Raw genomic sequence first — 56312 nt, 5'->3', positions numbered from 1 at the left:
CAGCGTCGGCATGGCCACATCGGTGAAGGTCTCACCGCTGAAGTCGATGGTGGGGCGGCGGGACCGGTAGTCGATCAGCTCGTCGGTGTCGAACGTGGCGACCAGGTCGGAGCCGAATGCATCGCGCAGATGCGTCGCGGCCAGCGCGACGGCGTGGCCGGCGTCGGCGAAACCGTCCAGTGCGTGGATCAGGACCGGGCCGGTCTCGGCGCCGTCCCGTTGGACGGCGGGCGTGGGGAAGGCGAGCTCGTACAGGGGCCGGTCGTCGGCTGAGTGCTCGTCCATGTCGTCCCTCCTGTCGTTCTCGTGCCGGTCGTTGTCGGTGCCGGTGGTTCTCGTGCACCGAATGTCCCGTGCGCCGAATGTCCCGTGCACGGAATGTCCCGTGCACCGAATCCCTATTGTCACGTATCGGCGCTGTTCGGGGCGAATCCCGTGGTCATTCCGCTGGCGGTGCGCGTACCACCCCGCACGATGGTCGTGGCCGCCGGTGAACTCTCCATCCGGTGACCTCTCCAGAAGTACAACCGCGACGCGGCGCGGTAATTCCCGGTTCGGTGCTCGGTGACCGGTTGTCCCCCGGCCGAGGGGGCCCCGGAGTGTCGGTGGGCGACTAGGTCCACGGAGGTGGCACAGTGGGGCGTTGTGCGGGTGAGCAGAACGATCGGCACGACGCGTCGACGTCGGCCAACGGGTGTCGTCGGTCGCTCGTCTCTGCGCACGCTCACCCTGGTGGCCTGCGTGGTGATGCTTCCCGTGGCCGCCGGCTGCACGGTGACCGGGCATTCGGTGGCCGACTCGGGTGACCTGTCGTCGTCATCGGTGCAGGCCGACGACTTCCCGGTTCCGGGGGCGACCCGCGTACCCACTCCGGCGGTGCCGTTCGCCGTGGCAGGCCTCGCCGGAACGGACCCGGCGATCGCGAGTCCATCCGACTGCATTCCGCCGCGCGTCGACGCCACCGGCGCGGTGGTGTGGCAGGTGATCGTCGACGGTGGTGCCTCCTCCTACACGAGTGCGGTGACCCATGCCGACGACTCGGTCGCCGCGGACGCGGCCCGGGCCGGGCGCTGCCCGGAGACACTCTCGGGTGACGCCGCAGCCGGCACCCGGATCACGACGACCGTGCTGCCCGCACCGCCCGGGCCGACCGGCGTCGACACCGCGGCGATCCGACGCATCACCGGAAGCGGCGACGACGAGCATCGGGTGATCACCAGTAGTCTCACGCTGATCGGTCAGCGCGACGGGGTGCGGGTGTACGCGCAGTACCGCGCGCCGGGGGAGGATGCCCTCCCCGCCGACGCCGCGGCCGGCCTCGACTCGTTGTTCACCAAGGCACTGGCCGCCGCGTTCGGGTGACCACCCGCGGCACGGAGACGAGTACCGCCGGCCTGTGGATGGCGGGACATCGGGGGATAACCCGTCGTCCCGGCGGTCGCCCCGGCCGGAAGTGGCCGCGACCCGGCGAACCATGTGCGCATGACATTCACACACCCCCGCCGTCTCAAGGCCGGCTCGCTTCTCAGCGCCGTTCCCGCGCTCCTCGGCTTCATCCCCGAATCCTCGGTCATCCTCGTCGTGCTGCACCCTCCCAACCTGGTCGGAGTGGCGATGCGCTACGACCTTTCCCTGACCGAGTCCGGTGCTCCCGACGACGATCTGCTCGACGTTCTCGACCGGCTCGGCACCATCATCGAGCGACAGGGCGGCGGCGGTCCGGTCGTCGGGGTGATCGCCGATCGCCGATTCCACCCCGATGATCGGCGCTACCGTCAGGTGATGGCGGTCGCCAACCGCTTCCTGGCTGCGGTCGGTGGCATCGCCCAGGGATTCGTCGTCACCAACTTCGAGGAACACGCGCCCTGGCATCTCATCTGGGATCCGCGAGGCGACGGGCCGACCGGCGCGACCCTGAGATCCGTTTCGGCGACCGGCACCATGACCGACCCACGCACGTCGCCGACCGCGATCGCGTCGGCGGTCGAGACGGGCCGCCGGATCCTGGCGCGCCGTTCGGACATGGCCGCGATGCTCACGCCGCTGCCGCATTGCACGTCTGCGTCATGTGAGCGCAGCGAATCCCCGGCGACCGCGCCGATGGCGGTGGTGCGGCCCGGCGTCACCGACCCCGACGAATGTGCGGCGCTGCTCACGGATCTACTCACCGCGATGGCCGAACCACCCGACTTCGGTTGTGCGGGCGTGACCCGACTGGAACGAGCGATCCTGACGCTCGACGTCCGGGACGCCGCACTGGCATGCGCGGTGACCGATCTGCGGGCCGGCGCCGAGTACCTCTGGCGCGAGCTGGCGCGGCGGCTGATCGGCACGGGCCGGGCGAGCGCGGCCACGCTGCTCGCCCATCTGCATTACGTCGCCGGTGAGGGTGGATACGCCGGGGTGGCCTTGGACTGTGCTCTCACAGCAGACCCGGACTGGGCGTTGGCCGGACTGCTCGATCGCGCGCTCCGCGGTGGCCTGGAGCCTGCCGTACTGCGGGAAACGATCGATGACAGCTACGCGCAGGCAGCCGAGTGGGGGATGGACCTGCCGCGCATGACGTTGCGTCAGGTCGGTTGACGTCGGTGGGTGTGGCCCTACAGCCCTACACCTTCTCGACGAAGATCGAATGGGCCATCTCGGCCGACAGCACCAGGCCGTCGTGTCCCGGGGTGTCGATCTCCACCTTGTGTGGTGTGCAGGTGACCGTTACGCGGGCGTTGGGGACCACGCCCGCCTCGCGGAGGTCGGAGATCAGTTGCCGGTCGGACTGGGCGTGTTCGGCGACGCGTCGCACGATGACGGCGACGGCGTCGCCCTGCGGCAGGTCCGACAGACGGGTGGCCGAATCCTTGACCGGCGGGGCCTCGGCGCCGAGTGCTTCGAGGCCGGGAATCGGGTTGCCGTAGGGGGAGGTCGTCGGATTGTCGAGCACGGTCAGCAGGCGGCGTTCCACGTTCTCGCTCATCACATGCTCCCAGCGGCAGGCCTCGTCGTGCACCTGATCCCAGGGCATCCCGATCACGTCGACCAGCAGACGCTCGGCGAGCCGATGCTTGCGCATCACGGCGACGGCGAGTCCTCGTCCCTTGTCGGTGAGTTCCAGATGGCGGTCGCCGGCCACCCGCAGCAGCCCGTCGCGTTCCATCCGTGCGACGGTCTGGGACACCGTGGGTCCGCTCTGATCCAAGCGTTCGGCGATGCGTGCGCGCAGCGGCACGATGCCTTCTTCCTCGAGGTCGTAGATCGTCCGCAAGTACATCTCAGTGGTGTCAACCAGATCGTTCACTCTGCGTAGTCCCTTCGTCCCCTCAAGGGTACCTTGACCAGCACCGGAATCGAGGCTGCCGGCCGCGTCCGGTCAACGTGCCTCTCGGCCACGCCGTCGAACGCCCGTTGTCACTACCTCACAGTGGAAGTGGGGGATATGGCCTAGCCTGAGTGGCGTGGCAAGACAGTGGAGTCCGCGATGACCGCCGCGGTGATCTGGAGTGAGGACTTTCTGTCCTACCGATGGGCGCACACGCATCCGATGAATCCGGTCCGGCTCGCGTTGACGATGACGTTGGCCAACAGTCTCGGAGTCCTCGACGACGTCGACCTCGCGCCGCCCCTGCAGATCGACGACGACCAGCTCGCCGTGGTGCACACCCGCGACTACATCGACGCGGTGCGAGCGGTCGGGTCCGGCACGGCATCGCTGTCGGGACCGCTGTTGGAGCGTCTCTTCGGCCTCGGGGACGCCGACAATCCGGTGTTCGACGGCATGCACGAGGCGGCTCGTCTCCTCGTCGGCGGCACCCTCGCCGCCGCCCAGGCGGTGGCCTCGGGATCGGTACGGCGCGCGGTCAACATCGGCGGCGGCATGCACCACGCCATGAAGTCGCGGGCCGCCGGGTTCTGCATCTACAACGACTGCGCCGTCGCGATCCGGTGGCTGCTCGACAACGGCTTCGACCGCATCGCCTACATCGACGTCGACGCCCATCACGGGGACGGTGTCCAGGCCGAGTTCGTCGCCGATCCGCGGGTGATGACGATCTCCCTGCATCAACATCCGGCGACGTTGTGGCCGGGTACCGGCTGGCCCACCGAGATCGGCGACGACGACGCGCACGGCACCGCGGTGAACCTCCCGTTCATGCCCGGAACGCAGGATCGCTTGTGGTTGCGTGGTTTTCACGCGGTGGTGCCGTCGATGATCGCGGAGTTCCGGCCGCAGATCCTGATCAGTCAGTGTGGCGCCGACAGCCATCGCGCCGATCCCCTCACCGACCTCGCCCTCACCGTCGACGGACAGCGGGCGGCGATGATCGCGATGCGGGAACTCGCCGAACGGTACTGCGAGGGACGGTGGATCGCCGTCGGCGGCGGCGGATACGGCGTGGTCAACGTCGTGCCGCGCAGCTGGACACATCTGCTCGGTGTGGTCCTCGACCGCGACATCGCCGTCGACCGGGTGATCGATGAGTCGTGGCGGTCCTCGGCCGAGCAGATCGCCGGACGCATCTATGAGGAGTACGCGGCACAGCCGGTCGGCGTGATGGGTGACGACGGTGATGTCGCCTATGTGCCGTGGGACGGCGACACCGGACAGTCGCCGCCACCGGGAATCGACGAGTCGGCACTGCGCCAGACCGACCGAGCCATCATGGCGACCCGCAAGGCCGTCTTCCCGCTGCACGGACTCGATCCGGAGGACCCGCGTGACTGATCAGCGACCCGACACCGCGACCACCGACACAGCGAACTCGGATTCGGATCCGGCCACGCCCGATCAGCAGACGGCCGGCCAGCACACGTCCGGCGGATGGGATTACCCACGGCATTGGATCGCCGACGTGCTCGCCTCCGACGGCGGCGTCGTGCATCTGCGCCCGATCGTTCCCGGTGACGCCGACCGCGTGGTCCGCTTCCACGCCGGGTTGAGTGAACGCACGCGGTACATGCGTTACTTCGGTCCGACGCCGACCCTGCCACCGCGCGAAGTGGTCCGGATGACCACCGTCGACCACAAGACGCGCGCGGCGATCGTCGCGGTCCTCGGCGGCGAGATCATCGCGATCGGCATCTATGAGGGCCTGGCCGCCGACGGGAAACCGGAGTCGGCCGAGGTCGCGTTCGTCGTCGCCGACGAACACCAGGGCCGCGGACTGGGCCCGATCCTGCTCGAGCACCTCGCCGGTGCGGCCGCCGAGAACGGATTCACCCGGTTCGAGGCCGAGGTGCTCAGCGAGAACCCGAATATGGTGGCGGTGTTCCGCGACGCCGGATACCAGATCACCCGGGCCTTCGACGGTGCCACCGTCCATGTGGAGTTCCTCATCGATCCCACCGAGGCCCTGATGTCGGTGCGCAACGCTCGGGAACGGGCATCGGAGGCCCGCAGCGTCGCCAACCTGCTGCGGCCGGCGTCGGTCGCTGTGATCGGCGCGTCGGCCGACCCGAAAAAGGTGGGTAATGCGTTGCTCGCCAACATCATCGCCGGTGGCTTCACCGGTCCGGTTTTCCCGGTCAACGGCCCCGCTCATCGCGGCGGGGACGCCGACGCCGAATCCGAGCCCGGCGCCGCGCACGGGGCCGGTCCCGGACACCACGGTCCCGGACACCACGGTCCCGGACATCACGGCCACGGCAATCCCCGACGGCCGGTCCGTGAACGTCCACCGTCGGTGCGCGGCATCCGCGCCTACGAGTCGGTGCGCGACATCCCGGATCCGGTGGATCTGGCCGTGGTCGCCGTGCCGGCCGCGGTGGTCGACACCGTCCTCGACGACTGCCTGGTGAAGGGTGTGCGCACCCTGGTCATCGTGTCGTCCGGATTCGGCGAGAGCGGGGAGGCCGGGCTCGAGAGTGAACGACGACTCGTCGAGCAGATCCGCGAACACGGCATGCGCCTGGTCGGTCCCAACGCGCTCGGCGTCGCCAACAACGACCCGGAGATCGCACTGAATGCGACTCTGGCGCCCCGTATTCCGGCCGCCGGGCGGGTCGGGTTCTTCTGCCAGTCCGGTGCCCTGGGCATCGCGATCCTCGACACCGCTGCACGTCGGCAGATCGGACTGTCGACCTTCGTCTCGGCCGGCAACCGCGCCGACGTCTCCGGTAACGATCTGCTGCAGTACTGGGATTCCGACACCGCCACCGACGTGGTGCTGTTGTACCTGGAGAGCTTCGGCAACCCACGGAAGTTCTCCCGGATCGCGCAACGGGTGTCGCGGACCAAGCCGATCGTCGCGGTGAAGTCGGGCAAGGGCGCGATGACCGCGGTTCGCGCCGCGCGATCGGCCGGGGCCCGACTCGACGACCGCATCGCGCAGATGGTCCTCGAACAGGCCGGGGTCATCCAGGTCGACACCATCCCCGAACTCTTCGACTGCGCAACGATATTCGCCTATCAGCCGCTGCCCCGAGGTCCGCGCACCCAGGTCATCGGCAATTCGTCGGTCATCGCGAGTCTGGCCGCCGACACCGCGCGCACCGGCGGACTCGAGGTCATCGGCACCGTGGACCTGGGGGCCGGCGCGTCGGAGGAGGAATTCGAGTCGGCGGTCGCGGCGGCGATGGTCGACGACGGGGTCGACGCCGTCATCGTGGTCTTCGTACCGCCGGTGGCCGTCGACGCCGATTGGCATGCACGTGCGCTCATGGCCGCAGCGAACACGCCGGGCGGCGTTCCGAAACCGATCGTCACGACCTTCCTCGCGGTCGAGGGCATCCCGCCCGGACTGATGCGACCGGGACCGCACGGGTTGCCGGAGCGCGGATCCATCCCGTCCTACGGCAGCCCGGAGCGGGCCGCGGCGGCGCTGGCGAACGCGTGGCAGTACGCGCGCTGGCGCGGCACCCCCGAACCCACCTTCGCGCGACCGGCGGGTACCGATGCCGAGGCCGCCCGGATGTTCGTCCGTGAGCACATGGACGGTCTCACCGACGGACAGTCCGGCGATGGGGGTCGCGACCTCACCGAGGTCGAGGCCGCCACCCTGCTCGGCTGGTACGGCATCGACGTGGTGGAGTTCCGCGAGGTCCGCACCATGCACGAGGCCAGCGCCGCGGCCCGGGAACTCGGCTTCCCGGTCGCGGTCAAGGCCACGTCACCGGGATGGCGCGGCCGGCTCGACCGGGAGGGCGCACGTCTGGACCTGCCCGACCCGACATCGGTGGTGACCGCGTTCGCCGAATTGATCGAGCTCACCGGCGATCCGGTGCTGCACGTCCAGAAAATGGCCCCGAAGGGAGTCGGGACCGTCGTCACCATGCGCGACGACCCGTCGTTCGGGCCGCTCATCTCGTTCGGGCTGTCCGGCAGCACCTTCGACCTCCTCGGCGACCGCGCCTACCGGGCGGTGCCGCTGTCGGATCGCGATGCTGCCGAGCTCGTGGCGGCACCACGATCGGCACCCCTGCTCGACGGCTACCGCGGAGAAGAGCCGATCGACAAGGAAGCACTCACCGACCTGCTGCTGCGCATCTCCACGCTCGTCGACGACATCCCGGAGATCCGTGAGGTGGTGTGCGATCCGATACTGGTTTCGCCCGACGCCGTCGCGGCACTGAGCGCCCGGATCCGAATCGGCCCGGTGCCCTCCAGGAAGGACGCCGGGCCGAGACGGTTGAGTTAGTCGATCAGCTGGCGTAGGCGCGCAGACGCTCGGCGCGGTCGCCCTGACGCAGCTTGCCCATCACCTCGCGTTCGATCTGACGCACCCGCTCGCGGGAGAGTCCGAACATCCGGCCGATCTGATCGAGCGTGCGGGGCTGCCCGTCGTCGAGTCCGTAGCGCATCCGGATCACCTGCTGCTCGCGCTCGTCGAGCGTCGCGAGCACGGCCCGCACGTCGGAGTGCAGCAGTCCGGCGATCACCGCGTTCTCGGCCGAGGTCGCCTCGGCGTCCTCGATGAAGTCGCCGAGCGGTGCCTCCTCGTCACTGCCGACGGGCATGTCCAGGCTCACCGGATCACGGCTGTGATCGAGCAGGTCGGCGATCTTCTCCGCCGGGATGCCCGACTCGGTGGCCAACTCGTCGTCGGTCGCCTCCCGTCCGAGCTGCTGATGCAGTTCACGCTTGATCCGGGCGATCTTGTTGACCTGCTCCACGAGGTGGACGGGCAGCCGGATCGTGCGGCTCTGATCGGCCATGCCGCGGGTGATCGCCTGCCGGATCCACCAGGTGGCGTAGGTCGAGAACTTGAAGCCCTTGGCGTAGTCGAACTTCTCCATCGCACGGATCAGCCCGAGGTTGCCCTCCTGGATGAGGTCGAGCAACGGCATACCGCGTCCGGTGTAGCGCTTGGCCAGCGACACCACCAGGCGCAGGTTGGCCTCGAGTAGATGCGAGCGGGCCATCTCACCCTCGCGGATGACCGTGTTCAGATCGCGCTTCTTCGCGGCCGACAACCGCTTCTTGGTCGCCAACACGTGCTTGGCGTACAGGCCGGCCTCGATCTGCTTGGCGAGTTCGACCTCCTGCTCGGCGTTGAGCAGTGCGGTGCGACCGATCCCGTTCAGATAGACACGAACGAGATCGGCCGCGGGTGACTGAGCGTCGAGATCCTGCTCGGTCATGGCGGGTCGTGTGGAGGTGCTGGGTGCGTCGGTGAGATCAGTGAACGACGTGGTGGAGCGAGCAACGGTGGAGCGTGACATTCCGGCCTCCTGACTTAGGTGCATACAACCGGTCTAACGCGGATGTGTGGACGAAAGTTCCCCGGACGTGCTGGCGCCCCCGCTGTCACGAGTGCGGTGAGCTGCGCAAACGCAACAGTGGCTGCCGGAGCTGCTGAGAAGTTGCTGAGATGGTGAAGTGCCGGAACACGATCACGCACCCCGCGCGGGCGTTGCCGGTGACGTGCTCGGGACGACGAGGCCGCTCCGGGGCGGCCCGTCAGTTCTCGTGCGGCCCGTCAGTTCTCGTGCGGCCCGTCAGTTCTCGTGCGGCCCGTCGACGGTCGTCGAGTCGATGCTGCGGCCCGAGGGGCCCAGCGCCGGTGGTCCCACCACGTGATGATCGGGTCCGTACTTGTACTGCGGAACCTCGCCGCGTTTGCGGGGCGGACGATCGTTGGCGATCAGCACCGCGACCCAGGGCAGCGGAATCGACGCCGCGATGATCGCCAGGGCCCACCAGCCCGAACCCGTCGACGAGTACACGATGCCCGCGATGATCAGCGCCGGGACGCGGAAGGCCATCAGCGTGAGGTATTTGCGCACCCGGGCACGATGTTGCTCGTCGTACGGCGTGGGTGCACCGGTGATCAGGAAGGCGTCGGCGTTCCGGCGATCTCCCGTGGATCGCTGCGCCGCGTCGTGTTGATCACCCATGGATCCACTGTCCCACTTTCGTCGACCGCGCGCACCGTCGGGTTCGGCGGACATGTCGGGGTCGGGTCGCTGCTCGCGCGCTGGTGACCCGGGCCGGTCGTGGCGCACAATGGAAGCCATGCCCACCGAAACCATTGAGCGTCCCGATCTCGACGAGCGGATCGACACCGACACCCGGACAGACGAGCGGCCCGACGCCGACGCCACCGACCACGGCGATGACGATCGCCCCAAGTTCTTCCACTACGTCAAGAAGGACAAGATCGCCGAGAGTGCCGTCATGGGCAATCATGTCGTCGCGCTGTGCGGGGAGACCTTCCCGGTGACACGTTCGGCCAAGCCCGGCTCACCGGTCTGCCCGAAGTGCAAGAAGATCTACAACCGGATGCGGAAGAGCTGAGTGCCGGCGCCGCCGGGCGGCGTCACCCGTCGTCGGACCGATTGCGTCGGATCGGTCCGCTCGACAGCCGGTCCGGCAACGTCTTGAGTTGCTCGGTGACCTCCGCGGTCTGACTGTGCACCCACTTGCGGACGTGAGTGGTGACGGCCGGTTTGGCCGGCCACAGCGACTGCACCGCCGCATTGAACTCGGCACCGATCACGATGGCGAACCCCAGGAAGAATGTGAACAGCAGGAAAGCGATCGGGGTTGCGAGCGCGCCGTAGCTGTAGCCGGCGCGGGTGATGGCGGCGAGGTAGAGACGCAGGAAGTAGCTCGCCACCCAGAAAGCGATTCCCGCGACGACGGCGCCGCCGACGAGTCGATGCCACGGCAGCGGGTTCGGAAGCGCCAGGTGATACAGCGTGGTCAGCACCAGCAACAGCAGCAGCGCGACGAACGGGAAGTAGCCGATGTTGATCGCCGAGGTCACCAACGGGTCCCAGGACTCGGGAACGATGTCGCGCAGGTAGTTGGGGCCCAACGCCACCAACGGCAGCAGCGGCACCGCGACGGTCAGGAACGCCAGGTAGAGCAGCAGCGCGAAGATGCGTTGCCACACCGGGTTTCGGACCTCGTGCTGGTCGTGGGCACGCACGATGGAGGCGACGAAGCATGACACCGCCGACGACCCGGCCCACAGTGACAGCACGAAACCGATCGACACCACGCCCACCCGGCCGCGGCCCAGGACGTTGTCGACGGTCGGCTTGATCAGGTCGTCGACGACATTCGGGGAGAAGGTGCGTTGGGCGAAGGACAGGATGCGTTCGTAGATGACGTCGACGGTGTCCGGGCCGAACCACCCGGCCACGTAGCCGACGCTGCCGAGCAGCCCGAGTAGCAGCGGAGGCAACGAGAGGGCCTGCCAGAACGCCGCTTGCGCCGCCCAACCGACGATGCCGTCATCCCAGGCCTTGACGATCGTGCGCCAGACGAGTGTCGGGATGTTGCGGACCACGGGCGTGCGGGGCTGCGGTGGAGCGTCGGCCGGGTCGTCCTGACCGGTGCGCGGATCCGACGGAGCGGTGTCACGTTCCTTCGACAGCGTCCGATGGTGTGCGTCCGGCGCGTCGAGTTCCACCGACACCGGCGCCGGGTTGCGTCGCGGAGCGGATAACGGTGCTGTCGGGGTCTCACCGCGCGGTGGATGCGGCGTCACGGGCCGGGCGGGACCGATCACATCGGTGTCGGCCCCCGCGCCCGCGGGTGCCGGGCCACCGCCCGCCGGGCGCGGCGCCGGACCGCCGGCCGTGACGTCGGGCCGCCGTCGCCGGGGTGCCCCCGGCGACACGGTGTCGTCGGGGGTCATCGGTGCGGGATTGCGGCGTCGGGTGCTGATGTGTCCAGCATCCCCGATCAGGCCCGGCGATGGGGGACCACCCCACGCGCGACACGCGGGGCGGGGTGTGGCCGACACGCCGCACCGAGGAGGAGGACGCGGATATCACAGGAGTGTCGGCGGGTGAGGGCCCGAGGGGCTCGGTAGAGTTGTCGCGTCCGCGCGGTGCGTCACCGCTTGCGCCCCATCGCGATCCCTGTCCCCAGCCCGTGTTTCCCTGTCCAGCACTGCCGACCCTCGGAGCCAGCACCCTTGACCTCTGCCGAAAACGTTGTCGTCCCCACGGTTTCGGGACCGCCGCTGCGGGCCTGGCAGCGCCGGGCCCTGACGCGGTACCTGGCGCAGGGCCCGAAGGACTTTCTGGCCGTGGCCACGCCCGGCGCGGGCAAGACCACATTCGGGCTGCGTGTCGCCCGCGAGTTGCTCGACGATCGGACCGTCGAGCAGATCACCGTCGTGACACCGACCGAGCACCTCAAGCATCAGTGGGCCCAGGCGGCTGCGCGGGTGGGGATCGCGCTTGATTCCCGGTTCAGCAACTCGGCCGGTCAGACGAGCACCGACTTCGACGGTGTGGCGGTGACCTACGCGCAGGTGGCCGCACACCCGACCCGGCACCGGGTGCGGACCGAGAACCGCCGCACGCTGGTCATCCTCGACGAGATCCATCACGGTGGTGACGCGAAGTCGTGGGGTGAGGCGATCCGGGAGGCCTTTGACGACGCCGAACGCCGGCTCGCGCTGACCGGAACCCCGTTCCGGTCGGATGACTCACCGATCCCGTTCGTCACCTACGAACCCGAGCCGGGTGGCGGCCAGCGGTCACGTGCCGACCATAGCTACGGCTACTCCGATGCCCTCGCCGACGGCGTCGTGCGGCCGGTGGTGTTCCTGGCCTACTCGGGTCAGGCGAGTTGGCGCACCAACGCCGGTGAGGAGTTCACCGCGCGTCTCGGGGAGCCGTTGTCGGCCGAACACACTGCGCGGGCGTGGCGAACCGCGCTCGATCCGCACGGCGACTGGATTCCCGCGGTGCTGCAGGCCGCGCACACGCGCCTGGGGCAGATCCGTGCCGCCGGGATGCCCGACGCCGGTGGCCTGGTGATCGCGACGGATCAGTCCGTGGCCCGCGACTACGCCGAACTGATCGAGTCGATCACCGGGCGGGCACCCACGCTGGTGCTCTCCGACGACCCGAAGGCGTCGTCACGGATCGCGGAGTTCGCCGCGTCCGACGACCAGTGGATGGTCGCGGTCCGGATGGTGTCCGAGGGGGTGGACGTGCCGCGGCTCGCGGTCGGCGTGTACGCGACGAGTTCGTCGACGCCGCTGTTCTTCGCCCAGGCGATCGGTCGGTTCGTGCGGTCACGTCGGCCGGGAGAGACCGCGAGTGTCTTCCTGCCGTCGGTACCGGTCCTGCTCACCCTGGCCAGCGAGATGGAGGCGCAGCGGGACCACGTCCTGGGCAAGCCGCATCGCGAGAGCGACGGCCTGGACGACGCACTGCTCATCGATGCCAACAAGCAGAAGGACGAGCCGGGGGAGGACGAGCGCGGATTCCAGTCGCTGCACGCCGACGCCGAACTCGATCAGGTGATCTTCGACGGTTCGTCGTTCGGTACCGCGACCTTCTCGGGAAGCGAGGAGGAATCCGACTATCTCGGGTTGCCGGGCCTGCTCGACGCCGATCAGGTGCGTGCGCTGCTGCGCAAACGCCAGGAGACCCAGGTGGAGCAGCGCACCGCGGCGGCGTCGGCGCCACCCGCCGAGGCACCACAGCGGGCGACGGGTGAGAATCTGGCGGCGCTGCGCAAGGAACTCAACACCCTGGTCGCCATGCATCACCACCGGACGGGCAAACCGCACGGCGTCGTGCACAGCGAACTGCGTGCCAAGCTCGGCGGACCGCCCACGGCGATGGCGTCGGGCGATCAGCTGCGTGAACGTATTCAGGCGCTGCGGGAGTGGCGCTGACCCTCGCCCCACGGCCGGGTGGCTTCCGGGCCGCGACACGAAACGACCCGGGACCGGTGGCGCCTGCCACCGGACCCGGGTCGTGGGTCCCTCGGTGTGGAAATCGGGGCCGATCGATCGGGTGTGATCGGATCGGTTGGTCCGGCCGGTTCGGCCGGACACCGGTTCAGACGAGTTCGCCGGCAGATTCGTCGACGGTCGCCTGCAGTTCCACGAGACGTGCCTCGTGCTCATTGAAGTGATGCCGGCAGAAGAGGAGTTCGCCGCCCTTCGGGAGAACGGCACGCACCTTCGCTGCGGCGCCGCAGCGGTCACAACGGTCCGACGCGGTCAACGGCAGGGAGATCGGGGGTGTGGTCGCGATGTCAGGCATTGTTTCCTCCGTCCCGGTCCGGCACTCGCAGGTGCCATTCCTTCTTGAGCCGACACATCCGGGCGATGCATCAACCTCACTGTGTCAGACGTTGTGGGGTTGCGTATTGTTCCGCGCACCCGTCGGCGTGTGTCGTCACTCACCCGTTACACGCGTGCGCCGCCCGCAACACGAGATCAAATCCCTGTTACCGGCGGCGCGACGTGGATCACATTCACCGTGAGCGGAATGTGAAGGGCGGTCGGCGATCTCAGCCCGCGGCGACGGCCGGGGACGGCGCTTCGGTGGCTCGTTCGCGTTCCTCCCGCAGTGCGCTGATGGCGTCGGAGGACTCCAGGTCGCGGTCCCGCAGATATTCGCGCAGCGAGTAGGCGAATGCGGCGGCCCAGGCCACGACGATGACGGTGTAGATGACCGTCTGCGCCGGACGGGGGACGTCGACGAGATCGGCGCGCAGCAGGGTGCGCGTATTCGTCAGGATGATCAGTCCACCGACCGAGGAACCCAGCAGTCGCGGCGGCACATGCCGCACCAGCCACGCGGCCAGGGGTGCGGCCAGCACACCACCGACCAGGATGGCGCCCACCCATGCGAAGTTGATGCCCTGCGATCCGAGGCTCACGAGGAATCCGAGGCTGGCCGCGACCGCGATGATGAACTCGCTGGTGTCGATCGATCCGATGACCTTGCGGGGTTCGAGACGCCCGCTGGCCAGGATCGCCGGGGTGCCGACCGGTCCCCAGCCGCCGCCACCGGTGGCGTCGACGAACCCGGCGACCAGGCCGAGAGGTGACAGGAATCGTTTGCGCAGCGGCTTGCCGAGGTGTTCGCGGGGAATGCCGGAGAAGGTGAAGCGAACCAGGATGTAGAGGCCCAACGCCAGCAGGATGGCGGCCATCACCGGCGCGGCCGCCTCGGTGGACAGGTGCGAGAGGACCGTGGCGCCGACGAATGCGCCGATGGCGCCGGGAAGCGCGATCCGGCGGACGACCTTCCAGTCGACGTTGCCGAACCGCCAGTGGGAGACGCCGGAGACCAGGGTGGTGCCGATCTCGGCGAGGTGGACGGTGGCCGACGCCGCCGCGGGGTTGGTGCCGATCGCCAGCAGCAGGGTGGTCGTGGTGACGCCGTAGGCCATGCCGAGGCTGCCGTCGACGAGTTGGGCGGCGAAGCCCACGAGGCCGATGAGGACGAGAGTGCGCATCAGTGGATGTCTTTCGGTGGTGACGGTGAGGGTGCGAGCCGATCAGCGGTTGCGAGGACAGATCGCGACCGACGGCGCAGGTGTGTGGGGGGCGTGCCCGCGCTCAGGTCACCGACACAGCATGGATGCGACCCGTAACAGGTCGACGACGCGACGGCTGACCAGCACGGGGAGCCCTCGGACGTCGGAAAGCGGCATGCCGGACATCCTATGAGTGACCGGGGCGCGGTACCGCATCGGTGCCGGGGTCGCGATCAGCACGGGCGCAACCCTTGACACGGGTGCCGACAGGGGCCGTGAACGATCAACGCCCCGGCCATGCGGCCGGGGCGTTGATCTGATGATGCGGCGTTGTCAGTCCAGGTAGTCGCGCAGGACCTGGGACCGCGACGGGTGGCGCAGCTTCGACATGGTCTTCGACTCGATCTGCCGGATGCGTTCGCGCGTCACGCCGTAGACCTGTCCGATCTCGTCCAGCGTGCGCGGCTGACCGTCGGTCAGACCGAAACGGAGTCGGACGACGCCGGCCTCACGTTCGGAGAGGGTTTCCAGCACGGACTGCAGCTGATCCTGTAGCAGCGTGAAGCTCACCGCGTCGACCGCGACGACCGCTTCGGAGTCCTCGATGAAGTCACCGAGCTGCGAATCGCCTTCGTCGCCGATGGTCTGATCCAGCGAGATCGGTTCACGCGCGTACTGCTGGATCTCCAGCACCTTCTCCGGCGTGATGTCCATCTCCTTGGCGAGTTCCTCGGGGGTCGGCTCGCGGCCGAGGTCCTGGAGGAGTTCGCGCTGGATACGGCCGAGCTTGTTGATGACCTCGACCATGTGGACCGGGATGCGGATGGTGCGGGCCTGATCGGCCATGGCACGGGTGATGGCCTGGCGGATCCACCAGGTGGCGTACGTCGAGAACTTATAGCCCTTGGTGTAGTCGAACTTCTCGACCGCACGGATCAGGCCCAGGTTGCCCTCCTGGATGAGGTCCAGGAAGGCCATGCCGCGGCCGGTGTAACGCTTGGCCAGCGAGACGACGAGACGCAGGTTGGCCTCGAGGAGGTGATTCTTCGCCCGGTTGCCGTCGCGCGAGATCCAGTTGAGGTCCCGTTTGGCGGCGGTGGACACCTTCTCGCCGGATGCCAGCATGCGCCGCAACCGCTCGGTGGCGAACAGGCCGGCCTCGATGCGCTTGGCAAGTTCGACCTCCTCCTCGGCGTTGAGCAGTGCGACCTTGCCGATCTGCTTGAGGTAGGCACGCACCGAATCGGCCGATGCGGTCAGTTCCGCGTCCTTGCGGGCCTGCCGCAGGGCCTCGGATTCCTCTTCGTCCCAGACGAAGTCGCCGGACTTGGCCTCCTTGGCGTCCTCTTTGGGCTTGGCTGCGGTGGCCTTGGAGGTACCGGTACCGGTGGCGGCGGCCGGTGCCGGCGCGTCGGTCTTGGTGGCGTCGCCGTCGGCCTCGGCATCGTCCTCGTCGTCGTCCGAGTCGTCCTCGGACTCGTCCTCGGCGTCGTCGTCGATCTCGACGTCATCGATCTCGACGTCGTCGAGCTCGGTGTCGGGGACGTCGATGTCGTCGATCGAGGTGGGCTCGTCGTCGGAATCCTCGGTGGCATCGGCGGCGCCCGTGGCCACGGCCTTGGCGGCGGTCTTCTTCGCAGCCTTGCGGGCCGGGGCCTTCTTTGCTGCGGTCTTGCGGGCGGTTGCTTTCTTGGCCGCCTTCTTGGCGACCTTCTTCGCGGGTGCCTTGTCAGCCGCGGGGGCGGTTGACGTCGGATCCTCGACCTCGGCGTCGTTCTGGCGGGTCTGGGTGGCTGCCACGTACAACCTTTCGGATACGAATCGTGTCTATCGTTGCGGCAGCGGTGAGCCGTCGCTGATCAGGGCTTGATCCGGCGTGAAGTCGCCGGTGCGGACCATTGTAACGACACCCTCCGGCCGAATGTGACAAAGGCCTGGTCAGGATGGCTGTGTCAAGGTCACGGTCAGACGCGGAGACCCTGGTTGACGGCCATCGCGGCCCCGACGATGCCCGCGGTGTTGAGCAGGGTGGCCGGCACCACCGGGGTGGAGTTGGTCAGCAGCGGAATCCACTTGTCGGACTTGCGGCTGATTCCGCCTCCGGCGATGAAGAGTTTGGGCCAGAACAGTGCCTCGTACTCCTTGAGAACGGTCGACACCTTCTGGGTCCACTTCCCATACGACCATCCCTTCTCCTCCTTGATCCGTGAGGACGCCTGGTGCTCGGCCTCCTTGTTGCCGACGATGAGGTGCCCGAGTTCGGTGTTGGGCACCAGGGTTCCGTTGATGAGGATGGCCGAGCCGATCCCGGTACCGAAGGTCAACAGCATCACCACGCCGCTGACGCCCTTACCCGCCCCGTAAGCATCCTCGGCCATCCCGGCGGCGTCGGCGTCGTTGAGCACCGACACCTGCCGTCCGCCCATCATCTCGCTGAAGAGGGCGTACACGTCGGTCCCGATCCAGGCGGGATCGATGTTGGCAGCGGTCCGCATCACACCGTCGGTGATCACGCCCGGCAGGGTGATGCCGACCGGTCCGGCCCAGTCGAAGTGGGCCACCACCTCGGCGACGCCCCCGGCGACCGCATTGGGTGTCGCGGGCTTGGGGGTGAGGACCTTGAACCGCTCGCCGACCAGCGCACCCGTGTCGAGGTCGACGATCCCGCCCTTGATGCCCGACCCGCCGACATCGACGCCGAAGCCCAGATTCGTTGCGGTGGTGGGGGAGTCGGGCACTGCGGAGTCGGTCATGGCGAGTCCTCTCAGGCGATGGTCGGGTGCCGGCCGACGATCACGCTCGCCGCGGCGTCTTCAGGCTATCGACACCGCGCGCAGGTCGCAGGGGTGTGCGGAGAACTCTCGTCGGGGGCGCCGGGCCCGACTTGCCCGATCGCACCGTCGGCCGGCGGGTGTGCTCACATGGAACGGTGGAGCACGCAGACAGGCAGGGTGTCGTCGACCATCGGTCCGGGAGTTCGGACGTGTCCGAGGCGGGTGGGGGCGCGGCCGACATCGACCCGGCGTCGTTGGGCGCGGTGGCGGTTGCGGTGGCGCACGAGGCCGCCGCACACGTGCGCACCCGACGGCCGGAACTGTTCGGTGGACCGGGTCCCGGCGCGGCCGAGGACGGCGTCGACGATGCGGTGACGACCAAGTCGACGCCCACCGATCCGGTCACCGTGGCCGACACCGAGACCGAGGCACTGATCCGCGCGATGCTGCATCGGCTGCGGCCCGGTGACCACGTCCTCGGGGAGGAGGCCGGCGGCAGCGTCGCCGTGCCGACCGGAGTGCGCTGGGTCGTCGACCCGATCGACGGGACGGTCAACTTCATGTACGGCATCCCGGCGTATGCGGTGTCGGTGGCCGCGCAGATCGACGGGCGATCGGTGGCGGGTGCGGTGGTCGACGTCGCACGGCGGGTCACCTACTCGGCGACGCTGGGTGGCGGTGCCGTCATGACCGTCGACGGAGTGCGAACCCCGTTGCGATGCAACGCCATCGACGAGGTGGGCCTGGCGTTGGTGGCCACCGGTTTCGGGTACGACGCCCGCCGGCGGCGTGCGCAGGGGGCGCTGGTGGCGCAGTTGCTGCCCAAGGTGCGGGACTTGCGCCGGATCGGGGCCGCCGCACTTGATCTGTGCATGGTCGCCAGCGGTGCCGTCGACGCGCACATCGAACACGGCCTGAGTCCCTGGGATTGGGCGGCGGGTGGGCTCATCGCCGCCGAGGCGGGCGCGAGAGTGCTGTTGCCGCCGCCGGATTCACGCTCGGACGACGGTCATCCCACGATCGCGGTGGCACCGGGGATCGCCGAGAGTTTCATCGCACTCCTCGACTCGGTCGATGCCCGGAGGGCGCTGCCCGCCCAGGCATGATCTGAGGCCGAACCCCGCGCCGGTCGCGGCGGGCGCGATCAGCAGCGCTGGGAATGCACGGCGCTGACCAGACCCGGGTCGACGCCGCTCTGCGGGTTCTTCGGATCCGCCGACCGCAGCGCCTCCAGCGCCGCCTGCGCATCCTGGGACTGCTCCTGGGCCTCGTAGTACTCGCCGAGCGCGACGTCGACGTCGGTGCCGCGACGTCCGTCGTTGACGAGTTGGGCGCACGGGATCGCGAGCCACACCGCCGCCGCGGCCGCCTGTCCGGCCGGGCCGAAGCGGATCTGCGCGACACAGTTGAGATCGTGGTTGGGGTAGAGCGGGTCGTCGCCGTAGGCGGAGTCGCTGGCCGGGGTGAAACCCTGCGCCGTCAGATCGCCCGACGCCGAGCGTGCCGCGCCGCGCTGTGTGGACGCGTTGAGCACCCGCACCTGGAATGTCGACAGCGCCGCCGGAGCGACCTTGAGCATGTCGTCGCGATCGACGACGGTGGAGGTCGGTTGTTCGGCGGAGGTCGGCGCCGGGGCCGCGTCGGCCGGTGCGGAATCGGTGGCGGAGGCACTCGCCGGGGTCGGAACGTTGCAGTCGGTGGGCGTCGCGTCGGCCTCCGAGCCCGCCAGCGCCACCGACCAGGCGATGACCCCCAGGACGGCGAGCACGGCCAACACGATGAGAATGGGCCGGCTTCGGCGTCGGCGATACGGTCGCCCGTTGTGATCGGTGGGGTAACCGGTCGTAATCTGCGAGACCACCGTGGACTGCGCTCCTTCATCGCCAGCGGATTTGGGCCCACTGTAGAGGGTCCGTCCGTCGCCGGATCGGAGGCGGCGCCGACCAGAGATGGCACCGTGACATTCTCCGCGCCCACCGGGTGGCGGAGAGGAACGGGCTGCGTCGAGTGGCGATCGAGCCCGACCGAGCGGCGGTGACCGGCGTGATTGACTCTGTGCGATGTCTCCACTATGCTTCGGGCGCCCGCTCTCCCGAGCCCGAGGCGAGTAGGCATCAAAACGTGAGCAACTTCACAACGATCCGGTGGTCGATGGGTAACGAATCGCCCCGGTCATGACGTTGTAGGTACGCCGGCAAGACAATCCCGGCATGTACGGCACCCAGGGTTCATGACGGTCACAAGCCGAGGACTGCGTGGTGCGCTCCTCCAACCAGGTAAGGCACACAATGGCTACTGATTATGACGCGCCACGACGCACGGAGAGCGAAGACCTGAACGAGGACTCGCTCGAGGAACTGAAGGCGCGGCGCAGCGAGGCACAGGCCGCGGCCGTCGACGTCGACGAGACAGACACCGCGGAGTCGTTCGAACTCCCCGGGGCGGACCTGTCCGGTGAAGAACTGTCGGTGCGGGTCATCCCGAAGCAGGCCGACGAGTTCACTTGTAGCAGCTGTTTTCTCGTTTATCACCGCAGTCGACTCGCCCGTGAGAACGGCTCGTCGATGATCTGCGTCGACTGCGCCTGAGGTCGTCGGGGCGCTGCCCGGCGAACGGCGGGCCGGGTCGCCGGTGACCTTTATGAGGGCGCCGCGGCGTCCGGCACTCCGAGGGCTTCCAGCAATTCGCCGGGCCGACGGGTCGACACCAGCCAGTACGGGGTCGGGTCGTCGGGGTCGTCGAGAACCAACAGCACCATCGTCTTGACCCAGGCGTGGTGCACCAGGAATGCGGCCGGGTCGAGCTGGCGTCCCAGGGCCGCGCTCTTCGCCGAGGCGCTGATCGTCGCACCTCGAGCTATCACCGAACGCGGCAGGCGCGCCTTGCCCGCCCGGAGTTCGCCATCGGTCGTCACCCGGATGCGTGTGCGACCCATCGACCAGAGCGCCAGCGCGCACACGATCGCGGTACCCACGTATCCGAGGTATCCCCATCCCGAACGGTGTGCCGAGAGCTCGATCTCGTGCCCGACCACGCCGGTCACCACCGCCGCGGCCAGCCACCACCACCACGGGACGCTCAGTCGTTCGTCGAAACGTGTGTCGCCCCCGGTGGCCCGATCGGCTGCGGAGCCACCGGCCGACCCGACGGCATTGCCTGCGGTCTGGGCGTCGGGATGGGACTCGCTGGGTTCGGGATCACTCACAGGGCCAGCGTAGTCTGCCAGCGTGACATCAGATCTCACCCCTGGTCCGAGCGACTCGCTGCCACCGGTTCGGGTCCGCCGCCTCGATCCCGATCTTCCGCTGCCGGCCCGGGCACACCCGGGCGACGCCGGCGTCGACCTCTGTTCCACCATCGACCTCGAACTTCCCGCCGGCCGTCGCCAACTGGTCGGCACGGGGATCGCCATCGCACTGCCGGTGGGCACGGTGGGCCTGATTCATCCCCGATCCGGGTTGGCGGCGCGCGCCGGGCTGTCGATCGTGAACACGCCCGGCACCATCGACGCCGGCTACCGCGGTGAGATCAAGGTGTGCCTGATCAACCTCGATCCGAGCGAGCCGATCCACATCGCACGCGGCGACCGCATCGCCCAACTGGTCATCCAGCGTGTCGAGCTCCCGTCGTTCGTGGAGGTCGACGAGCTCGACGAGACCAGCCGCGGCGCCGGTGGATACGGGTCCAGCGGTGGCCACGCCGCACTGTCCGGCCCCGAGTCCTGAAGAACGCGCATCCCCCGACATTTCCGGCCGGCGTCGACCGTTACCGCTGACCTCCGACGTCGCGGTCGGCCCGTCGATTACCCTGCACACGGGAAGGTCGGCACACCGTGGTTCGCGGTGAGGGCAGGAGATTGAGACAGAAGATGGCAGCGGACGACGAACTGCGGGTCGGGCAGGCGCGTGGACCCTACGACATCGACGAATTGGCCACGCCGGCCGAAGAATTGGCGAACTCTCATCTGGATCTGGGTTCGGTGCTGGTCCCCGTGGTCGAGGGGGGACAGGTGACCGTGGAGATGTCCCCGGATCATCAGCCGGAGGCGGTGTACCTCGTCACCCCGCACGGCCGGATCAGCGTGACGGCCTTCGCGGCACCACGGTCACCGGGCCTGTGGCGCGAGGTCGTGCGCGAGCTCGCGGCTTCCCTGCGCGACGAAGGTGCCACCGTGAGCGTCGAGGATGCGCACTGGGGTCGTGAGGTCCTCGCGGAGGTCCCCGGTGGCGCCCACCGCTTCATCGGTGTCGACGGTCCCCGATGGATGGTCCGGTGTGTGGCCAGCGGTCCGGACGAGTCACGGGACCAGCTGAGCCAATTGGCTCGGGCGGTGCTGGCCGAGTCCGTGGTCCGGCGCGGCAAGGACCCGCATCCGCCCCGGGAGATGCTCCCGATCGTCTTGCCGCCGGTCCTCGCCGAGCAGGTGGCCGCCGCACAGCAACAGATGGCGCAGCAGATGGGCGGTGCCGTGCCGCCCGGAGCCGCACCGGGCACCGAAACCTCACCGGTACCCGCCCCGGCTCAACCCGAGGACGTCGCCGAGACCCGCGTCGACAACGATGATGTGGATGGCGATCTCGGTGAGGACATCGACGTCGAACGCATCCCGGGCGGTGCGCTCGAACAGATCGAACAGGCCACCCTCGTGCGTGAGGCCGACCCGGCCGCCGACGTGATCAAGGAGGAGTCCGAGGCGATCCCGCCGTCGTCGGGTTCGGCGATGCAGCGCTTCCGGCGTCGCCGTTCCAAGAGCTGAGCCGTTCCAAGAGCTGAGCCGTTCCCCGAGCTGGATCGGGCCTGGGCGGCGCTCACCGCACGAGTTCACCCCACGCCCGCGCGCAGGAGCGCCCCAGCACGGACGGATTCTGTCCCCACTCGTGTAGACCCACGCGCACGAGGTGCGCCTTGGGTGCCGCGGCACACCAATGTTCCGCGACCTCGAGCGGATGCAGCGGGTCATCGGCTGCCGCGGTGATCGCCAGGGGCACGGCGAGGTGTGCGATGTCGTCGACGGTCGGGGCCCGATACCGCGCGGCCTGCTCCAACTGGCCGACCAGACCCGGGTACAGGGCCCGCCAGCTGCGGGTGAGTTCGGCACCCAGCCACGTGGGACTGCCGTGGCGCATCGCGGCGATCGTGGCCTCCAGCCCATCGATGCGCAGCGCCCGTGCGGTCGCCGCGGCGCTCTGGGCGGCGAGCGTCCAGTCGCCGACCCCGCTCCACGCCGGCAGGGCGGCCCACACCCCGGCGCACCGATCCGACCCGTCGGGGGCCCGGTCCGACCCGCCGCGGCCAAGTGCCCAGTCGAGGGCGATGGCGGCTCCGATCGAGATGCCGCCCACCAGAATCCGGCCGTACCGTTCCGCCGATTCGTCCAGGCGCCGGCGGTGACCCCCGAGGAGATCCTCCTCGGGTTGCAGGGCGATCAGTTCCACACCCATCCGCGCGGCGGCCGCACCGAAAGCCCGCCGGGCGAAGTCGGCGTCCGAGCCTGTTCCGGGCATCACGACGAGCGCCGACACCGCGGTGTGAGACCTGCCATTCGTGCTGGTCACGGCGTGTATGTCATTCGCGGGCATGCCACGATCATGCCGTGCGTTGTACGCGTCGTGAGCTTGGGTCTACGCTGAGGCCAAGCACCCACGTCGGGGCGTCGAGTACTACATCAAGGCCCGGCCCACAAGGCACCACGACCCCGACTGGGCGAAGGCACATCGTCTTGGAGGTTGCGATGCCGACAGCCGGATATCTCAAGCGGCTGACGAAGCGGTTGACCGAGGATCTCGGCAACGCCGATGCGCAGCAGATCGCTGCCGAATCCGAAGCGACCGGCGCTCAGCGCGCCGTCGAGTGTTGCCGCGGTGACGAGGTCACCATGCACGGGGAACTGCGATCGGTGGAGATGTGTTCGCGCACCGCCAAGAGCGGAGTCCGGGCCGAGTTCTTCGACGGAACCGACGTCGTGATGCTGAAATGGCTGGGACGCAACCGGATCCCGGGAATCGAACCGGGCCGGAAGTTGACCGTACGGGGTCGCCTCGGCGAGCATGACGGCACCAAGGTGATCTACAACCCGTACTACGAGCTCTACGGCGACGAGGACTGACGGAGCGCACCACGAAGGCGGCCCACTGCGGCCGCCTTTCTGCTGCCCGGCGAGCAGTGCCCGGCTCGACGTGCGGGCTCTACCGTTGCCGCCGGGGGCTGTGTGCCCCTGGATCTGGCGGCTACTCGATCCGCATCGCGGCGTGCAGCGCGGGTTCGGCCTCGGCCGGTGCGATGAACACCAGTTCGTCGCCGCCCTCGAGCGGATCGTCGCGTTCGGGCACGATCACCCTGCCGCCGCGCAGGATCGCCACGAGCGCAGCATCTCTGGGCAACTGAAGCTTGTGAACGGGGCGGCCGGCGAGTGGCGTGTTCGCAGGCAACGTGAGTTCGACCAGGTTGGCCTGTCCCTGGCGGAATGTCATCAGGCGCACCAGATCTCCCACGGAGACCGCCTCCTCGACGAGCGAGGCGAGCAGCCGCGGCGTCGACACCGCGACATCGACGCCCCACTCCTCGCCGAAAAGCCACTCGTTGCGGGGGTCGTTGACCCGGGCGACCACCCGATTGACGGCGAACTCCGTCTTCGCGAGAAGACTCACCACCAGGTTGGCCTTGTCGTCGCCGGTCGCGGCGATCATCACGTCGAAGGACTGCAGATTCGCCGACTCGAGATTCGACAGCTCACAGGCGTCGGTGAGTAGCCATTGCGCGCCGGGGACGGCGTCGGTGTCGATGTGATCGGACTTGCGCTCGAACAAGGTGACCTCGTGCGAGTTGACGAGCAGCTCGCGGGCAATCGATCGCCCGACGGCGCCGGCACCGGCGATGGCGACTCTCATGACGTTCTCCTGTCGAAGACGGTGGTGACGGGGCGGATGGGCAGCCCATCAGATCAATGGCCGTTGTTGGTGGTCAGTCGTCGGTCAGCGGAGCGGCCACCAGTGCGCGTGTCTCCGGCAACCGGTCGAGCAGCACCGCGGCGAACACCACATCGCTTTGCTGCAGAACGGTCTTCGCCTCCGGCAGCACCGGCGTACCGACGCGGTTGAGGAAGGCGATCCGGGCGCCGGTGCGCTCCTGGAACTTGATCGAACTCGTCCCGATCCACGACTCGTGGATGTCGAGTTGCGCGATCGCCAACGTCCCCGACGGGTCACGCCACTCGGTGGTGGTCGAGGTCTCGCCGAGGGCCGAGACGAAACGTTCGGTGGTCCACGGCACCGTCGCCACCGTCGGGATGCCGAGGCGTTCGTAGACCGCCGCGCGTTTGGCGTCGTAGATGCGGGCCACCACGCGTTCGATGTCGAAGGTCTCGCGTGCCACGCGCGCGGAGATGATGTTGGAGTTGTCGCCGGAGGAGACGGCGGCGAAGGCGTCGGCTTTCTCGATTCCGGCGCGGATCAGCACGTCTCGATCGAATCCGACACCGACGATGCGATCACCGGTGAAGGCATCGCCGAGGCGCGCGAAGGCCGATGCGTCACGATCGATCACCGCGACCTCGTGCCCACGCTTCTGCATGGCCATCGCCAGCGCCGATCCGACTCGTCCGCAGCCCATGATGACTACTCGCACAGCGGTCCTTTCACGGTGCACCCTTTCCGGCGATCACTTGCCTGTGGGGTTCGCCCACGACTCGGCGGCGCAGGGATTCATCGACGCCACCAACGACCGCGTCGTCCATGCAGAGATGAACCTACCCGTACTGCCCGGCCGATGATGCGAGTCCTGGTGGCCTTCGGGTATCGCAGGTTCTAGTGTTGCCTGGTGTCCACCGTGTCAAAGGTGTCCGTCGCGACGAAACGTCTGCTGCTGGGACGTCCATTCCGCAGCGACAGACTCGGCCACACACTGCTGCCCAAGCGCATAGCGCTACCGGTGTTCGCGTCGGACGCGATGTCATCGGTCGCCTACGCGCCGCAGGAGATCTTCCTGGTCCTCTCGGTCGCCGGGTTGTCCGCCCTGGCGTACACACCGTGGGTGGCGATCGCGGTCGCGATCGTGATGGCGGTCGTCGTCGCCAGCTATCGACAGAACGTGCACGCCTATCCCTCCGGTGGCGGTGACTACGAGGTGGCCACCGTCAATCTCGGTCCCACCGCGGGCCTGACGGTCGGCAGTGCGCTGCTGGTCGACTACGTCCTCACCGTCGCGGTGTCGATCTCGTCGGCGGCGGAGAACATCGGCGCGGCGATACCCTTCGTGCACGAGCACCGCGTCTGGTTCTGTGTCGCGGCAATCATCGTGCTGGCGGCGGTGAATCTGCGCGGGCTCAAAGAATCCGGGTCGGTGCTGGCAATTCCGACCTACGCCTTCATCTTCGGTGTGCTGGGCATGCTCATCTGGGGATTCCTGGAGATCTTCGTTCTGGGACGCGACGTGCAGGCCGAGACCGCGAACTTCGAGATCAGGGCCGAGAACAATCACCTGATGGGTATCGCGTTCGTGTTCCTCATCGCGCGTGCGTTTTCGTCCGGATGCGCGGCGCTGACCGGTGTGGAGGCGATCAGCAACGGGGTTCCGGCCTTCCAGAAACCCAAGTCGCGCAACGCCGCGACTACGCTGCTCCTTCTCGGCAGCATCGCGATCGTGCTGCTGCTGGGCATCGTCTTCCTTGCCGAGCGGATCGGCGCGAAATACGTGATGAATCCGGAGACCGACCTGATCGGTGCGCCCCCCGGCTACCAGCAGGAAGCCATGATCGCCCAGTTGGCGCACGCTGTCTTCGAGGGTTTTCCGATCGGGTTCTATTTCGTCGCGACCGTGACCGCCCTGATCCTGATGCTGGCGGCCAACACCGCCTTCAACGGCTTTCCGGTGCTCGGGTCGGTGCTCGCCCAGGATCGTTATCTGCCCCGCCAGATGCACACCCGCGGCGACCGGCTGGCCTTCAGCAACGGCATCGTGTTCCTTGCCGTCGCAGCGATGGCCTTCGTGATCGCCTTCGGTGGTGAGGTGACCGCGCTCATCCAGCTCTACATCGTCGGCGTGTTCGTGTCGTTCACCCTGAGCCAGACGGGCATGGTGCGGCACTGGACGCGGTTGTTGCGCACCGAAACCGACCCGAGTGCGCGTCGGCGGATGATGCAATCCCGGGTGATCAACACGGTGGGTCTGATCATGACGGCGACGGTGCTGGTGGTCGTGCTGATCACCAAGTTCACCGCCGGCGCCTGGATCGCGATCCTGGCGATGGTCATCCTGTTCGTGATCATGAAACTGATCCACCACCACTACGCCTCGGTCCAGCGCGAGCTCGAACGTGCCGCCGACGAGGACGAGCAGGTGTTGCCGAGCCGGACCCACTCGGTGGTGTTGGTCTCCACGCTGCACCTGGCCACCAAGCGGGCCCTGCTGTATGCCCGCGCCACCCGCCCCGACGTGCTCGAGGCGATCACGGTCAACGTCGACGATCGCGACACTCGGCGGCTGGTGTCGGAGTGGGAGGCCAGCGACATCCGGGTGCCGCTCAAGGTGATTGCGTCGCCCTATCGTGAGATCACCCGCCCGGTGATCGATTACGTCCGTCGCGTCCGACGAGAGTCGCCCCGCGATGTCATCACCGTGTTCATTCCGGAGTACGTGGTGGGGCATTGGTGGGAGCAGATCCTGCACAACCAGTCGGCTCTGCGGTTGAAGACGCGCCTGCTGTTCGAGCCCGGGGTGATGGTGACGTCGGTGCCCTGGCAGCTCACTTCGTCCGAGCGCCGCAAGGCGGATCTGTCCTACAACGCCCCCGGTGACACCCGGCGTGCCCTGGGTGGCCCCGACTCGTGAGTGCGCCCGAGTTGCTGACGTTGGCTGTGCAGCGGCCCGCGAACGGCGGCACCGCCATAGCCCACGCACCCGACGGCCGGGTCGTGTTCGTCCGGGGCGCGATTCCCGGTGAGACCGTGACCGCGACGATCGTCGGAGAGAAGCCGGGATTTCTCTCCGCGGAGATCTGCGACGTTCTCGATCCGTCGCCCTATCGCATCGAAAACCGTTGTCCGGCAGCGGTTCACGGAGCAGGCTGTTGCGACTTCGCGTTCGTCGCGGCGGCCCACGCGCGAACTCTGAAGTCGCAGGTGCTCCGTGACGTCCTGATTCGGGTGGGCGGCTTCACGCCGGACACCCTCGACGTTCTCGAGGATGCGTCCGCGGCGGTTCGCGCACTCGACGACGCCGAGGTGGGTTGGCGGATCCGCACCCGACTGACCGTCGACGCCGACGGTCGTGCGGGGGTGCACGAACGAGGGACCGCGGGAATCGTCGTCGGACACCCCTGCGCGCAACCCGATTCGACGATGATCGTCGGCGTCGACGCCGGATACACACCGGGCGCCGAGCTCGCCATCGTGCTCGACGACGACGGTCACCGTCACATCACCGAACTGGCACCACCGAGTCCCGGAGGCGGTTCCGGTGGTCGGCGTCGGGCAACGCAGCGTCGAGGCACGGACCGGCGGGGTGCGGACCGCCGGTCGGCGCAACGACGTCGACGCGGTCGTGAGGGCGCTCGTGCGCTGACCGTGCTCGAGGGAGAGGCGGCCGCGGTGCACCGGGTGGGGGGCCGTAGCTGGCGCATCCCGGTGACCGGTTTCTGGCAGGGTCACCGCGCAGCACCTTCGGTGTATGCTGCGACGGTCGCCGAGTTCGTGCGGCGGTATCTCGGGGGTGTCGGCGTCGGGACGGGTGAGCCGGTGACGTGCTGGGACCTGTACGGCGGTGCGGGTGTGTTCGCTGCTGCTCTCCTCGACGACGTCGGTGCCGGTCGGGTGGACATCGTCGACTCCGACGGCGGCGCACTTGCGGCCGCCGAGGTGACCTTCGGTGACGATCCGCGGGTGCGGTGCCATCGTGGCGAGGTGGCGGAGGCCATCGGTGACCTTCCCACACCGGATGTCGTGGTTCTCGACCCGCCGCGGACGGGCGCCGGGGCACGGGTGATCGACGGCATCGTCGCCGCGGGTCCACCGGTGGTGGTGCACGTCGGTTGCGACGTCGGCCGGTTCGCGCGGGATCTGCGTCTGTGGACCGCCCGGGGATATCGGGTGCGAGCCATTGCGGGGTTCGATGCATTCCCTCTCACGCACCATCTGGAGGCCATCGCAGTACTGGTGCGGTCGACCTCACTCGTCTGAGGGTTTGTCGCCGTCGGGCTGACACCGCGACATCCGTAGACTGACACAGATGACCTTCGTCGCCTCCCGGCGTCGAGGGACGAATCCCCCGGGTCGAACCGGTGGGTTCGTGGTCGGGGGCCTGGAGCTCAAGGGTATTCACCGGGGCAGCCCGCCGGTGTGGCGCCGGACCCGCCGACCGTGGACGACAACATGATGGAGGAGTGATGGGCCAACTCGAGCACATCAATTCACCGGCGGATCTGCGTGCGCTCTCGCCCGAGGACGTCACCGCGTTGGCGAGTGAGATCCGCGATTTCCTCGTCGAGAAGGTGTCGGCGGTCGGCGGGCACCTCGGACCGAATCTGGGTGTCGTCGAGCTGACCCTGGCGCTGCATCGTGTCTTCCATTCGCCGATCGATCCGGTGATCTTCGACACAGGGCATCAGTGTTATGTGCACAAGATCGTGACCGGCCGGCGTGACGGGTTCGATTCGTTGCGGCAGAAGGGCGGCCTCACCGGGTATCAGGATCGTGCCGAGAGCCCGCACGACTGGGTCGAATCCTCACACGCCTCGGCCGCGTTGTCGTACGCCGACGGCCTCGCGAAGTCGTTCGCGCTCACCGGGCAGGACGAGCGGACCGTGGTCGCCGTCGTCGGTGACGGTGCGCTCACCGGCGGAATGTGCTGGGAGGCCATCAACAACATCGCCGGTGCCGATCGGCCGGTGGTGATCGTCGTGAACGACAACGGTCGATCGTATGCCCCGACCATCGGCGGACTCGCCAAACACCTGTCCGGACTGCGGCTGCAGCCGGGGTACGAGCGCGTGCTCGACGAGGGACGCAAGGTGGTGCAGAAGCTGCCGGTCGTCGGCGACCCGGCGTACGCGCTGCTTCACGGGATGAAGAGCGGCTTGAAGGATCTGCTTGCGCCGCAGGCGATGTTCACCGATCTCGGCCTCAAGTACGTGGGACCGGTGAACGGCCACGACGTGGAGGCACTCGAGTCGGCGTTCCGCCAGGCCAAGGCCTTCGGCGGGCCGGTGATCGTGCACACGGTGACCCGCAAGGGCATGGGGTATGCGCACGCGGAGAATCACGTTGCCGATCAGATGCACTCCACCGGAGTCATCGATCCCGCCACCGGCCGTGCCAAGACCGTGTCGCCGCAGGATTGGACGTCGGTGTTCTCCGCTGCGCTGATGGAGGCCGGCGCCGCCCGGGACGATGTGGTGGCGATCACCGCCGCGATGCCCGGCCCGACCGGACTGGCGCCCTTCGGCGAGCGGTACCCGGACCGGATGTTCGACGTGGGGATCGCCGAACAGCATGCGATGACCTCGGCGGCCGGGTTGGCACTGGGCGGTCTGCACCCGGTGGTCGCGATCTATTCGACCTTCCTCAATCGTGCCTTCGATCAGTTGTTGATGGATGTCGCGCTGCTGAAACTGCCGGTGACGCTGGTCCTCGATCGTGCCGGGATCACCGGCCCCGACGGTCCGAGCCATCACGGAATGTGGGATCTGTCGCTACTGGGCCTGGTTCCGGGGATCCGCGTCGCCGCACCTCGTGATGCGGTGCGGCTGCGAGAGGAGTTTGACGAGGCCTTGGACATCGGCGACGGACCCACTGCGCTGCGATTCTCCAAGGGTGCTGTGCCGGAAGACATTCGGGCGATCGAGCGTCTGGATGACGGGGCTGATGTGCTGCGGCGGGGCACCTCGCCGACTGAGCCGATCGGCGGTGACGTTCTCATCGTGGCGGTCGGCGCCTTCTGCGCGTTGGCCCTGGATACCGCGGAGCGACTGCGGAGTCAGGGAATCGAGGCCACCGTCGTCGATCCTCGATGGGTGTTGCCGGTCCCGCCATCGGTGGTCGAACTCGCCGGTCGTCACCGACTCGTGGTCACACTGGAAGACAGCGGTGTGCACGGAGGCGTCGGATCGGCGGTGGCCGCTGCACTGTCGGATGCGGATGTGACTGCGCCGGTTCAGATCCGGGGGATTCCTCAGCAATTCATCTCTCACGCTTCCCGCGGTGAGATCTTGTCGGAGCTCGGTCTGACCGCGCAGGACTTGGCGCGGTCCATCACGGCCACGGTCTCCGGAATGCAGGTGACCCCCGGACTCGACCGTGCTGCGCTCGACGATTCCGAACTCGATGTGGCGCATGACGACTCGACATCGGCGGAACTGGAGACACCGGACGCGGACTGACGCGTCCTCCGCACGGTCACAGTGATTTTGCGGCGGCGTGGTGCGTCCAGGCAGCAAGGCTGGTTCAGGAGGTGTCGAGCCGGTGGTGGATCCGGCCGCCGGCCTGGACTCGTTTGATTCGGCTGTTGCGTGGGTTGCTGCCGACGGCGGCCGGTTCCTCGAGCTCACGTTCGCGGTCGACGCGGCTGGGACGGATGCCGCCATCACGGATGCGGTGCTCGCGTGGCTGACTTTCGGTGGTCGGGTCGCGGACCCGGACTCGGGTGCGCGAGGCACACTCCAGCCCGGCAGTGGTGTCGGGGTCGTCGGGATCGTCGGTGATCGCAACACCGTCTCCGTCGAAGATGACCAGGTCGATGTCCCCGGTGTCGGTGACACCGGGTTCGTCGGGGTGCTCGACACCTGCGGCGTCGGGCCTGTCCCGTTGGTCGGGTGGTCGGGGCTCGACGGGATCGGATTGGGCAGCGCCTGAATCGTCTTTGTCGACGCCTGGTTCGGGCTGGTCGGCGACGCCTGACTCGTGGTCGTCGCCCTCATCAAAGCTGTCGACAACGTTGGACCAGTCGGCGGCCGGAGCCGGATGATCTTTCGAAACACCACGATCGGATGGGGTTTCGGCCCCGACGGTCGGTGCCGCGTCCTCGTGGTCGGACTCGCTGTCAGCGTCCGAACTCGCCGAGTTGTCGATGTCGGCGGCGGTGGCGTCGGAATCGACCGACTCGGCCTCACCACCTGCGTCACCGTCAGCCGCGTCGGCATCGACGCTCTCGGCGTCAACCACGTCGGCGTCAACCACGTCGGTGTCTGCGGGTTCGGTTGCCCCGGCACCACTACCGGCGTCGGTGCTGGTGTGGTCGCGGTGGATGTGGTCGCGGATCTGGTCGAGTTCCTGCTTGTAGGGGGGCGGTGATGTCAGGGTGGTCGTTGACGATTTTCGGGGTTGTCGGGCGTGGCTGGTACGGCGTTGAGTTGCCAGGATGTGCATGGACCAATGGGATTGGGGTGGTCAAGTTCTCAGAATGAAGGGCTCGACCGGCGGGTGAGGGGAGGGTCTCGGCCGGCCGGATGGGAGTGATCGACCGGCGCGGGTTGGTGAGCTGGGCCGGTGAGATTGGGGGTCGATCAGTGGATTAGATTCTCACCCAACTGCTTTGGGGTTCGCCGATCGGACCGGAGTGCGCGGCCGAAGGTCAGTCGGTTCCGTTCGAGTCGGCGGCGGAGTCGTCGATGCTGTTGAGTGCGCCGGCAATTGGGTCTGCGGTCAGCGTGCGTTGCCAGCCCCGGGCATCTTCTGCGGCCAGGCGCTCGTTTACCGCTTCCGCGGTGACCGGCACCGGTAGTCCCTCCCAGCACAGCTGCCGGACGAGTTCCGGGTGGAGCAGGTTCTCGGCGGGGAGATTGTTGGCCTCGGCGATTTCCTTCACCAGCGGACGGACTCGTGCGGCGCGCGCGGCGGCCTCGGGATTGCGCTGCTCCCATCGGCTTACCGGAGGTAGACCCGTCGTCGGGATCTTTCGCGGGGGGAGTTCGGCTTCGGGCATGTCGCGTGCGCGCAGCAGGGCCGACAACCACGTTCCCGACTGCTTGCGTTGGCGCGGCCCGCCGAATACGGGTAGACGGATGAGCTCGGCCGCGGACTGCGGTCCGGCCGCTGCGGCGGTCACGATCGCCGAATCGGGCAACACGCGTCCCGGCGCAACATCTCGTCGTTGCGCGATCTCCTCACGCGCCGTCCACAATTCGCGCACGGCGGCAAGGCCGCGCGCGGTCTTGATCGTGTGGATGTTGGCCGTTTTGCGCCAACGATCCCTTCGCGGCGGCGATGCCGGCCGCGCCAGGACGTACGCGAATTCTTCGCGGGCCCACTCCTGCTTTCCGGCCTCCGACAAGGCCGCATCCATGGCGTCCCGCAATTCCACCAACACCTCGACGTCGAGTGCGGCGTAGTTGAGCCACTCGTCGGGAAGGGGTCGACGTGACCAGTCGGCAGCGCCATGCCCCTTCTGCAGGCCGAGCCCGAGGAACTGCTCGACCATCGCGGCGAGGTTCACCCGAGTGAGTCCGAGAAGTCGGCCCGCGAGTTCCGTGTCGAACAGTTCCCGGCCCCGGAATCCGACCTCACGCAGACAGGGGAGGTCCTGATCGGCGGCGTGCAGAACCCATTCCGGTCCCTCGAGAACGTCGATGAGCGGGGTGAGTGCGTCGGGATGTTCGATGGGATCGATGAGAAAGCTGCCGGAACCGTGACGACGGATCTGGATGAGGTAGGCCCGCTGGGAGTACCGGTAACCCGACGCGCGTTCGGTGTCCAACGCGACCGGACCGTCGCCGGCCGCGAGTTGCTCAGCGGCACGGGCGAATTCCGTCGGACTCGTCAGTACCGCCGGCACCCCGTCGCGCGGTGCGAGCAGCGGCGTCGTGGCCGGCCGGTCATCTTCGGGGCCGTCGGGTGTATCGGGTGGGGCCGGATCGTTCACGCGGACCCGAGTTCGGTGACCCCGACCGGTGGAAGGCCCGCGGCCGAGGCCAACACATCGCAGAAGGCCTCGAGATGACCGCCGAGACCGTCGGCCGTCGGTGCCGTCCATGACGCCCGCAACTCCAGTTGGTGTGCGCGCGGTGGACCGGCGATGTCGCCGTAGCGGACCGAGCTGGTCGACGTCACGGTGCCGCCCAACGCGGTCACGCTCACGGCCGAACCACCCGGATGCCCGTCGTCGGACGCGGTGTGGCCGACCGGCACGCCGAGCGCATCGGACAACCAACTCCACGCGACCTCGGGCAGCAGCGGGTCCATCGCGAGAGCCGCCTCCATCTCCGCCTGGATGTAGGCGACCAGGCGCATCGTGCCGTTCCACGCGTCCTGGCCATCGGGGTCGTAGAGCAGGATCAAACGGCCGAAGGCGCTGCCCTGCGAGTCGGTGTCGACGTCGTCGGAATCGGGTGGACTGACCTCGGCGCCGACGGCATAACTGAAGGGTGCGAGACGCTGGGGTGGGCGGATGGGTCCGACCTCGATGTCGCGGCGGATGCGGGCGGAATGCAGCGACTCTACCGCGATGCGGAAGTCGGCAGGCTCCGTCGGAGCTCCGGAGGAGGTCACGCTCCCGACAGTATGACGAGGACCACGCCCGGCGATGGAGGCGCGCCGGGTGATGACCCGACCGCAGGGTCCGACCGATCGGGCTCCGCGGACCGGATTGTGCTGCGGACATGGCAGAGTGAGTACCGATGTCGCACACACAAGCAACGCGCCGAACCCACACCCGAATGCCGCTGGTCGCGGCCGCACGCGGCCAGACCCCGACGCGCCGCCCGGTGTGGTTCATGCGGCAGGCCGGGCGTTCGCTGCCCGAATATCGCGCGATCCGCGCCGATCACGGGATGCTCGAATCCTGCTTCGACCCCGAGCTGATCTGTGAGATCACCATGCAACCGGTCCGGCGCCACGACGTCGACGCGGCGATCCTGTTCTCCGACATCGTGGTTCCACTCAAGGCGGCGGGTATCGACCTCGACATCGTGGCCGGCACCGGACCCGTCATCGCCGCGCCGGTTCGGACATCGGCCGACGTCGAGGCCTTGCCGCGACTCGAACCGGGCTCGGTCGGTGCGGTGGCGCGGGCGGTGCGCCTCATCCTCGACCAGCTCTCCGAGACCACCGCGCTGATCGGATTCGCCGGTGCGCCGTTCACCCTCGCGTCTTACCTGATCGAGGGCGGCCCGAGCCGGAACTACGTTCACACCAAGGCGTTGATGCGGTCCGAGCCCGCGACCTGGCACGCGCTGATGGGGCGTCTCGCCGACATCACCATCACCTTCCTGCAGGTGCAGCTCGACGCCGGTGTCGACGCGATCCAGGTCTTCGACTCGTGGGCGGGAGCGCTCAGTGCCTCCGACTACCAGACCTACGTCGCGCCGCACACCGCCCGGGTGTTCGCCGAGGTGGCACCCTACGACGTGCCGCGCATCCACTTCGGCGTGGGGACCGGAGAGCTCCTCGCCTCGATGGCGGCGCCCGCCGACGTCATCGGCGTCGACTGGCGGGTGCCCCTCGACGAGGCCGTGCGCCGCGTCGGATCCGGTAAGGCGGTGCAGGGAAACCTCGATCCGACGGTCCTGTTCGCCGGCCCGACCGTCGTCGAAACAGAGATCAAGCGGGTCATCGACGACGGCACACGCGCCCTCGCCGCCGGCGCGACCGGCCACATCGTCAACCTCGGTCACGGAGTTCTGCCCGACACCGATCCGGACGTGCTCACCCGCGCCGTCGAACTGATCCACGCGCTCTGACGATGGCGGTGCGCATCGCGATCGTCGGCGCCGGGATCTCCGGCCTGGTTGCGGCGCTGCGTCTGCGGCAGGGATTCGGTGCCGACGCACAGATCGACGTGTACTGCGACGATGACCGCCCGGGCGGCATCCTGCGCACCGTGGACGTCGGCGGATCGCCGGTGGATGTCGGCGCCGAGGCCTTCATCGTCCACCGACCCGAGGCACTCGATCTGGTCACCGAACTCGGACTGGCCGACCGCGTCGTGTCGCCGACCACCCGGCGACCGGCGATCTGGTCCGCCGGCACGTTGCATCCGCTGCCGGCACCCGCCTTGATGGGGATACCGCGGTCGGCGACGGCGGTCGAGGGTCTTGTCGATCCGGTCGACCTGAGGCTCATCGACAGCGAACCCACCCGACCCCTGCGCTGGCATCCGGGGACCGATATCAGTGTCGGCGAATTGGTCGCCGGGCGGTTCGGTCTGTCGGTGGTGGATCGTAGCGTCGACCCGATGCTGGGCGGGGTCTATTCCAGTCTTGCTCGTGATATCGGTGTGCGCGAGGCGATTCCGGCCCTGGCGGCGCGCCTGGACGCGGGGGCAGGGAGCCTCACCGAGGCCGTCGGTGGCCTGCTCGACGAGAGTCGCGGTACCGGACCCGTCTTCGGCACACTCCTCGGTGGGTATCAGGTGCTCGTCGACGCCGTGATCGACGCAGCACGCCCGCGACTCATCACCGGATGTGCGGTCGCCGAGGTCACCCGAGTCGAGCGCTCCTGGTCGGTTCGCACCGCCGCGGGCGCCGGCCCCGGACCGGTTTATGACGGAGTCGTCGTGGCGGTCCCGGCCTGGATCGCCGCGCACCTTCTGCGCACTTCGGTACCCGCCGTCGTACCAGGACTGCGCGCCGTCGAACCTGCGTCGTCGGTGGTGGTGTCGGTCGCCCTGCGGCCGGAAACCCAGCTGCCCGACAACTCCGGGGTGCTGGTGGCCACCGGAGAAGACCTGCGGGCCAAGGCATTCACGCTGAGCTCACGAAAGTGGGCGCACCTGGACTCACCCGACCGTCCCGTTTCGGTGCGAGCGTCTTTCGGTCGCTACGGTGCGCCGATCCCCGGCGAGGACACCGAACCGGGCATCGACGAGCGGTTGCGGGTGTGGGCGCTCGATGATCTCGACCGCGTGTGCTCCGCGGCCGGCGTCCCGGCGCCGTCGTCGCGAGTTGTGGCGACCTATCTGCAACGGTGGACGGGCGGCCTGCCGCGCTACGCCCCGGGCCATCTCGCCCGGATGACGCAACTACTCGGGGAATGTCCGCGCGGGCTGGTGCTGGCCGGGTCGTCGTATTCCGGTGTCGGGGTGCCGGCCTGTATCGGACAAGCCGGGCGTGCGGCCGCAGCGCTGCTCGACGACCTCGGCTGAGCATCCCTGGCTGCCGGGCACATCGGCGACGGTGGCACGATTGACGACATGAGCCGCCTGGATTACGCCGCACTGAACTCCACCATCCGTTACCTGATGTTCTCGGTCTTCTCGGTCCGGCCCGGAGAACTCGGCGACGACCGGGACGCCGTGAAGTCCGACGTCACCGACTTCTTCAAGTCTCTCGAGGACACCGACGTGGTGGTCCGCGGCGTCTACGACGTCTCCGGTCTTCGGGCCGACGCCGACTACATGATCTGGTGGCACGCCGAGAAGCTCGAAGATCTGCAGGCCGCCTACAACCGGTTCCGTCGCGAGACCCTGCTGGGACGCGGGAGCAACGCGGTGTGGAGCAACGTCGCGCTGCATCGCCCGGCGGAGTTCAACAAGAGTCACATCCCGGCCTTCCTGGCGGGGGAGGAGCCCGGCAACTACATCTGCGTCTACCCGTTCGTGCGGTCGTATGAGTGGTACCTGCTGCCCGACGAGGAGCGGCGCACGATGCTCGCCGACCACGGCAAGGCCGCCCGCGGGTACAAGGACGTCCGGGCCAACACCGTCGCATCCTTCGCGCTCGGCGACTACGAGTGGCTCTTGGCCTTCGAGGCGCCAGAGCTGCACCGGATCGTCGATCTCATGCGCGATCTGCGTGCCACCGAGGCCCGCATGCATGTGCGTGAGGAGACCCCGTTCTTCACCGGTCCGCGGATAGAGCCGACGGCGCTGGTCGACGCACTTCCGTGAGGCAGCGGCGGTCGTGGTTGGGATTGGCGGTGGTCACCGGCGCGGGTCTGGTCTCGTCCGGGTGCGCAGTGGGACTCGACGGCATCCCGTTGACGATCGAGTCGGTGACGGTGTCGGACTGAGACGGTGTCGGACTGATCAGCCCTCGTCCGGCTCCATCGTCAGACTGATCGAATTGATGCAGTAGCGCAGGTCGGTGGGGGTGTCGTAACCCTCGCCGGCGAAGACGTGACCCAGGTGGCTGCCACAGTTGGCGCACAGCACCTCCGTGCGGCGCATGCCCAGCGAGTCGTCGGATCGTTCGATGATCGCGTCCCCGGCGAGCGGGGAGAAGAACGACGGCCACCCGCAGTGCGAGTCGAACTTCTGCTCGCTGCGGAACAATTCGGAGCCGCACGCGCGGCAGCGGTAGACGCCGACGGTCTTGCTGTCGGTGTACTCACCGGTGAAGGGGGCCTCGGTACCGGCTTGGCGAAGGACGCGATACTCGGCGGGGGACAGGCGTTCGCGCCACTCGGCGTCGGACAGGTCGGCGAGATCGGCAGGACTCTGTGCGGGCGTGTCGGTCATGTCGTCCACGGTACGAGGCGACGGCCGGTGCCGCCACGACGGCGTCCTCCGAACAGCGCGCCCCAGACCAGGACACGAGTCGTTCAAGTGTCGGGGCGCGCGCGGATCATCTCCCGGGAGGGCTCACTGTCGTCCGGTGCAGGGAACACCCTCACTCGGGCAAGACTGGTCCGTCACCCGGCGAGTCAAGGCGTGGAAGCCGCGGATGTCGACCGACTTCGACACCATCCCGGTCGTCTGGACCGATCAGGCGCGGCGTCAACCGGTGCCGTCGCCGGTGAATCGTTCGATATCCGACCGGATCGATGACCCGCGGCGCGACGTGCGTGACACGTCGGCGAGTGGCGGCGGCCGCGTCGGACGGATTCTCCTGTTCTTGGTGTTCTGAACAGTTCGTGCGTGGCCGTACCGCGTCGTCGGCGCGGATGAGTGACATCGCACGATCGCTCACCGACGAATGCTTCCGCACGACCGCGGTCGCCGAGCGGCAGCATGCCCAGGGCTGGTGACCCGGGGATTACGCCGAGGCCGACTCGGGTGATGTCGTGGCGGACACCCCTGTCACGTCGCCCTCAGCCGACGGCGACCACTGGTTCCACCGTCCCGCCACACCGTCGCGGCGCATGTCCAGATACCGGAACAGCAACGAACAGAACACCGCGATCATCAGCAGCGACCACCCCCAGGTGACTTTGTTGTACTCGAGTTGCCGCCCGAATCCGTCCCATCGGGTCGATAGGAAGCTGTCGAGCGTGAAGCAGCCGTACACACCGAGCCAGGCGGGCCAGTTACGCATCGCGGAACCGGGGATCAGCACCGTCATCAGCAGCGGGAACAGCAGCATCGAGTAGTAACCCTGGCCGAGTGACCCGACCAGAAACGTCGTGCACAGCAACACTCCCGACGACGTGGCCATCCACAGCAGTTCATTGGTGTGCCGGTAGTAGCGATAGAGGAACCACAACGAGAAGATCGCCATCAGCGTGAACGCGATGCGCAGGACGACGATCAGCCAGTCGGCCACTCCGAAGTAGGCGCCGTTGCCGGTAATGGAGCTGTTGTAGTAGTCGCGGGTCGAAGTCAGGTACGGAACCGTGTGCGACAGGAAGGACTTGGGGTCGGCCGACACCGGCCACGCCAGAATCGTGAGCAGCACGGGAATGCCGATGGCGCCCACGAATATCCGCCACTGACGCGTCAGCAGAGGAAGCAGTAACAGCGGCGCGAGGACCGGTTTGACGGCCAGCGTCAGGCCGATGGGCACGCCGGCCCACCAGTCGTGGTTGCGCAGCATCAAGATCATGAACGCGAGCATGCCGAGCAGGACGAAGGCGTTGAAGTTGGTGAAGATCAGCGTGTGCGCGACGGTCTCGGTGCTGAAGAAGAAGAACAGCACCGTCGGCATCACCCAGGTGTTCACGCTGTACCCGAACAGCCGCGTGATCAGGTAAGCGCACGCGATCAGCGCGATCACGCTGACAGCGATGAACAACCAGCGGGAACGCTCGGGGTCGATGACCGCGATCGGCGACATGAGCAGCGTGCCCGACGGCGGGTACAGATAGTGCGGGTCGACGGTGTCAAGATTCTCCGCGTACACCGGCCGATGGTTGAGGAAGGCCAACGCGGCGTTGTAGACCGGTTTGAAATCGTCGGTTCGGTCACCGTTGACGCCGAGAATCACCGAGCGCTGGAGAATCATCAGCACGCTCAGTGGCCAGAGCACCAGCGGGATGATGCGTTGCGCGGGCATCTGCGGGTAGAGATACCTGTCGAGAATTGCCACCCGCGAACCGTACTACGGACGCCACCCGGAATTCGATCAGCCCCGCGCGGGCACACCGCCGCGCCCACCGGGGTGGATCTCGTCGAAGGCAGTCAGCTGGGGCACCCACGGTCGGCGGGACCGGTGAGCGGGTACTTCTCGACATACTCGGCGACGAGGTCGGCGACGCAGCTGCTGCGCGACACCGCCGAATACCCCAACCCGGCCCAGCTGACGGTCACCGGCTGGGCCTGGGCTCGGGCGAAGACAGGGTCGAGTGCCGCGGCGCCGGTGCCGCCGTTGATCGGGTCTCCGGGGTTGTCGAGGATCAGCGGCACCACCGGGAAGCTGTTGGGCGGGTTGACCGCCTCGGCCGGTGCCCAGCCGTTGCACCGCATCAGCGACAGCGCGGTGTCGGTGCCGGTCAGCGGATTCTGTTTGGTCCAGGTCGTGATGAGGCCGTTGATCTCGTTCTGGCTGACGGGGCCGCTGACGTCGTTGCATTCGGCGACGATCTGTCCATCGGTCAGACGCAGTGCCTCCGACCGCGTGGCCAGATCACGAAGTGCGCCGACGTCACCACGGTTGGCTGCGGAGATGGCGGTGGCGACGCCGCCGATCCCGTCGGCGGTGCCGGGTGCCAGCGCGATCCCGGTGGTGATCGCGGCGAGCGCCTGGGTGTCGGACAGCCCGCCGAGGTCGCCGGTGCGTCCCTTCGCCAGGACCGAGGCGATGGTGTCCGCGCCGTCGGACCCGAGCGCGCAGGCCGACCCGAGCGCTGCGCACCGTTGCGCGAACGTGGTGAGGGCGGCCTGGACACCGGTGGCCTGCGCGGCGCCGGTGTCGCGGGCGTTGGCGCCGAACGGAACGGGGGTGTCGAGGATCATCCGGCCGGTACGGCCGCCGTACAGGGAGGTGTAGGCGATCACCACATCGGACCCCTCGCCGAGCCCGATGAGACCGAGCTGGGGGACATCCCAGGCCTTGCGCAGGGTCTCCAGGTCGGAGGCGGCGCCGGCGACGCCGAAGGCCAGTTGGTCGGGGGACAGGGTCTCGGTACAGCCGTCGGACGCCGACGAGGCGGCGGTGGCCAGCGCGGCGATGCGCCGGTCGGTGGTGGCGCCCGGGGTGAGACCGTTGTCGGCCATGGTGTCGCGTTCGGTGCGGGTCAGGCAGTCCAACGCGGTGCTGCGGGGAATCCCGCGGCGATCGATCGCGACGATCGGATGCTTGTCGACGAGCGAACGTCCCGGACCGGATGCGAGCAGCATCAACGCCCGCGACGACGGCATGTCGACGCCGGACGTCAGGACGAGCGGTGCGGCGTCGGCGGGGGTGGCGTCGGTGGTGATGCGAGTGGCGGCGACGGTGAGTCCCGAATTGGACTGGTCGGGGTCGATGGGCGAGGTGTACTTCGCGCAGTCGACCGTCACACCCGACTGCACGGTCACCGCGTAGGCGTCGGCGATCGCGGGTCCGCACCCCGACCACGAGAGTTCCTTCGCCGGCTTCTGCAGGGTGGGGACGGGCGGAGGTGCACTCGAGGTGGCCGGCGCGGCGCCACCTTCTCCGCCACCCGGAACGAGATCCGGTCCCGGGTTGGGGCCGACGGCGCAACCGGCGACGCCGAGAACGACGACCGTCGCCGCCATCAGCTGCCGGCGCGCTCGACGCCACATCGCGCGCCGGCCCATCTCGGCTCGCCGGGGTGACGAGGCCGGTCGTGAATGTGCGTCGCCACCTGAACCCATGACGGCGAGCCTAGTCATCTCCGCACACCTGCTTGGTCACCGATCAGTTCGCGCGCGTCCAGCGGGTGTAGAGGAAGCCGTCGTCGTCGCCGAGGATGTGGTGTGGACGCATCGTCGGCGGCGTGTCGACGGGCGCGGGTCCGTGCGCGATGCGTGCGGCGTCGCCGGCGGCGAGGGTCGGGCTGATGGTGAGGCACAGTTCGTCGAGGAGGTCGTCGGCGATGATCGACCCGAGCAGGCCCGGACCGCCTTCGCAGAGGACCCGGAGCAGGCCCCGCTCGGCGAGATGGTCGAGGACGCGGCCGAACTCGACCTTCTCGGTTCCGCAGTCGACGATGGTCGCGCCGGCGTCCATCAAGGCCCGGCGGCGGTCGGCCGGTGAGTCCGCACAGGTCAGGACGGTGGTCGCCGGGTGGGACAGCGGTGGGTAGTCGGGCTGGATCGACAGCGAGTTGCTGATCAGCACCAATTCCGGTGCCGGCGATTGGCCGAGGTCGCTGCGTGCCGCCGCGAAGGCCTCGTCGGCTTCGGGCTGGTGATAGCTCTCGGCGGTCGCGGTGCCGGCCCCGACCACCACGACATCCGCCAGGCCGCGCAGGGTCCGGAAGATCGCGCGGTCGGTGTCGGACCCCAACCCTCCGGACTTGCCGTCGACCGACGACGCCCCGTCGACCGAGGCGACCATGTTCGCGCGGACCACCGGGCGGGTGAGGTCGTCGGGGTAGGGATAGTAATTGCTCAGAACGCGCAATCGGGCGGCGTCGTCGAGCTCATCGGATGTGACCTGGGTCGCTTTATGCTGATAGAGCATTATTCCTCGTGGTCGGCACTGACTAGGCTTGCGGTCCATGGTGGCACGTCTGTCCGACCGGAACCCGGTGGTCCCTCCCGAGCAGTTGATCGAGGAGATGGTCCCGCCGTCCACATTCGACGACGTGAGCTTTGACAGCTACATCCCCGATCCCAACGAGCCGTCCCAGGCGCAGGCGGTCGCCAAGGCCCGCGCCTTCGTCGAGCGGGCACGTTCGGCACGGGGCGGCAAGAAGGGATTGTTCTCCCGGAAGAAGGACCCGCAGGGAATCGGCCTGTACCTCGACGGCGGGTTCGGCGTCGGCAAGACCCACCTGCTCGCGTCGATCTACCACGCGATGCCCGCACCGAAATCGTTCGCCACCTTCGTCGAACTGACCCACCTCGTCGGCGCGTTGGGCTTCATGAACGCCGTTGAACGCCTCTCCGAGCAGAGCGTGCTCTGCATCGACGAGTTCGAACTCGACGATCCGGGCGACACCATGATCGTGTCGCGGCTACTCACCGAGCTCACCGCCAAGGGCGTGTCCATCGCCGCCACCTCGAACACCCTGCCCGGACAGCTCGGCGAGGGTCGGTTCGCCGCGCAGGACTTCCTCCGCGAGATCAAGAAGCTCTCCGCCATCTTCGAGACCATCCGCGTCGACGGTCCCGACTACCGGCACCGCGACCTGCCGCCGGCCCCGGAGCCCAAGACCGACGCCGAGCTGACCGAGCTCGCCACGTCGACGCCCAATGCGACGCTCGACGACTTCGATGAGCTCTGCGCCCATTTGGCCAAGCTGCACCCGTCGAAGTACAAGGATCTCGTCGAGGGCGTCTCGCTGGTCTGCATCTCCGACGTGCATCCGGCGTCGGATCAGTCGGTGGCACTGCGGATCGTCGTTCTCGCCGACCGCCTCTACGACGCCAACATCCCGGTCACCGTGTCCGGCAGCAAACTCGACGAGATCTTCACCGAGGAGATGCTGCACGGCGGTTACCGCAAGAAGTACCTGCGCGCGACGTCGCGACTGCTGGCATTGTCGAGGTTCGCCGAATCGTCTGTCTGAGGCGACGGTTCGCCTGCATCCGGGCCGGCACCGCTACCGTGGGTCCCGCCGGAACCGATCTGACGAGGGGCGCGTGCAGTGAAAGAATACGAACTGTCCGAAGCGGATTCGGCGGCGTTATCCGATGCGATCTTCGCGCCGTGGGGTGTGAACCGGATGGACATCCGCCAGTACGGATCTGTGGAGAAGGCCCTGGCGAAGCTCGGTCCCGTACCAGAGTGGGATCGGGCGGTGTTCGTCGTGAATGTGCGCGGGGGCTCATCGGTCGGCATGCATGCGCGCATCCGAACCGGCGTAGGCCGTAGCGGTTGGCATGGACCGCGCCACTCCGAACCGCCGGTGACCCTGGAGATCGCCGAGGCGATCGGTGCCTCGATCATGACTACCGACCGGATGACGGTGATCATCGCGGCCGACCGTGCGACGGGCGGAATTCATGCGTACACGTCGACCGGTCCGGAAGCCTCGTTCTGGAACGAGGCGACCCTGTCGGTGGATCGCGCCGAGATCGGGAAGCTCTTCGGTGAGCGTGTCGATGGGGCTGCGGCCGAAGGCGATTCGATCCCGGAGGCGGACAGGTCCGACTGGCGTGCGGTGCTGCCGGAGGATCGGCAGCTAACGGGCACCCTGGTCCGGATCGAGGGTGTCGCGCGCGACGAGCGGGGAGCGGTGGTCGTCTTGCCGTCAGGTACCACAACCGGCGATGAGCAGCGATACTTCGCCGCCGACGATGCTCCGCGGGTGACCGGCGACCTCGCCATCGTCGCCGAGGGTGACGATTCCGCGACTCGGGTCCGCGTCCGGACCGATCTCCTGCGGGTCAGACGACCGCGTCCGCCTGTGCGCGCCGGCGTGTTCACACAGAACCTCGCAGGCCGCTGGCGGTTGGTGCGGGTGCAGGAGACCGAGGTCGACTTCGACGAGACCGCCGACGACGAGGCCTGGTTGGATGGTCGGCCGGACCCGTCGGCGACGACGCGGAACGCATTGGGACCGGTCGAGGTCGGCCTACGGATCGAACTGACCATTCGTCCCGACGGATCGTTCTACGAGCTCACCGACGGTCGCATCGAATCGTCGATCCGGTTCTACGACGACGGTAATGACCACTCCCTGGGGAGCATGTTCGCCCGGGCACCTGGTCAGCCGTGAACGACGTGACTTCATGCGATCGGCGTGGGACGACCAGGCGTGGGGAGCGGTCGGGCGGCAGTCGTACCCCGACATCGTCGAAGAACTCATCCTCGGTCCCGACGGCACGTTGACCCGAGTGCAGAACGTCGTCGATGACGGGATGTACCGAATCCGGATCACCCTGGAGTACACACGTGTCGGTGAGTGGGACTCCGGGCAGGCTCCGGAGTAGCCCGCCGCAGGTTAGGCACAGATTTCCGATTGTGTTCCATGTGTCATTGACCACACCCCTGCGACCTGACTAGCATTGGCCACCAGGTTGTGCATGACACCCGGGGATGGAGCCGAAGACGTTGGATGTCAGTGACTTTGGTTCCTCGGGACGTGATCTGGCAGCAGCCGACGACTTCTACGACCGACCCACGGTGATCGAGCTGGTGGGCGCGGTACGTGAGTTCCTGGCCGGTGCGGTGATGGCCGAGACCGCAGGGTCCACCCGATTCCACGCACGAGTGGCGGCCAACGTCCTGGCCATCGTGGAGCGCCAGCTCGCCGCCGATCCCGCAGCCGTCGACGACTTCCATGCCGCGCTCGCCGGACTGGGTGACACCGATGCCGTCGAACTCGTCGACGGCATCCGCGACGGCACGTTGGCCGGCGACGACCGTGTCCACGCACTTCTGACCGCCTCGGTGGAAGCCAAACTCCGCGTGGACAATCCCACGCTGATCGAAAAAAAGTGAACGGGGACAACAGATGACCTTCGAGGTGCCCGAGCACGTCCGGCCGCTGCGTGATCGCGTGTACGAGTTCCTTGTCGAACTGGTCGAACCGGCCGAACCCGAACTCGATGCGGGCGGTCCGGATGCCGACAAGATCATGGCGGAGCTGCGCGCCGAGGCCAAACGCCGCGACCTCTGGGCACTGGGTCATCCCACCGAGATCGGTGGTGGGGGACTGCCGTTCCTGGATTACGTCTACGTCAACGAGGTGCAGGGTCGCAGCGAATACGGGCAACTCGCCCTGGGCACCTGGACGCTGCAGGACTCGATCATGCTGCATCGTCACGCATCCCCGCGCTGGCGCGACATGTACCTGGAAACGCTTGTGCGGGGCGAGATCTCGCCGAGTTTCGGGATGACAGAGCCGGACGTGGCCGGATCGGATCCGACTGGTCTGCAGACCACGGCTGTCCTCGACGGTGACGAGTGGGTCATCACCGGTCGCAAGTGGTTCACCACCGGCGCCGCACAGGCTGCGTACACGACGGTGATGTGCCGGACGGAAACCGACGCCCCACCGCACCGTGCATTCTCGATGATCATCGTGCCCACCGACAATCCCGGCTATCGGATCGTTCGGGACACGCCGGTTCTGGGCTTCGGTGGGCACCACTTCGAGGTGGCCTACGACGATGTGCGAGTGCCCGCGGAAAACATTCTCGGACAACGGGGTAACGGATTCGTCATTGCTCAGGAGCGACTCGGACCGGGGCGCATCTTCCACGCCATGCGATGGCTCGGGCAGGCGCAACGGGCGTTCGATCTCATGTGCAACCGGCTGATCGGACGCACCGCATTCGGTGAGCCACTCGCCGACAAGCAGTTGATGCAGCAACACGTTTTCGAGTCCTACAACGAGATTCAGGCCGCGCGTCTGCTGACCCTCAAGGCGGCCGAACGCATCGACGCGGGCGATCAGGCGCGAGTGGAGATCGGCGCCATCAAGGTCTACGGAGCGCGGATGCTGCACAACGTGATCGACCGCGCCGTACAGGTGCACGGTGCTGCCGGGCTCACCGATGACACCCCGCTCGGCAAGATGTACCGCAACGCCCGATCGGCGCGGATCTACGACGGCCCCGACGAGGTGCACATCTCGACTGTCGGGCGGCGCATCCTGAAGGAATACCGCAACGGCGGCAACTGGGAATTCGGTGTGCGCTGAGGAGGGTTCGACGCGGAGTGCAAACCTCAGACCCGCGCACCGAGCAGACTCAGTAGTTCCCACTCGTTCTCACTGACCCGGCGCCCGATGGCGGCCAACTCCACTGACCGGGTGGCGCCGGTCAGGTGCCGCTGCGCCTGATGCACGCAGATCAGTCCCCACCGCAGGGTGCCGTACACCTGCCACCAGAACACGGCGTCGCGGTCGACGGTCGTTCCGCTCTCGGATTCGTATGCGCCGACGAACTCGTCGAGATCGCATAGCCCCCCGACCACACCTGCGCCACCGAATCGCCACGCCTTCACGCACATCCAGCCCAGATCTTCCAGCGGATCGCCGACGTGCGCCAGCTCCCAGTCGAGGACGGCGGCCAGGCCGTCATCGTCAACCAGGATGTTGCCGACCCGAAAATCGCCGTGCACCAGCGCACGTCCGGACTGCGCCGGCCGGTGATCTTTGAGCCACGCCAGGGCGTATTCGAAGGTGGGCATCGGGCGGTCGATGGCATCGAGTTCACGGTGCCAGGACTCGAGGGGGTCGTCGTCCGGCAGCCCCGGAATCGTGTCGGGATCGATGCTGTGCAGACGGGCCAGACCAAGCCCCAATTGCGCACCCAGCGCGTCTCGTGCGGCCGCGAAACGCTCATCGCGCAGGATCTTTCGTGGGATCGATTCACCGTCGACGCGATCCATCACGACGAAATCGCCACCGATGTCCGGGTGGTTCTCACCCGCGGCGACCACTGCGGGCGACGACACCCCGGCCTGCGAAGCGGCGCGCATCAGCGTCGCTTCGCGGGTGAGTGACGAATCCTCGAGCGCACCAGGAAGATCGAGACGGAGGATGAGGTTCAAAGGCACGTCGTCGATGGTGGCGCCGAAGGCCCACGTCTGCCGTGACGCGCCGGCCGGCAGGCGCGTCAGGTCGGTGACGGTGACGTTCCCGGTATGGTGCACCTCTCCCAGAACTGCGACGAGTCCTGACGAAATACGTTCGGCCAGTTCGGATTGACGGGAGTCTGACGGCGGCATGGCTGAAGTCTACGGGCCCATCGTCGAATATCGGACCGATTGGGACGCCCCGGCCACCCGGCACCCGGAAACCGGGGTGGATGTGCGGGTTTACCCGGTGTCGGTCCCGACCCGGCATTCGTAGTCTCGATGTCACCGCGAACTCGTCACGGCGAGTTCCCCTGACCCGGAGGGACACTCATGGCCGCTACGAGATTCGTCAGGGGGCGGTATGTGGTGATCGTGTTGACCTGTGTGGCGGTCGCCGTGATGGCGCCTGCGCCGTACATCGGGTCGCGGATGCACGAGGTGGCGGCGAACGACACCGGGCTGGCGGCGCACTACGCGACGCAACCTCATTGGGTGGTCACGGTTCTCTACGTCCACATGTTCAGCGCCGGTATCGCACTGGGCATCGGGCCGCTGCAGTTCTCGAGGTATGTGCGGTCGAGGTGGGCGTGGCTGCATCGCGTGGTCGGGCGGGTGTACGTTCTTGCGGTCATTCCCGCCGGAGTGTCCGGACTTGTTGTGTCCGCGTTCAGCGCGGCAGGTCTTGCCGGGCTCTTCGGATTCGGATCGCTGGCGCTCCTGTGGCTGACGTTCACCGCACGTGGCACGCTGTGGGCCCGCCGCGGGGACATCGCACGCCACCGGGCGTGAATGATCCGGGGGTTTGCGATGACCTATGCCGCGGTCACCCTGCGGCTCTGGCAGAGTCTGCTGATGGCCGTGATCGAGGCGGCCGGGGGCGCCGGCGACGTCTTCGCCAGCGCGTACGCACCGGTGCCGTTCCTGTGCTGGATTCCGAATCTCGTTGTCGCCGAGTACCTGATCGCGCGGCGTGGACTCCCCGGATTGCGGTACGTGGTCCCGCCGATGGCGACGCCCACCGCGCCGGTGGTGTCTCAGACGAGTGGCAACGCCATCACGTAGTCATGTTCGATGCTGCCACCCAGGTCGAAGGTCTTCACACCGGCCCGAGCGAACCCGAACTTGCCGTAGAAACGTTGGGCCCGAACGTTTTCCTGATTGACGCCGAGCCAGACCACCACGCTGCCGCGGCGTCGGGCCCGATCGACTGCCGCACGCATCAGCAGGTGCGATGGGGGATCGGCGCGAAGGCGACCGTGGTGGTCGGGGAGCACGTACATCTTCGAGATCTCCGAGCAGGGCCGTGCCGTGACGGCGGCCGCGACGTCGGGATCCGACGGATCCCGGTGATGAACGAGCGCGTAGCCGAGGAGGTCGCCGCCGTCGGTGCGCGCGAGGAAAACGTCGGATTCCGGGGACCGTACGAAGTCGGCGAAGTTGTCGGGGGACAGATGTGCCCGGATGAAACCTGCGATGTCGTCGGGTTGCGCGTGGGGCGGACATGCCAGCGGGAAGGTGGCCGCGGCGACCTCGGCAATGGCGACGGCCGACGCGGGGTCCGTAGCCCGCTCGACCGTGATGGTGGGTGCCGTCATGATGTGGGCCTCACTTCGCACAGATAACCCCTCGCATGACGTGCCACGCGAGGGGGAGTGGGGATGGGCGTGCTACTTCTTGCCGCAGGTGCAGTTCTCTCCGCACGTGCAGTTGGGTCCGCAGGTGCAGTCGGGGTTGTCGCAGGCCGGGGCATTCACATTGTTGATCATGCATACAACGTTACGACACCAGTGATCGACAGGGACACCGTCGTTGGTCCCGAATTCATTGGTCCCGAATTGCCGCGATCGATGCCGATCACCACTACTCGTCGGCGTCGCGGTGGGCCCGGGCCGCGCGTGCGTCACGGGCAACGGCATCGCCGACGACCTGCCCGCCGGAGGTGAGCAGCGCACGTCGCCAGGGAAGGACTCCCTCGATCTCGATCTGGATGGACATCGACAAGATGGTCCGGATCAGCACGATCATCCCGAGGATCGCAGCATCGGTGAGGGACGGTTTGGAAGTGATGGTCCGAATGAGGTCGGCGGCGACCAGGATCTCCAGGCCGAGCAGGATCGCACCGCCCAAGGTCGTCCGCAGCACGGAGAATGCGGCAGCGCCGCCTTCATGCCGCAGCAGCGAGCGGGCACTGAGCACCGCGGCCGTGGCAAATCCGAGAATCATCGCCGCGGCACCGATGGCCTCGAAGGTCACCGCGATGTCGGAGAACGTCTCCTCGATCTTCATGCGGTGACCTTACCGACGTCGTGCTCGGGACGCGGTGTACCGGTCGGTGCGGGAGGGGTTCGGCGGAGCAGGACTTCGGCGGAGGAGGAGATGGACGTGCGGAAAGCGGTTGTCGAGGTCGGGGCGGCTGACAAGACGCCACGACTCGGTGAAGCCGGCGGTAGCGGCGCTGTCGGTCAACGCATCCGGATGCCAGCGCCACGCAGGCGCGACGGCATGGTCGAACTCGTGCACTCCGGCTTCGTCACTGCTCTGCATTGCGACGAGGAGGATGGCACCAGCGGGCAACCGGCGATGCCAGTCGTCCAGTACCGCGTGAACATCGCCCGGCGGGAGATGAATCAGGCTGAAGCGGGAGATGATTCCGGCGGTGGCGTGGAGATCGACGTCGCCCAACCACGCGTCGCCGAGATCGAACCGAAGGTGTGGATATGCCCGGCGTGCATGCGCCAGCATCTGCTCACTAGGATCCACGCCGCGGACGTCGACGCCGTGATCGTTCAGATCGCTTGCGACATGCCCTGTCCCACAACCCACATCGACGACGTGCGCGCCCGACTCGGGCAGCTCGTCGATGAACATGCTGATCGCGTGCCGTTCCAACGGCGACGCGTATGCCGTCGGAAACCGTGTCGCGTACACGTCGGCGAGCGCGTCGTAACCGGGTTGGATGCGGTCACCGGGGCAGGTCCCGGAGGATGTCATGGCTCGTCCCGGTGTCGTCAGTCCTTCACCAGTCCGCCGTCGACCACCAGGTTCTGCCCGGTGACCGCGCGCGACCACGGCGAGAGGAAGAACAGGACGGCGTCGGCGAATTCGGCCGGCGTGGTCACCGACCGCAGCGGAGTCGCGGCCGCGATGGCGTCGAACACCTCGGGCGGCGTGGCGGAACTGGCGTCGGTGGTGCGCAGCAGCCCGCCCGAGACCATGTTCACCGTGATGCCATCCGGGCCGAGATCGGCCGACAGGGTGCGTGTGAGCGCCAGTAACGCGGCTTTGGCTGCGGTGTAATCGTGGTAGGGGACAACGGGATTCTGGACCAGGTTGGTGCCGATGTTGATGATGCGGCCACCGCCGGCTGCCCGCATCCCGGGGAGTGCGGCCTGCACCGTGTGGAGAGCGCCACCGACGACACCACGGAATTGGACGTCGAGCTCGTCGACGCTCAGATCGTCGGCGTGGGATCGGGCGTCGCCGTTGAACGAGTAGTCGGGCAGCGCATTGTTGACGACCGCGGTGATCGGATCGCCGAAATGGGTTGCCGCGCTCTCGATCAGCGATGCTACGGCCGCCCGGTCAGTGACGTCGGCGGGCAGTGCGATGGCATTGGTGCCGATCGTTGCCGCGAGTGCGGCCGCGGCATCGGCGCTGCGACGGTAGTTGATGACGACGCGGGCTCCCTGAGCGGCGACCGCCCGCACGATGTGGGCACCGAGCCCGCGGGCTCCACCGGTGACGAGTACGACGTGTTGGGAAAACGGCAACGCCACAGGCATTCTCAGACCATCCCTTCGCCAGTGCTAACTGGAGCAGGTTCGACGGGTGTGTTCTCAGCCGGCCGGACGCCGGCACCCCGTGTCGTAGGTCATCGAATCGTATTGCCGCGACGGATGCAACCTTCTCGTGTCACGTTCTGCGTGCGACCTTCTGCAGCGGTCGACAGAGACCGCCGGGCCGACGCAGTGCGGTGCGGCGAGGAGGTCGGCGGGTGATCAGACCCCGACGAGGCGACGGGATTCGATCCGTGCAACAGCGGCACGGAGTTCCTCGTCGCGGGCGCGGATGTCATCGACGCGGCGGGTGATGGGAAGCAGGTCGGTGATCACCTCGGCTCCACTGACGGCAACATCGTGGGTGGTCACCCATTCAAGGGTGTACTGCAAGGCGGCGCGGTCCATGGTCATCACTGATCTCGGGTAGCGGGTGGGCTGGGATCTTCTCGGGTCGGTCGCGCTCGGATGGGGCACGTCTGACCCAGCAAGAAACCCACTGCGATGAGTGGGTTTCTCTCGTGCGCGATACAAGGATTGAACTTGTGACCTCTTCCGTGTCAGGGAAGCGCTCTCCCACTGAGCTAATCGCGCGGGATATGAAATTTTGACCGAGCGGATGACGGGATTCGAACCCGCGACCCTCACCTTGGCAAGGTGATGCGCTACCAGCTGCGCTACATCCGCATGACGGCACGCGCGGAAACCGCTACGACGTGCTGCGCAACCATATTCGATGCCGTGGTGATAATCCAAATGCGCAGGCAACGGCGTCGCGGTGGGGCCCTCGGAATGAAAAAACCCGCCGGTTCGGCGGGTTCTCGTGGTGCGCGATACAAGGATTGAACTTGTGACCTCTTCCGTGTCAGGGAAGCGCTCTCCCACTGAGCTAATCGCGCGGGCTATGAAATTGGCGTGGAAATTGACTCCCTTGGAGGTGGCGACGGGAATCGAACCCGTGTGCACGGCTTTGCAGGCCGTTGCCTCACCACTCGGCCACACCACCAGAGGCGAGCTTGCTCGCACCGAGCGGATGACGGGATTCGAACCCGCGACCCTCACCTTGGCAAGGTGATGCGCTACCAGCTGCGCTACATCCGCATGCCCCGCGAGCGATCTTGTGGACCATTGTGCTCGCGATGCGGGACAGAACATTATCCGAACGTTACGGCGATGCCAAATCGCCTGGTCAGCGTCGCGTCCAGGGGAGTTGTGGCACAGGGTCGGCGCCGTTGCGGGTGTGCATGATGGGGTTCCAGGGGTTTCTGGATACGGACGTCGCGGACAACGCAGCTGCTGTCGGCGGCCCACGCGTCGCTGGTCGTCGTCGGTGTCAGGCGATTTGGGTAAACCGGCAACGGGCGTGTACTGTTCCTGCTCGTGCACCGACGCCCCAGAGCGTCGGAACACGGTCCCGTGGCTCAGTGGAAGAGCGTCCCGTTCACACCGGGGAGGTCGCTGGTTCGATCCCAGCCGGGACCACCAGGTTAGAGCGATATTTCGTTGTCTTGCACAACATTTGCACAACATCGACCCGGAAGCCGTCGTGGTGAAGGGAGTCGTCGACTCGTGGGCCACAAGCACGACATCGTGTTCACTGGCCTCATCCACCCGCAAGCAGGGAACTGGCGGCTAGATCACCCGATCAAGTTGGCTAGTGGTAGTCGACAGGTCGAGGTGTACTTCAATCGGTCCGCGTTTAACGTCCGGGTCACCTTCGAGGATGACTACCAAATCGGCAGTGGCAATGAGAACGACTCTGTTTGGCTCAATCCCATCTGGTACGAAGTCGAGGCGTCGGTTCGCGGCGTACTCTCTCTGGGATTTGTCCTTGCTGCATCTCTAGAGATCGAGATGACTACGGGCAGAGCCGACGTAGAGGGGTTCGTGGGTAGCAACACAACGATGCCAGCCTTCGCCCGAGTCGAGGGCGATCGTGTGGAAGCTGAACTGCTCGGGAGGTACCTCGCAGCTGTGGGCCAGAACGCGAACGTGAGGCACGCGCTTGCCGACATGCGGATGGCTCTCCGGCTTTCGATTGACACCGCCTTCTATTGCTACCGCGCAATCGAATGTCTGCGCCATGAGTTCGTACACCTCGAAGACGGCGATAAGACCGCGCCATCGTGGAGCAGGATGCACGCTGCTCTAGGCACGTCAAAAGCTGAGATGGACCCGCTCACGGCGCTGGCTACCGCGCGTCGCCACGGGGAGAGTCTTGCGCTCTCGCATGACGATCGAATCACTTGGCTCCGATGGGCGCGGGAGGTGGTGGCCAAGTACATCGAGGACTACTTGCCGAACGTCCGCGCTGTTGAATCTGGCCAGAGCTGACACAACACTGCCGCCCCGTTTCGATTGGCCTCGAAGTAGGGGCGGCGGTGTTGGTTTCGGGTGAGCGGGCGGTGAACCGATCAGACCGAGGCGCGCACGCCGCACGCCAAGCACGTTTCGCGGCGCGATGAGATCGGTCGGCGAACCGGCCGTCATGGCGACCACCGATCGGCCCCCGACGATCGCTACGCCGGCATCAACGCCTGTCGTTGTCCGAACAGGTCACCGAGAGGGCAAGGCGGACGATCACGGTGACCACCTCGTGCCGGGTTGATCGCCGGATCTCAGCGGTGTCGACGCCTTCCGGCGGCTTCTCGTACTCATCGGGTCGAGCCCGCGTGCGAGTTATGGTGAGTGCCGCCACGCGCCGACGTGCCGTGCGGGCACTGTTCCTGCCGGGTGACATGCCTTAATCTGCCGGATATGTCGGCCGTCAGCGCAGCATTGGTCGCGGCCTTCCGGCCGTCGGGTGCTCCGTTCGCAGTGTCCGGGGCCGTGCGCGCCCTCGTTGCGGGTGGAACGCTGCTGCTCCTCGGTTGGGCCATCGGCGACTGGGACAAGCTGGGTGTTGCGTATCTCGGTGCGGCGTGTTCGGTCGCGTTCGTGATCGGCGACTCGTATCGGGGTCGGCTGACCGGGCTCCTCGCGCAGGCCTCGGGTGCGGTGATCGGGATCGGCATCGGTGGATGGTTCGTCGATGGCCCTACGGCAATGATCGGGCTGGCCGCGTTGGCCGGAGCGGTGTCGGGCCTCGTCGGAGCGGTAGGCCCCGCCGGGCCCGCGTTCGGCATGATGCTCAGCATCGGTGTCGCCTTCGGACAGTTCGGCGGGTCCCATCTGGCTCCCGGCGTCCAAGCCCTCTGGTACCTGATCGGCGTGCTGGTTGTCGGGTTGGTGCACGTCGCGGATTGGCCCTTTCGTCGGGGTGCGGTCCAACGCCGTGCCGCAGCCGGTGTCCGCGACGCGGCAGCCGAGGTGTGCCTGGCGATCGGTCAGGGGGACGCCCGTGCCGCCCGCACCCGCATGGCAGCAGCATCGGCGCAGTCACGAAACGCCGGATGGGATCCGGCAACGGAGGGCATCGCCTACGCAACGGCCGCACTGTACGCGGAGCGGCGACGCGTCCCGGTCGAGGTCGCGGACGCCCTCCACACGGCAGCCGAGCAACTGCGTGCCGGGCAGCCCCAGGAGGTGGTCACCGATTGGCCTCCGACGACACCGGGATTGCGGGCAATGACCCAAGCCCTGACCGTGGATCGCCAAGAACCGTCGCCAGCCAAGGATCGCCGTCGGATCACGTTGGGGCCGTTGGTGACCCGGGAATCGATGACCAACGCGATCCGCATGGCCCTGTGCCTGGGTGTGGCCACGGCGGTGACCCTCGCCGCCCACGATCCGCGCCACTCGTTCTGGCTGCCGCTCACCGTGGCGGTGATCGTGCGCCCGGAGTACGCCTCGATCGTCGTACGAACGGTGAACCGGGTCGTCGGCACCCTCGGCGGGGCACTCGTCGCGGCGGCGGTGCTGACTCTGTGGGACACCGGATTCGCGGTGGCCGCAATTGCCTCGGTAGGCCTGGCCTTCGCCGTATTCACCGCGCCCAAACTGTACGGCCTCAACGTCATCGGCGTCTCGGTGTCTGCGATCCTTGCGTCCTCGATAGGCGGCGCGGACATCGTCGCGCCCGCGATCCGGGTGCTCGACACCGCTGTCGGAGCGCTCATCGCAGTCATCTTCGGTTACCTTCTGTGGCCGGGTGCTCGACGACTCCCACAGCAGGCTCGCATCGACGACGGAATCGACGCGGCTACCGTCTACCTCAATGACGTACTCGGGCCGGGAGCTGTGCGGGACGCGTTCGTCCGCCACCGCGACGACGCCTACCGGCTGGCGCACAGATCGAAGGCGGCATGCCTGGCGGCCTTTGCCGAGCCGCCACCGGTTCCCGCACGGGCTCGGGAAATGCTGCCATTGGCAATCGAATTGGAGGAGATCGTGGACCAGATCACCCAGCTCGCGCTGGCCGCCAACGGCGCCGATTCGCCGCCGCAGGCGAGCGTGGACCGGACCCGCCGGCGCCTCGACAAGCTCCGCGCCGCGGTTGTGGCGACCGCGACCTCATGAGAGTGCCGAGCTCGCGGCCGCCGTCCCGGCATGTCTACTGAGTACATGAGTCCATGAGTCCGTCCACCGGGTCCCATGCAGAGGCCTTGCGGCTCAGCGGCCGACGTCGTTCGGCGCACGGGCAGTTCAGGAAAGCGCGTCACCACGCTCAACACCGACCGGGGTCATGCTCTATCTTGCGGCGGTCGACGACGAGTGTCCCGCCGCATCGCCCGACCGCATCAAGCACGACGAGTCACCGCACTGGCGGCGTTAACCGATCGGGAGGGTGACGGGGTGACTTTGGCGACGGAGGGCGAGACCAACAACGAGATGGCCTCGACATTGCTCGTGAGCGTGAAGGCAGTCGATCCAGAACCTGGCGACCGGCCGTGCCGATCACTCGATGTGGCTCGGCGAGCAATCGTCAAACCTCACCGCTCCAGAGGAGGCGAGGTCAAGCGTTTATTCTTGCGCAGTGAATACACCGAAACGCGGGGCTCCGGCACGGGGAATTGCCGGCCGCCGCCTCACCTACCTGGCTTTCGCTGTGATCGTCGTCGCCTATCTCGCGATCATCAAAGTCAGCGGCACGCTAATCGGCCGCTGGGCTGACGAGGACGACATGCTGACCACCCGAGGGGTGGTCTTCACCATGCTGATCCCGCTCGGGCTTTCCGTCATCTTCACCTACGGTGTCATCGCAGCGCTCGGGTGGTGGCGGCCGGTGATGAGGGACGATCGCCCGGTAAACCGATGGGTCTGGGTCGTGCCCGCGATCCTCCTCGGCGCGATCCTGCTGGGAATCAACTACAGCGCGCTGTCGGAGAAGTGAATCGCCCCGGGTTTGCTGGAGGCTCGGTTAGTTGGTTCCAGCGGATGCCGGGACCGGGTTCTCACGGTAGCTGGTGACCGTGTAGGTCGAC

At 67.6% G+C, this 56312-nt stretch carries 57 protein-coding genes, 6 tRNA genes and 1 riboswitch (1 of these 64 running past the window's edge); of the genes, 31 read left to right on the top strand and 32 right to left on the bottom strand.

Going from position 1 to position 56312, the window contains the following annotated elements:
• Window positions 1–285 carry the 5' portion of a proteasome assembly chaperone family protein gene (locus tag ACWDPV_RS21875; RefSeq protein WP_449744654.1) on the bottom strand. 741 nt of this gene lie to the left of the window's left edge, so the window shows 285 of its 1026 coding nt (coding positions 1–285); its start codon is at window positions 283–285; its stop codon lies beyond the left edge, outside the window.
• A gap of 93 nt (window positions 286–378) precedes the next feature.
• Between ACWDPV_RS21875 and ACWDPV_RS21870 the strand changes: the two genes are divergently transcribed.
• The 3 genes from ACWDPV_RS21870 (at window position 379) to ACWDPV_RS21860 (ending at window position 2583) form a co-directional block, all read left to right on the top strand.
• Window positions 379–510 carry a hypothetical protein gene (locus ACWDPV_RS21870; protein ID WP_449744653.1) on the top strand — a complete coding sequence of 44 codons (132 nt, stop codon included), beginning with the start codon at window positions 379–381 and terminating at the stop codon, window positions 508–510.
• A 141-nt stretch (window positions 511–651) separates the two neighbouring features.
• Window positions 652–1362, top strand: a complete 711-nt coding sequence (locus ACWDPV_RS21865) for a hypothetical protein (protein ID WP_449744652.1) — start codon at window positions 652–654, stop codon at window positions 1360–1362.
• A 120-nt stretch (window positions 1363–1482) separates the two neighbouring features.
• Window positions 1483–2583, top strand: coding sequence for a DUF4192 domain-containing protein (locus tag ACWDPV_RS21860; RefSeq protein WP_449744651.1), 1101 nt, complete (start codon window positions 1483–1485; stop codon window positions 2581–2583).
• Window positions 2584–2608: 25 nt separating this feature from the next.
• On the opposite strand, the gene ACWDPV_RS21855 is transcribed toward ACWDPV_RS21860, so the two are convergent.
• Window positions 2609–3292, bottom strand: coding sequence for a metal-dependent transcriptional regulator (locus tag ACWDPV_RS21855; protein ID WP_449744650.1), 684 nt, complete (start codon window positions 3290–3292; stop codon window positions 2609–2611).
• A 180-nt stretch (window positions 3293–3472) separates the two neighbouring features.
• On the opposite strand from ACWDPV_RS21855, the gene ACWDPV_RS21850 reads away from it, so the two are divergent.
• Both ACWDPV_RS21850 and ACWDPV_RS21845 read left to right on the top strand, forming a co-directional pair.
• Window positions 3473–4717 (top strand): acetoin utilization protein AcuC, encoded by a 1245-nt coding sequence (locus ACWDPV_RS21850; protein ID WP_449744649.1) that lies wholly within the window; start codon window positions 3473–3475, stop codon window positions 4715–4717.
• The gene (locus ACWDPV_RS21845) at window positions 4710–7628 is read left to right on the top strand and encodes a bifunctional acetate--CoA ligase family protein/GNAT family N-acetyltransferase (RefSeq protein WP_449744648.1); all 2919 of its coding nucleotides are present in this window, start codon (window positions 4710–4712) and stop codon (window positions 7626–7628) included. Before ACWDPV_RS21850 ends, ACWDPV_RS21845 begins: the two co-directional genes overlap by 8 nt.
• A 4-nt stretch (window positions 7629–7632) precedes the next feature.
• Here the strand turns inward: ACWDPV_RS21845 and ACWDPV_RS21840 are convergent, their stop codons facing one another.
• Both ACWDPV_RS21840 and ACWDPV_RS21835 read right to left on the bottom strand, forming a co-directional pair.
• A complete protein-coding gene (locus ACWDPV_RS21840) occupies window positions 7633–8652 on the bottom strand; it encodes a sigma-70 family RNA polymerase sigma factor (protein WP_449744647.1) in 1020 nt (339 codons plus the stop codon).
• A gap of 276 nt (window positions 8653–8928) precedes the next feature.
• Window positions 8929–9327, bottom strand: coding sequence for a DUF3099 domain-containing protein (locus tag ACWDPV_RS21835; RefSeq protein WP_449744646.1), 399 nt, complete (start codon window positions 9325–9327; stop codon window positions 8929–8931).
• A gap of 118 nt (window positions 9328–9445) precedes the next feature.
• On the opposite strand from ACWDPV_RS21835, the gene ACWDPV_RS21830 reads away from it, so the two are divergent.
• Window positions 9446–9727, top strand: coding sequence for a DUF3039 domain-containing protein (locus ACWDPV_RS21830; protein ID WP_348803581.1), 282 nt, complete (start codon window positions 9446–9448; stop codon window positions 9725–9727).
• A 22-nt stretch (window positions 9728–9749) separates the two neighbouring features.
• Here the strand turns inward: ACWDPV_RS21830 and ACWDPV_RS21825 are convergent, their stop codons facing one another.
• Complete coding sequence (locus tag ACWDPV_RS21825; RefSeq protein WP_449744645.1) at window positions 9750–11078, bottom strand: YihY/virulence factor BrkB family protein; 1329 nt, start codon at window positions 11076–11078, stop codon at window positions 9750–9752.
• Window positions 11079–11360: 282 nt separating this feature from the next.
• On the opposite strand from ACWDPV_RS21825, the gene ACWDPV_RS21820 reads away from it, so the two are divergent.
• A complete protein-coding gene (locus ACWDPV_RS21820; protein WP_449744644.1) occupies window positions 11361–13082 on the top strand; it encodes a DEAD/DEAH box helicase in 1722 nt (573 codons plus the stop codon).
• A gap of 166 nt (window positions 13083–13248) precedes the next feature.
• Here ACWDPV_RS21820 and ACWDPV_RS21815 read toward each other — a convergent pair whose 3' ends face one another.
• The 4 genes from ACWDPV_RS21815 to ppgK form a co-directional block, all read right to left on the bottom strand.
• Window positions 13249–13455 (bottom strand): DUF7455 domain-containing protein, encoded by a 207-nt coding sequence (locus tag ACWDPV_RS21815; protein ID WP_348803585.1) that lies wholly within the window; start codon window positions 13453–13455, stop codon window positions 13249–13251.
• Window positions 13456–13705: 250 nt separating this feature from the next.
• Window positions 13706–14659 carry a sulfite exporter TauE/SafE family protein gene (locus tag ACWDPV_RS21810; protein ID WP_449744643.1) on the bottom strand — a complete coding sequence of 318 codons (954 nt, stop codon included), beginning with the start codon at window positions 14657–14659 and terminating at the stop codon, window positions 13706–13708.
• A 354-nt stretch (window positions 14660–15013) separates the two neighbouring features.
• Window positions 15014–16480, bottom strand: a complete 1467-nt coding sequence (locus tag ACWDPV_RS21805; protein WP_449744642.1) for an RNA polymerase sigma factor — start codon at window positions 16478–16480, stop codon at window positions 15014–15016.
• Between the two features lie 164 nt (window positions 16481–16644).
• Entirely contained in the window at window positions 16645–17433 is a 789-nt protein-coding gene (gene ppgK, locus ACWDPV_RS21800; RefSeq protein ID WP_449744641.1) for a polyphosphate--glucose phosphotransferase, read from the bottom strand.
• A gap of 230 nt (window positions 17434–17663) precedes the next feature.
• On the opposite strand from ppgK, the gene ACWDPV_RS21795 reads away from it, so the two are divergent.
• On the top strand, window positions 17664–18560 hold the full coding sequence (locus ACWDPV_RS21795) for an inositol monophosphatase family protein (RefSeq protein WP_449744640.1): 897 nt from the start codon (window positions 17664–17666) through the stop codon (window positions 18558–18560).
• Between the two features lie 38 nt (window positions 18561–18598).
• On the opposite strand, the gene cei is transcribed toward ACWDPV_RS21795, so the two are convergent.
• Window positions 18599–19315 carry an envelope integrity protein Cei gene (gene cei, locus ACWDPV_RS21790; protein WP_449744639.1) on the bottom strand — a complete coding sequence of 239 codons (717 nt, stop codon included), beginning with the start codon at window positions 19313–19315 and terminating at the stop codon, window positions 18599–18601.
• Window positions 19316–19742: 427 nt separating this feature from the next.
• On the opposite strand from cei, the gene ACWDPV_RS21785 reads away from it, so the two are divergent.
• Complete coding sequence (locus ACWDPV_RS21785) at window positions 19743–20042, top strand: DUF4193 domain-containing protein (RefSeq protein ID WP_348803593.1); 300 nt, start codon at window positions 19743–19745, stop codon at window positions 20040–20042.
• Window positions 20043–20092: 50 nt separating this feature from the next.
• On the opposite strand, the gene ACWDPV_RS21780 is transcribed toward ACWDPV_RS21785, so the two are convergent.
• Entirely contained in the window at window positions 20093–20659 is a 567-nt protein-coding gene (locus ACWDPV_RS21780) for a DUF3093 domain-containing protein (RefSeq protein WP_449744638.1), read from the bottom strand.
• Window positions 20660–20681: 22 nt separating this feature from the next.
• On the opposite strand from ACWDPV_RS21780, the gene dut reads away from it, so the two are divergent.
• On the top strand, window positions 20682–21179 hold the full coding sequence (gene dut / locus ACWDPV_RS21775; protein ID WP_348803595.1) for a dUTP diphosphatase: 498 nt from the start codon (window positions 20682–20684) through the stop codon (window positions 21177–21179).
• 143 nt (window positions 21180–21322) lie between these two features.
• On the top strand, window positions 21323–22210 hold the full coding sequence (locus ACWDPV_RS21770; protein WP_449744637.1) for a DUF3710 domain-containing protein: 888 nt from the start codon (window positions 21323–21325) through the stop codon (window positions 22208–22210).
• A gap of 52 nt (window positions 22211–22262) precedes the next feature.
• Here the strand turns inward: ACWDPV_RS21770 and ACWDPV_RS21765 are convergent, their stop codons facing one another.
• Window positions 22263–23009: an alpha/beta hydrolase gene (locus ACWDPV_RS21765; RefSeq protein ID WP_449744636.1), complete on the bottom strand. Its 747-nt coding sequence runs from the start codon at window positions 23007–23009 to the stop codon at window positions 22263–22265.
• A gap of 176 nt (window positions 23010–23185) precedes the next feature.
• On the opposite strand from ACWDPV_RS21765, the gene ACWDPV_RS21760 reads away from it, so the two are divergent.
• Complete coding sequence (locus ACWDPV_RS21760; protein ID WP_449744635.1) at window positions 23186–23560, top strand: OB-fold nucleic acid binding domain-containing protein; 375 nt, start codon at window positions 23186–23188, stop codon at window positions 23558–23560.
• A 121-nt stretch (window positions 23561–23681) separates the two neighbouring features.
• Here ACWDPV_RS21760 and ACWDPV_RS21755 read toward each other — a convergent pair whose 3' ends face one another.
• Entirely contained in the window at window positions 23682–24341 is a 660-nt protein-coding gene (locus tag ACWDPV_RS21755) for a potassium channel family protein (protein WP_449744634.1), read from the bottom strand.
• Window positions 24342–24414: 73 nt separating this feature from the next.
• On the bottom strand, window positions 24415–25077 hold the full coding sequence (locus tag ACWDPV_RS21750; RefSeq protein WP_449744633.1) for a potassium channel family protein: 663 nt from the start codon (window positions 25075–25077) through the stop codon (window positions 24415–24417).
• Between the two features lie 192 nt (window positions 25078–25269).
• Here ACWDPV_RS21750 and ACWDPV_RS21745 point away from each other — a divergent pair, with 192 nt between their 5' ends.
• The 3 genes from ACWDPV_RS21745 to dxs all read left to right on the top strand — a co-directional run bounded on the left by ACWDPV_RS21745 (window position 25270) and on the right by dxs (window position 30823).
• Window positions 25270–27279 (top strand): APC family permease, encoded by a 2010-nt coding sequence (locus tag ACWDPV_RS21745; protein ID WP_449744632.1) that lies wholly within the window; start codon window positions 25270–25272, stop codon window positions 27277–27279.
• Window positions 27276–28625: a class I SAM-dependent RNA methyltransferase gene (locus tag ACWDPV_RS21740; protein WP_449744631.1), complete on the top strand. Its 1350-nt coding sequence runs from the start codon at window positions 27276–27278 to the stop codon at window positions 28623–28625. Before ACWDPV_RS21745 ends, ACWDPV_RS21740 begins: the two co-directional genes overlap by 4 nt.
• Window positions 28626–28831: 206 nt before the next feature.
• Complete coding sequence (dxs, locus tag ACWDPV_RS21735) at window positions 28832–30823, top strand: 1-deoxy-D-xylulose-5-phosphate synthase (protein WP_449744630.1); 1992 nt, start codon at window positions 28832–28834, stop codon at window positions 30821–30823.
• Between the two features lie 64 nt (window positions 30824–30887).
• Here dxs and ACWDPV_RS21730 read toward each other — a convergent pair whose 3' ends face one another.
• The 3 genes from ACWDPV_RS21730 to ACWDPV_RS21720 all read right to left on the bottom strand — a co-directional run bounded on the left by ACWDPV_RS21730 (window position 30888) and on the right by ACWDPV_RS21720 (window position 33926).
• The gene (locus tag ACWDPV_RS21730; protein ID WP_449744629.1) at window positions 30888–31808 is read right to left on the bottom strand and encodes a hypothetical protein; all 921 of its coding nucleotides are present in this window, start codon (window positions 31806–31808) and stop codon (window positions 30888–30890) included.
• Between the two features lie 205 nt (window positions 31809–32013).
• Window positions 32014–33300: an HRDC domain-containing protein gene (locus tag ACWDPV_RS21725; RefSeq protein WP_449744628.1), complete on the bottom strand. Its 1287-nt coding sequence runs from the start codon at window positions 33298–33300 to the stop codon at window positions 32014–32016.
• Window positions 33297–33926 carry a DUF3000 domain-containing protein gene (locus tag ACWDPV_RS21720; protein ID WP_449744627.1) on the bottom strand — a complete coding sequence of 210 codons (630 nt, stop codon included), beginning with the start codon at window positions 33924–33926 and terminating at the stop codon, window positions 33297–33299. Before ACWDPV_RS21720 ends, ACWDPV_RS21725 begins: the two co-directional genes overlap by 4 nt.
• Before the next feature lie 128 nt (window positions 33927–34054).
• Here ACWDPV_RS21720 and hemE point away from each other — a divergent pair, with 128 nt between their 5' ends.
• From hemE to ACWDPV_RS21700, 4 genes are read left to right on the top strand one after another with little or no spacing between them, the layout of a single operon-like run.
• Window positions 34055–35116 (top strand): uroporphyrinogen decarboxylase, encoded by a 1062-nt coding sequence (gene hemE, locus ACWDPV_RS21715; protein WP_449744626.1) that lies wholly within the window; start codon window positions 34055–34057, stop codon window positions 35114–35116.
• Between the two features lie 2 nt (window positions 35117–35118).
• On the top strand, window positions 35119–36519 hold the full coding sequence (gene hemG, locus ACWDPV_RS21710; RefSeq protein ID WP_449744625.1) for a protoporphyrinogen oxidase: 1401 nt from the start codon (window positions 35119–35121) through the stop codon (window positions 36517–36519).
• Between the two features lie 48 nt (window positions 36520–36567).
• Complete coding sequence (gene hemQ, locus ACWDPV_RS21705) at window positions 36568–37263, top strand: hydrogen peroxide-dependent heme synthase (protein ID WP_449744624.1); 696 nt, start codon at window positions 36568–36570, stop codon at window positions 37261–37263.
• Window positions 37260–37385: a hypothetical protein gene (locus ACWDPV_RS21700; RefSeq protein WP_449744623.1), complete on the top strand. Its 126-nt coding sequence runs from the start codon at window positions 37260–37262 to the stop codon at window positions 37383–37385. Before hemQ ends, ACWDPV_RS21700 begins: the two co-directional genes overlap by 4 nt.
• A 16-nt stretch (window positions 37386–37401) precedes the next feature.
• Here ACWDPV_RS21700 and msrB read toward each other — a convergent pair whose 3' ends face one another.
• A complete protein-coding gene (gene msrB / locus ACWDPV_RS21695; RefSeq protein WP_449744622.1) occupies window positions 37402–37833 on the bottom strand; it encodes a peptide-methionine (R)-S-oxide reductase MsrB in 432 nt (143 codons plus the stop codon).
• Between the two features lie 205 nt (window positions 37834–38038).
• Between msrB and ACWDPV_RS21690 the strand changes: the two genes are divergently transcribed.
• A complete protein-coding gene (locus ACWDPV_RS21690; protein WP_449744621.1) occupies window positions 38039–38221 on the top strand; it encodes a hypothetical protein in 183 nt (60 codons plus the stop codon).
• A 129-nt stretch (window positions 38222–38350) separates the two neighbouring features.
• Here ACWDPV_RS21690 and ACWDPV_RS21685 read toward each other — a convergent pair whose 3' ends face one another.
• The 3 genes from ACWDPV_RS21685 to ACWDPV_RS21675 all read right to left on the bottom strand — a co-directional run bounded on the left by ACWDPV_RS21685 (window position 38351) and on the right by ACWDPV_RS21675 (window position 42160).
• Complete coding sequence (locus tag ACWDPV_RS21685; RefSeq protein WP_449744620.1) at window positions 38351–39619, bottom strand: glycosyltransferase family 87 protein; 1269 nt, start codon at window positions 39617–39619, stop codon at window positions 38351–38353.
• Between the two features lie 92 nt (window positions 39620–39711).
• Complete coding sequence (locus tag ACWDPV_RS21680; RefSeq protein WP_449744669.1) at window positions 39712–41277, bottom strand: alpha/beta hydrolase; 1566 nt, start codon at window positions 41275–41277, stop codon at window positions 39712–39714.
• Between the two features lie 115 nt (window positions 41278–41392).
• Entirely contained in the window at window positions 41393–42160 is a 768-nt protein-coding gene (locus ACWDPV_RS21675) for a pyrimidine reductase family protein (RefSeq protein WP_449744619.1), read from the bottom strand.
• Between the two features lie 37 nt (window positions 42161–42197).
• Between ACWDPV_RS21675 and zapE the strand changes: the two genes are divergently transcribed.
• The 5 genes from zapE to ACWDPV_RS21650 all read left to right on the top strand — a co-directional run bounded on the left by zapE (window position 42198) and on the right by ACWDPV_RS21650 (window position 46292).
• Entirely contained in the window at window positions 42198–43211 is a 1014-nt protein-coding gene (zapE, locus tag ACWDPV_RS21670) for a cell division protein ZapE (RefSeq protein WP_449744618.1), read from the top strand.
• A 78-nt stretch (window positions 43212–43289) separates the two neighbouring features.
• Complete coding sequence (locus tag ACWDPV_RS21665; protein ID WP_449744617.1) at window positions 43290–44363, top strand: hypothetical protein; 1074 nt, start codon at window positions 43290–43292, stop codon at window positions 44361–44363.
• 13 nt (window positions 44364–44376) lie between these two features.
• The gene (locus ACWDPV_RS21660) at window positions 44377–44577 is read left to right on the top strand and encodes a hypothetical protein (RefSeq protein ID WP_449744616.1); all 201 of its coding nucleotides are present in this window, start codon (window positions 44377–44379) and stop codon (window positions 44575–44577) included.
• A 106-nt stretch (window positions 44578–44683) separates the two neighbouring features.
• Entirely contained in the window at window positions 44684–45088 is a 405-nt protein-coding gene (locus ACWDPV_RS21655; RefSeq protein WP_449744615.1) for a DUF6285 domain-containing protein, read from the top strand.
• Window positions 45089–45101: 13 nt separating this feature from the next.
• A complete protein-coding gene (locus tag ACWDPV_RS21650; protein ID WP_449744614.1) occupies window positions 45102–46292 on the top strand; it encodes an acyl-CoA dehydrogenase family protein in 1191 nt (396 codons plus the stop codon).
• Between the two features lie 26 nt (window positions 46293–46318).
• On the opposite strand, the gene ACWDPV_RS21645 is transcribed toward ACWDPV_RS21650, so the two are convergent.
• Window positions 46319–47323 (bottom strand): phosphotransferase family protein, encoded by a 1005-nt coding sequence (locus ACWDPV_RS21645; protein WP_449744613.1) that lies wholly within the window; start codon window positions 47321–47323, stop codon window positions 46319–46321.
• Window positions 47324–47503: 180 nt separating this feature from the next.
• Between ACWDPV_RS21645 and ACWDPV_RS21640 the strand changes: the two genes are divergently transcribed.
• Both ACWDPV_RS21640 and ACWDPV_RS21635 read left to right on the top strand, forming a co-directional pair.
• Complete coding sequence (locus ACWDPV_RS21640; protein ID WP_449744612.1) at window positions 47504–47962, top strand: DUF2306 domain-containing protein; 459 nt, start codon at window positions 47504–47506, stop codon at window positions 47960–47962.
• An 18-nt stretch (window positions 47963–47980) separates the two neighbouring features.
• Window positions 47981–48235, top strand: coding sequence for a hypothetical protein (locus ACWDPV_RS21635; protein ID WP_449744611.1), 255 nt, complete (start codon window positions 47981–47983; stop codon window positions 48233–48235).
• Here ACWDPV_RS21635 and ACWDPV_RS21630 read toward each other — a convergent pair.
• From ACWDPV_RS21630 to ACWDPV_RS21585, 10 genes are all read right to left on the bottom strand, one after another.
• Window positions 48208–48768: a GNAT family N-acetyltransferase gene (locus tag ACWDPV_RS21630; protein ID WP_449744610.1), complete on the bottom strand. Its 561-nt coding sequence runs from the start codon at window positions 48766–48768 to the stop codon at window positions 48208–48210. The genes ACWDPV_RS21635 and ACWDPV_RS21630 overlap by 28 nt on opposite strands.
• A 265-nt stretch (window positions 48769–49033) precedes the next feature.
• Window positions 49034–49459 (bottom strand): DUF1622 domain-containing protein, encoded by a 426-nt coding sequence (locus ACWDPV_RS21625; RefSeq protein WP_449744609.1) that lies wholly within the window; start codon window positions 49457–49459, stop codon window positions 49034–49036.
• A gap of 9 nt (window positions 49460–49468) precedes the next feature.
• Window positions 49469–50164: a class I SAM-dependent DNA methyltransferase gene (locus ACWDPV_RS21620; RefSeq protein ID WP_449744608.1), complete on the bottom strand. Its 696-nt coding sequence runs from the start codon at window positions 50162–50164 to the stop codon at window positions 49469–49471.
• Window positions 50165–50181: 17 nt separating this feature from the next.
• Entirely contained in the window at window positions 50182–50955 is a 774-nt protein-coding gene (locus tag ACWDPV_RS21615) for a 3-oxoacyl-ACP reductase (protein WP_449744607.1), read from the bottom strand.
• Window positions 50949–51045: riboswitch (TPP riboswitch) on the bottom strand. It overlaps the preceding gene by 7 nt.
• Window positions 51046–51171: 126 nt before the next feature.
• Complete coding sequence (locus ACWDPV_RS21610; RefSeq protein WP_449744606.1) at window positions 51172–51321, bottom strand: hypothetical protein; 150 nt, start codon at window positions 51319–51321, stop codon at window positions 51172–51174.
• 150 nt (window positions 51322–51471) lie between these two features.
• Window positions 51472–51543: transfer RNA gene (locus ACWDPV_RS21605), tRNA-Val, on the bottom strand.
• 20 nt (window positions 51544–51563) lie between these two features.
• Window positions 51564–51636, bottom strand: a tRNA-Gly gene (locus tag ACWDPV_RS21600).
• 137 nt (window positions 51637–51773) lie between these two features.
• Window positions 51774–51848, bottom strand: a tRNA-Val gene (locus tag ACWDPV_RS21595).
• A 33-nt stretch (window positions 51849–51881) separates the two neighbouring features.
• A tRNA-Cys gene (locus tag ACWDPV_RS21590) sits at window positions 51882–51955 on the bottom strand.
• Window positions 51956–51977: 22 nt separating this feature from the next.
• Window positions 51978–52050, bottom strand: a tRNA-Gly gene (locus ACWDPV_RS21585).
• Between the two features lie 309 nt (window positions 52051–52359).
• Between ACWDPV_RS21585 and ACWDPV_RS21580 the strand changes: the two genes are divergently transcribed.
• The 4 genes from ACWDPV_RS21580 (at window position 52360) to ACWDPV_RS21565 (ending at window position 56221) form a co-directional block, all read left to right on the top strand.
• Window positions 52360–52434 (top strand) — tRNA-Val (locus tag ACWDPV_RS21580).
• Window positions 52435–52518: 84 nt separating this feature from the next.
• Window positions 52519–53283, top strand: a complete 765-nt coding sequence (locus ACWDPV_RS21575) for a hypothetical protein (protein WP_449744605.1) — start codon at window positions 52519–52521, stop codon at window positions 53281–53283.
• Between the two features lie 423 nt (window positions 53284–53706).
• Window positions 53707–55407: an FUSC family protein gene (locus ACWDPV_RS21570; protein WP_449744604.1), complete on the top strand. Its 1701-nt coding sequence runs from the start codon at window positions 53707–53709 to the stop codon at window positions 55405–55407.
• Between the two features lie 457 nt (window positions 55408–55864).
• On the top strand, window positions 55865–56221 hold the full coding sequence (locus ACWDPV_RS21565) for a hypothetical protein (RefSeq protein ID WP_449744603.1): 357 nt from the start codon (window positions 55865–55867) through the stop codon (window positions 56219–56221).
• The last annotated feature ends 91 nt before the right edge of the window (window positions 56222–56312 follow it).

Source organism: Gordonia sp. NPDC003504 (assembly GCF_053587995.1).
The sequence above is the reverse complement of the archived record's forward strand: the minus strand, read 5'-3'. Positions and strand labels throughout refer to the sequence as shown.

Bases quoted from the DNA above. Each gene is read 5' to 3' on its own strand.
- ACWDPV_RS21815 (WP_348803585.1), bottom strand. From the start codon at position 13,455: ATGCCTGACATCGCGACCACACCCCCGATCTCCCTGCCGTTGACCGCG.
- ACWDPV_RS21810 (WP_449744643.1), bottom strand. From the start codon at position 14,659: ATGCGCACTCTCGTCCTCATCGGCCTCGTGGGCTTCGCCGCCCAACTC.
- hemG (WP_449744625.1), top strand. From the start codon at position 35,119: ATGGCGGTGCGCATCGCGATCGTCGGCGCCGGGATCTCCGGCCTGGTT.
- ACWDPV_RS21860 (WP_449744651.1), top strand. From the start codon at position 1,483: ATGACATTCACACACCCCCGCCGTCTCAAGGCCGGCTCGCTTCTCAGC.
- ACWDPV_RS21625 (WP_449744609.1), bottom strand. From the start codon at position 49,459: ATGAAGATCGAGGAGACGTTCTCCGACATCGCGGTGACCTTCGAGGCC.
- ACWDPV_RS21620 (WP_449744608.1), bottom strand. From the start codon at position 50,164: ATGACATCCTCCGGGACCTGCCCCGGTGACCGCATCCAACCCGGTTAC.
- ACWDPV_RS21660 (WP_449744616.1), top strand. From the start codon at position 44,377: ATGCGATCGGCGTGGGACGACCAGGCGTGGGGAGCGGTCGGGCGGCAG.
- hemE (WP_449744626.1), top strand. From the start codon at position 34,055: ATGTCGCACACACAAGCAACGCGCCGAACCCACACCCGAATGCCGCTG.
- ACWDPV_RS21830 (WP_348803581.1), top strand. From the start codon at position 9,446: ATGCCCACCGAAACCATTGAGCGTCCCGATCTCGACGAGCGGATCGAC.
- ACWDPV_RS21640 (WP_449744612.1), top strand. From the start codon at position 47,504: ATGGCCGCTACGAGATTCGTCAGGGGGCGGTATGTGGTGATCGTGTTG.
- ACWDPV_RS21615 (WP_449744607.1), bottom strand. From the start codon at position 50,955: ATGCCTGTGGCGTTGCCGTTTTCCCAACACGTCGTACTCGTCACCGGT.
- ACWDPV_RS21645 (WP_449744613.1), bottom strand. From the start codon at position 47,323: ATGCCGCCGTCAGACTCCCGTCAATCCGAACTGGCCGAACGTATTTCG.
- ACWDPV_RS21850 (WP_449744649.1), top strand. From the start codon at position 3,473: ATGACCGCCGCGGTGATCTGGAGTGAGGACTTTCTGTCCTACCGATGG.
- ACWDPV_RS21570 (WP_449744604.1), top strand. From the start codon at position 53,707: ATGTCGGCCGTCAGCGCAGCATTGGTCGCGGCCTTCCGGCCGTCGGGT.
- ACWDPV_RS21650 (WP_449744614.1), top strand. From the start codon at position 45,102: ATGACCTTCGAGGTGCCCGAGCACGTCCGGCCGCTGCGTGATCGCGTG.
- ACWDPV_RS21840 (WP_449744647.1), bottom strand. From the start codon at position 8,652: ATGTCACGCTCCACCGTTGCTCGCTCCACCACGTCGTTCACTGATCTC.
- ACWDPV_RS21635 (WP_449744611.1), top strand. From the start codon at position 47,981: ATGACCTATGCCGCGGTCACCCTGCGGCTCTGGCAGAGTCTGCTGATG.
- ACWDPV_RS21760 (WP_449744635.1), top strand. From the start codon at position 23,186: ATGCCGACAGCCGGATATCTCAAGCGGCTGACGAAGCGGTTGACCGAG.
- ACWDPV_RS21730 (WP_449744629.1), bottom strand. From the start codon at position 31,808: ATGCACATCCTGGCAACTCAACGCCGTACCAGCCACGCCCGACAACCC.
- ACWDPV_RS21785 (WP_348803593.1), top strand. From the start codon at position 19,743: ATGGCTACTGATTATGACGCGCCACGACGCACGGAGAGCGAAGACCTG.
- ppgK (WP_449744641.1), bottom strand. From the start codon at position 17,433: ATGACCGACTCCGCAGTGCCCGACTCCCCCACCACCGCAACGAATCTG.
- ACWDPV_RS21630 (WP_449744610.1), bottom strand. From the start codon at position 48,768: ATGACGGCACCCACCATCACGGTCGAGCGGGCTACGGACCCCGCGTCG.
- hemQ (WP_449744624.1), top strand. From the start codon at position 36,568: ATGAGCCGCCTGGATTACGCCGCACTGAACTCCACCATCCGTTACCTG.
- zapE (WP_449744618.1), top strand. From the start codon at position 42,198: ATGGTGGCACGTCTGTCCGACCGGAACCCGGTGGTCCCTCCCGAGCAG.
- ACWDPV_RS21770 (WP_449744637.1), top strand. From the start codon at position 21,323: ATGGCAGCGGACGACGAACTGCGGGTCGGGCAGGCGCGTGGACCCTAC.
- msrB (WP_449744622.1), bottom strand. From the start codon at position 37,833: ATGACCGACACGCCCGCACAGAGTCCTGCCGATCTCGCCGACCTGTCC.
- ACWDPV_RS21675 (WP_449744619.1), bottom strand. From the start codon at position 42,160: ATGCTCTATCAGCATAAAGCGACCCAGGTCACATCCGATGAGCTCGAC.
- ACWDPV_RS21870 (WP_449744653.1), top strand. From the start codon at position 379: ATGTCCCGTGCACCGAATCCCTATTGTCACGTATCGGCGCTGTTCGGG.
- dxs (WP_449744630.1), top strand. From the start codon at position 28,832: ATGGGCCAACTCGAGCACATCAATTCACCGGCGGATCTGCGTGCGCTC.
- ACWDPV_RS21835 (WP_449744646.1), bottom strand. From the start codon at position 9,327: ATGGGTGATCAACACGACGCGGCGCAGCGATCCACGGGAGATCGCCGG.
- ACWDPV_RS21690 (WP_449744621.1), top strand. From the start codon at position 38,039: ATGTCGACCGACTTCGACACCATCCCGGTCGTCTGGACCGATCAGGCG.
- ACWDPV_RS21755 (WP_449744634.1), bottom strand. From the start codon at position 24,341: ATGAGAGTCGCCATCGCCGGTGCCGGCGCCGTCGGGCGATCGATTGCC.
- ACWDPV_RS21655 (WP_449744615.1), top strand. From the start codon at position 44,684: ATGGAGCCGAAGACGTTGGATGTCAGTGACTTTGGTTCCTCGGGACGT.
- ACWDPV_RS21825 (WP_449744645.1), bottom strand. From the start codon at position 11,078: ATGACCCCCGACGACACCGTGTCGCCGGGGGCACCCCGGCGACGGCGG.
- ACWDPV_RS21680 (WP_449744669.1), bottom strand. From the start codon at position 41,277: ATGTGGCGTCGAGCGCGCCGGCAGCTGATGGCGGCGACGGTCGTCGTT.